This is a genomic window from Rhodococcus sp. Z6_132 (assembly GCF_058133635.1).
Map to the genome: position 1 here is coordinate 1,242,162 of NZ_JBYUNP010000002.1, position 57,164 is coordinate 1,299,325.

Consider the following 57,164-nt stretch of genomic DNA (forward strand, 5'->3'; position numbering starts at 1 on the left):
CCTGGGCCCAGCTGCGCGGGCACCTGGAGGAGCCGCAGTGCATCGAGCTGTGCCTGCTGGTGGGTCACTACGAGATGCTGGCCACCACCATCACCGCCCTGCGCATCCAGCCGGACGAGGCGCGACGCCGGCTGCTGCCGGCCGCGCTCCGTCCCCGCCGGCTGCCACGCACCGGCTAGCCTCGCCGCACGGTGACGTGCACCACAGTCAGGGGGTCGGCGATGGGCGCTCGGGTGGTGCAGTGGAGCACCGGCAACGTGGGCCGGCACGCGGTGGCCGGTGTGGCCGCGCACCCGGAGCTGGAGCTGGTCGGCGTCTGGGTGTCCGACCCCGCCAAGGTGGGCCGCGACGCCGGGGAGCTGGCCGGGCTGGACACCGCGCTCGGGGTGCCCGCCAGCAACGACGCCGCCGAGCTGCTGGCGCTGCAGCCCGACTGCATCGTCTACACCGCGATGAGCGACAACCGGCTGTCCGAGGCACTGGCGGACCTGACCGGGTTCCTGCGTGCCGGGATCAACGTGGTGGCCAGCGGGCCGGTCTTCCTGCAGTACCCGGTGGGCGTGCTGCCGCCGGAGGTCTACGAGCCACTGAGCCGAGCCGCGGCCGAGGGCGGCGCCTCGTTGTTCGTCAACGGCATCGACCCCGGCTTCGCCAACGACTGGCTGCCGCTGGTGCTCACCGGCACCTGTCGGGAGATCGAGCAGGTGTGGTGCTCGGAGATCGTGGACTACGCCACCTACGACAACCCCACCGTGCTGTTCGACATCATGGGCTTCGGCCGGCCGATGGACGAGACGCCGATGCTGCTGCAGCCCGGGGTGCTGTCGCTGGCCTGGGGCAGCGTGGTGCGCCAGCTGGCCGCCGGGCTCGGGGTGGAGCTGGACGAGGTCACCGAGGTGCACGAGCGCCTCCCCGCCCCGGAGACCTTCACCATCCGCTCCGGCCCCATCGCCGAGGGCACCGCAGCCGCACTGCGCTTCGCCGTCCGCGGCATGGTGGACGGGGCCGCGGTGCTGGTGCTCGAGCACGTCACCCGGCTGCGCTCCGACCTGGCGCCGCACTGGCCCCAGCCGGCCGGACCGGAGGGCAGCTACCGGGTGGAGATCACCGGCGAGCCCAGCTACACCCTGGACCTGGTGGCGCACTCGCCCACCGGGGTGCACAACGACGCCACCCTCAACGCCACCGCGATGCGGCTGGTCAACGCGATCCCCGCAGTGGTGGCCGCGGCCCCCGGGCTGCGCACCGCTCTCGACCTACCGCTGGTCACCGGCCGGGGGATGGTCCGTCCGCGCCGCTAGCCGGAACTTCGCCGGGCGCTCGGTCGTTGACCTCGCACCGCCGCTGCCGAGGAGGAGTGCCCCATGTCTGTCGCCAGCCCAGCCCGCACCCCCAGCCCCTCCGCCACGGCCGAGCTCGACCGGCAGCTGGACCGGCTCGTCGACGCTGGCTTTCCCACCCTCGCCGGGATCACCGAGGACCGGCTGCGCACGCTGGCCGCCCCGCTGCGCGAGCACCTGCCCGCCGAGCCCTTCGTGCTGGTCACCAACCGGGAGCTGCTGGCGCCGGAGCGGCTGGTGGAGCTGGCCCGGCTGAGGGCCAAGACCGGCTTCACCACCATGGCAGCGGACGACCTGGCCCGGTTCGTGCCCACCGCCGACGTCGAGCTGCCCGAGGCACCGCTGTACCTGCTGGTCGACGTGGACGCCGGGGAGGAGACCCGCAACGTCCGCCCCGACGACGCGCTCAGCACGATCCTGGGAACTGGGCGCACGCCGCTGGCCCTGGAGGAGGGGCTGGCCGTGGCGGTGCAGCACCCGGAGTGGCTGCGCGAGCGCACCTGTTTCCAGATGCTCGGCTCCCGGGCCGGCGACAAGCGGGTCACCGGGGTCTGGGTGAGCAAGGGCGCGCCGCGACTGGGCTGGTGCTGGGGCGGCAACCCGCACACCTGGCTGGGCATGGCCTCAGCCGCCGCTCGCATCGGCTGACACGGCACCCGCAGGCTTACGCTCAGGCCTGTGACCACGCCTTTTGGCCCTGTCCCCCTCACGCCCACCGCGTTCCTGGACCGCGCCCGGGTGGTGCACACCGACCGGCTGGCGCTGGTGGACGGCGACGTCCGGCGCACCTACGGCGAGCTGGCTGAGCGATGCGACCGCCTGGCCGGGGCGCTCGCCAGCATCGGGGTGCGCCCCGGCGACCGGGTGTCGGTGCTGGCGCCGAACTCGGCGGTGGCGCTGGAGGCGCACTACGGGGTGCCGATGGCCGGTGCAGTGCTGAACGCGCTGAACACCCGCCTCAGCGCCGCCGAGCTGGCCTGGATCGTCACCCACGCCGGGTCGGTGGTGCTGGTGGTGGACGCCGACCTGCTCGAGCTCGGCCGCGCCGTGCACGCGCTGGTGGACCCCGCGGTGCGGCTGGTGGTCGCCGGCGGGCCGGAGGACGGCTACGAGGCGCTGCTGGCGGCCGCGGAGCCGCTGCGGGTGCCGGTGACCGACGAGTGGTCGCTGCTGTCGCTGAACTACACCAGCGGCACCACGGGCAAGCCCAAGGGCGTCATGTACTCCCACCGCGGGGCCTACCTGCAGGCGCTGGCCATGACCGCCCAGACTGGGCTGGACGCGCGGTCGGTGTACCTGTGGACGCTGCCGATGTTCCACTGCAACGGGTGGTGCTTCCCGTGGGCGGTCACCGCGGCCGGCGGGGTGCACCACACGCTGCGCACCGTCGCGGCCGACACGGTGTGGCAGGCGATCCGCGAGGAGGGCATCACCCACCTGTGCGCCGCGCCGACCGTGCTGGTCGGCGTGGCGGGCTCGCCCGACGCTGCCCCGGCGGAGCGCACCGTCACGGTGTGCACCGGGGGCGCTCCGCCCTCACCTGCGCTGCTGGAGCGGATGGCCGCCCTGCGCCTGGACGTCACCCACCTGTACGGGCTCACCGAGACCTACGGCCCGGCCGCGATCTGTGACTGGCGCCCGGAGTGGGACGACCTGGACGTGGGCGAGCAGGCGCGGCTGCGCGCCCGTCAGGGGGTGGCCAACCTGGTGAGCCTGCCGCTGCGGGTGGTGGACTCCGCCGGGGCCGACGTGCCCGCCGACGCCGCCACCACCGGTGAGGTGCTGCTGCGCGGCAACAACGTGATGCTCGGCTACTACCGCGACCCGGACGCCACCAGGGCCGCCGAGCACGAGGGGTGGTTTCGCACCGGCGACATCGGCGTGCTGCACCCCGACGGCTACGTCGAGCTCCGCGACCGCTCCAAGGACGTGATCATCTCCGGTGGGGAGAACATCGCCTCCATCGAGGTGGAGCAGGCGCTGGACTCCCACCCCGCCGTGCTGGAGAGCGCGGTGGTCGCCGCGCCCGACCCCCGGTGGGGCGAGTCGGTGGCCGCCTTCGTGGTGCTGCGCGAGGGGGCTGAGGCCACCGAGCGCGAGCTGATCGACCACGTCCGTGCCCGCCTGGCCCACTTCAAGGCGCCCAAGCAGGTGCACTTCGGGCCGCTGCCCAAGACCGGCACCGGCAAGATCCAGAAGTTCCGGCTCCGCGGGCAGCTGCACGACGACGGAGCGCTCAGCGGGTGACGGCCAGCACCGCCGCGGTGAGCTCCTCGCGCAGCACTGGGGTGTCGGCGTCGCCCAGGTGCAGGCCGAACGCGTCCGCCACCGACGAGCCCATCGTCTCCACGCGCGCCCACTCGATCTGCACCCCGCGCTGCTGCAGCACGGCGGCCACCCGGTAGAGCAGCCCCGTCCGGTCGGCCGCGCGGAGCTCCAGCACGGCCGGGCCGACGCCCTCGTCCACCCAGAGCACCCGCGACTCGGTGCCGTCGGTGGCGTGCTCACCGTAGGTGGCCTCCTTGGCCGCCAGCCGCTGGGCCAGCTCGGCGTCGTCGCGCAGCGCTCGGGCCAGGTCCTGGCGCAGCAGAGCCACGTCGGGCGGGCTGCCGAAGCGGGGCGAAACCATGAAGGTGTCCACCGCGGCGCCGGCGTGCTCGCGCACCGACGCCGAGTGCACCCGCAGTGAGTGCAGGGCCAGCACGCCGGCAGCGGCAGCGAGCACGTTGTGGGCGTCCGGGGCCACCACCCGCACCAGCATGGGGGTGTCCGCGGTGGCCGGCTCCAGCGTCACCGACAGCTTGCCGGCCTCCGCCAGCGCGCGGTGCTCCGCCGAGAGCGGCTCCATCTCCGGCAGCGGCTCGCCGCGGGTCATCAGCCGGCAGCGGCTCACCAGCTGCTCCACCAGGGACGCCTTCCAGCTGCCCCACATGCCAGGGCCGGTGGCGCGGGAGTCCGCCTCGGTGAGGGCGTGCAGCAGCTCCAGCAGCACGCGGTCGCCGCCCACGGCGTCCACCACGGCCTCGATGGTGGCGGGGTCGTTGAGGTCGCGGCGGGACGCCGTCACCGGCAGCAGCAGGTGGTGGCGCACCATCGCCGACAGCGTCTGCACGTCGGCCTCGGGCAGACCCATCCGGCGGGCGATCGGCTGGATCATCGCGGCGCCGACCTCGCTGTGGTCACCGGGCAGCCCCTTGGCGATGTCGTGCAGCAGCGCGCCCACCAGCAGCAGGTCCGGCCGCGACACCCGGGTGGTCAGCGAGCCGGCGTAGGCACACGTCTCCATCAGGTGGCGGTCCACCGACCAGACGTGGGCGGCGTCGCGGGGCGGCAGGTCGCGCACCGTCGACCACTCCGGCACCAGGGTGCACCACAGGTCGGCGCGGTCGAGGGCCTCGATGGAGCCGATCACCGCCCGCCCGGTGCCCAGCAGGGCGAGGAAGTTGGCCAGCATCGGCCGCGGCCACACCGGGGCCTCCTGGGGCGGGGCATCGGCCAGCGCGTTGAGGGTGGAGCCGGCGATGGGCAGCCCGGTGCGGGCCGACGCCAGGGCCACCCGCAGCGACAGCGCGGGATCGGTGCCGGCCCGCACCCCCTTGGCCAGCGCCACCTCGCCCCCATGCTCCACCACGCCCTCGGCCAGCGGCCGGCGCACGGGGGCGCGGCGCAGGGTGGCCAGGCCGCGGCGGGGCAGCGCGCTGCGGGCGGTGCGCAGGCCCACCTCCACCGAGTAGCTGACGGTGCGGGCGGCGTCGCTGAGCTCCCGCGCCAGGGTGAAGCGGTCACCGCGGCCCAGCGCGACGGCGATCTCGTCGGCGTCCTGCGCGCGCAGCACGTCGCGGGCGCGGCCGGACACGCGGTGCAGCTCGGTGCGCACGTCCAGCAGCAGGGCGTGCGCACGGGGCAGTCCGCCGCCGGGCGAGTGCTCGCTGAGCCCGGGCGTCCGGTTGATCACCTGGGCGGCAGCCAGCGCGGAGAGCAGCTGCAGGTCGCGCAGCCCACCGCGGCCGTGCTTGAGGTCAGGCTCCACCCGGTGAGCCACCTCCCCCACGCGCTCCCAGCGCTCGTGGGCCTGCTCGGCCAGCTCGTCCAGGCGGCTGCGGATGCCGCTGCGCCACTGGGCGTACACCGAGCCAACCAGCCCGCCGGCCAGCTCGGTGTCGCCGGCGATGGGCCGCAGCTCCAGCATGCCCAGCGCCGCGGTGACGTCCTCGGCGGCCACGGCCAGGGCCTGGGCCGGGGTGCGCACGCTGTGGTCGAGCTGCACGTGGGCGTCCCACAGCGGGTACCAGAGCCGGTCGGCGATCTCGGCGATGCCGCTCGGGGCGCCCTTGCCGTGCAGCAGCACCAGGTCGAGGTCGGAGTGCGGCAGCAGCTCGCGCCGGCCCAGCCCGCCGACGGCCATGATGGCCATGCCGCTGCCGGCGGTGATGCCGAGCTCGTCGGCGCGCTGCACCAGCCAGTGCTCGTGCAGGGTGAGCAGGGCCGCGCGCAGCTCGGCGGCCGACAGCGCGTCGCCGTTGGCCAGAAGCTTGGCCCGCCCCTCGACGAGGTCGTGCACCGGGTCGTAGTCGGGCTGCATGGGTGGAGCTCCGTCCTGGTCAGAGATGTAGGCCGGTCAGCGAGGTGGGTCCGTCAGCGAGGTGGGCCAGACACGCCCACACAGGCACGGACCCCCGCCCGCCGGGCCCTCACCGGTGCGTAACCGGGAGTTCCGGCGGACGAGGGTCCGCGACGTCGTGCAGGGAGGCTGGTCACCGTGGACGCGTCACAGCGCGTCCGGGCCCCGCTCACCGGTGCGCACCCGCACCATGGTCTCCACCGGGGAGGACCAGACCTTGCCGTCCCCGATCTTGCCGGTGCGCGCGGCCTCGACGACCACGTCGATGACCTTGTCGGCCACCGAGTCGTCCACGACGACCTCCACGCGCACCTTGGGCACGAAGTCCACCGAGTACTCGGCACCGCGGTAGACCTCGGTGTGGCCCTTCTGCCGGCCGTAGCCCTGGACCTCGCTGACGGTCATGCCGAGCACGCCCAGCTGCTCGAGCGCAGTCTTGACGTCTTCGAGCGTGAACGGCTTGATGATCGCCGTGATGAGCTTCATGATCAGGCCTCCTTGCTGGCAGATGCTGCCAGGATCGAGTTCGGCTTTGACTGTCCCCCGGTCATGCCCAGTGCACCACCACTGATCGGTGCAAGGTCGTAGCCGGACTCAGCGTGCTGCGATTCGTCGATCCCCATCATCTCAGCCTCGTCCTCCACGCGGAGACCCATGGTCACCTTGATGGCGAGGGCGATGATCGCCGTGACCACCAGCGAGAAGGCCAGCACTGCGCCGGCACCCACCGCCTGGCGCCACAGCTGGTCGACGCCGCCACCGTAGAACAGTCCGTCGACACCGGCCGGAGCCTCCGAGGTGGCCACCAGGCCGACCAGCAGGGTGCCGATGATTCCACCGACCAGGTGGACGCCGACCACGTCGAGCGAGTCGTCGTAGCCGAAGCGGTACTTCAGTCCGACGGCCAGGGCGCAGAACACGCCGGCGACCGCACCGATGACCAGCGCACCCAGCACGTTCACCGAGGAGCAGGCCGGGGTGATGGCGACCAGGCCGGCGACGATGCCCGACGCACCGCCGAGGCTGGTGGCGTGACCGTCCCGGACGCGCTCCACCAGCAGCCAGGCCAGCATCGAGATGCAGGTGGCGACGACGGTGGTGATGAAGGTGGTGCCCGCGGTGCCGTTGGCGCTGGTGGCGGAGCCGGCGTTGAAGCCGAACCAGCCGAACCACAGCAGGCCGGAGCCGAGCATCACGAAGGGCAGGTTGTGCGGGCGCATCGGGTCCTTGGGCCAGCCGCGGCGCTTGCCGAGGACGAGCACCAGGACCAGCGCGGCCGCACCGGCGTTGATGTGCACCGCGGTACCACCGGCGAAGTCGATGGCAGCGAGCTTGTTGGCGATCCACCCACCCGTCTCGGCGGTGACCCCGTCGAAGGCGAACACCCAGTGCGCCACCGGGAAGTACACGATCGTGGCCCACAGACCCGCGAAGACCAGCCAGGCGCTGAACTTCATCCGGTCGGCGACCGCACCAGAGATCAGGGCGACGGTGAGGATGGCGAACATCGCCTGGAAGGCGACGAAGACCGTGGCGGGCATGGTGCCGACCAGCGGGATGTTCACCACGTCGGCCGCCTCGATGCCGGCGGCAGCGTCCTCCGCGACGGCCGCGGAGCCGTTGCCGCTGATCAGTCCCTTGAGCCCGAAGTACTGGGTGGGGTCACCGATGAGGTTGCCCTTGTCCTCGCCAAAGGCGACCGAGTAGCCGTAGAGCACCCAGAGCACGCCAACGACCCCCATGGCGCTGATGCTCATCATCATCATGTTGAGCACGCCCTTGGCTCGGACCATGCCCCCGTAGAAGAACGCCAGTCCTGGCGTCATCAACAGCACAAGCGCCGCGCTGATCAGCATCCACGCGGTGTCGCCTGTGTCCGGAACGCCCATCGTCGGGAAGTTCACCTGGCTTGCCTCCTCCTGCCCCGGCCTAGGGCATGCCCCCTGGCTCTGGTTGTGAGGAGAGAGTCCCCGTTCGGTGTTTCCCCTGTGCAGCACCACTGTTGCCCAGAGATGAACGATGGGGCGCTCATGTTACGTCCGTGTTTACGGCAGTCACACAGGTTCGCCTGGTCCTCACGGCCGCGCCCGCGTCACCGGGCGCGGCGGGCTAGCCCAGCAGGGCGTCGATGAACGCCTCCGGGACGAAGGGAGCCAGGTCGTCGGCACCCTCGCCCAGGCCCACCAGCTTGACCGGCACGCCCAGCTCGCGCTGCACCTGGAAGACGATGCCACCCTTGGCCGTGCCGTCGAGCTTGGTGAGCACCACCCCGGTGACGGTGACCACCTCGGAGAACACGCGGGCCTGCAGCAGGCCGTTCTGGCCGGTGGTGGCGTCCAGCACCAGCAGCACCTCGTCCACCGCGGCCTTCTTCTCCACCACCCGCTTGACCTTGCCCAGCTCGTCCATCAGCCCGGTCTTGGTGTGCAGGCGTCCCGCGGTGTCGATGAGCACCACGTCCACGCCCAGCTCGGTGCCCTTGGCGACCGCGTCGAAGGCCACGGCGGCCGGGTCGGCCGACTCCTTGCCCCGCACCACCTCGGCGCCCACGCGCTCGCCCCAGGTCTGCAGCTGGTCGGCCGCGGCGGCGCGGAAGGTGTCTGCCGCACCGAGCAGCACGCGCCGGCCGTCGGCCACCAGCACCCGGGCGAGCTTGCCGGTGGTGGTGGTCTTGCCGGTGCCGTTGACCCCCACGACCAGCAGCACCGACGGGTGGTCGGCGTGCGGCAGGGCGGCGATGGAGCGGTCCATCTCCGGGTGCAGCTGGTTGACCAGGACCTCGCGCAGCAGGGCACGGGCCTGCTCGGTGGTGCGGACGTTGCGACTGGCGATCTTCTCGCGCAGCTCGGTGACCACCGCGACGGTGGTGGCGGTGCCGAGGTCGGCCATCAGCAGGGTGTCCTCGACCTCCTCCCAGGAGTCCTCGTCGAGGTCGCCGGCGCCGAGCAGGCCCAGCAGGCTCTGCCCGACGGCGGACTGGGAGCGCGAGAGCCGTCCGCGCAACCGGTCCAGCCGGCCCGCCGTGGGGGCGATCTCCTCACGGGGCTCCGCCGTCGGCTCCGGCGTGACCGTCTCGGTCTCGGCGGTCTCGGTCTCAGTCTCGGGTGCTGCGGTCTCGGGCGCTGCGGTCTCGGTCTCGGGTGCTGCGGTCTCGGGTGCAGCGGTCTCGGTCTCCACCGGTGCGCGCGGCGCGGCCGCGGCCGTCTCGGCGTCGGGCAGGTCGACGTTGACCAGCGTGCGGCGCTCGGAGTCGCGCGGGATCGACGCGTCGTCGCCGACCGCCGGCTCGCGCTCGGTCTCCGGAGACTCTGGAGTCTCCGGCAGGGTGGGTGCCACCGGCGACGGAGCAGGCGGAGCCGTGGACCCGCCGCTGAAGCTGATCGGTCTGTCCGCGCGGTAGCCGGTCGGGGTGGCGGTGCTCTCTCGCTGCCCCACCGAGAGGCGCACCTGACGACGACGGCGCAGCACCAGCCCCGCCACGAGCAGCAGGATGAGCAGCGCGGCTACGGCTATGACGATCCAGACCCAGGTTTCCACGAGCGCCATCGTGCCAGTCGCCGGCCGCCGAGACCCTAACGGCCCAGTGGGGAGGGAGCCCCCGGGCGACAGGGCGGGACTAGCCGGCGGGTGCCGGCTCGCCCGTGGGCTGCCTGCGCATCCGCTGGGAGATGACGGTGGTGATGCCGTCCCCCCGCATGCTCACCCCGTACAGGGCGTCGGCAACCTCCATGGTCGCCTTCTGGTGGGTGATGACGATCAGCTGGGAGCGCTCCCGCAGCTGCTCGAACAAGGTGATCAGCCGCCGCAGGTTGGTGTCGTCCAGCGCCGCCTCCACCTCGTCCATCACGTAGAACGGCGACGGCCGCGCCCGGAAGATCGCGACCAGCATGGCCACCGCGGTCAGCGACTTCTCACCGCCGGACAGCAGGGACAGCCGCTTGACCCGCTTGCCCGGTGGACGCGCCTCCACCTCGATGCCGGTGGTGAGCATGTCGTCGGGGTCGGTCAGCACCAGCCGGCCCTCCCCGCCGGGGAACAGCGTGGCGAACACGGCGCCGAACTCCGCCGCCACGTCGTGGTAGGCCGCGGTGAACACCTCCAGGATCCGTCGGTCCACGTCGGCGACCACGCCCAGCAGGTCCTTGCGGGTGGCCTTGACGTCCTCCAGCTGGGTGGCCAGGAACTGGTAGCGCTCCTCCAGGGCGGCGAACTCCTCCAGCGCCAGCGGGTTCACCTTGCCCAGGGTGCGCAGGTCCCGCTCGGCGCGGGCCACCCGCTGCTCCTGGGTGGCGCGGTCGTAGGGCATGGGCGGCGGGGCGCTCACCTGCTCGCCGCGCTCCCGGGCGGCGGCGTGCTCGGCCAGCTCCTGCGCGGTGGGCGGCAGCGGCACGTCCGGGCCGTACTCGGCGACCAGCTCGTCCAGGCCGATGGCGTGGGTGGCCACGATCGTCTCCGCCAGCTGCTCCACCCGCAGCGCCGCCTGGGCCCTGGCGACCTCGTCGCGGTGCACCGCGTCGGTGAGCTCGGCGAGCCGCTGGGCCAGGCCGCGGGTGCTCTCCCGCGTGACGCGCAGCTCCGCCTCGGCCGCGGTGCGGCGCGCGGTGACGGCGTCGCGCTCGGCCACCGCCGCGGCCAGCACCTGCTGCACGTGCTGCTGCGCCCGCTGCCCGCCCTCGGCCACCGCCTCGGCCACCGCGGCAGCGTGCCGGCGGGTGCGCAGCGCGTTCTCCGCCCGCACCCGGGCGTCGCGCTCGGCACGGGCACTGCGCCGCAGGGCGTCGGCCCTGCCGCGCACCGACCCGGCTCGCTCCTCCGCGGTGCGCAGGGCCAGCCGGGCCTCCACCTCGGCGGCGCGGGCGGTGCTCAGCGCGACGGCGGCTGCGTCGCGCTCGGCCGTGGTGGGCTCGTCCTCCCCCGGCTCGGCCTGGGCGTGGGCCAGGCGCTGCTCCAGCTCGGCCAGCGCCGTGAGCCGCTCCGCCCGAGCGGTCTCCAGCTTCTCCCGCTGGGCGGCCAGCCGGGCCACCTCGCTCTCCGCGGTGCGCACGGTCTGGCCCAGCCGACCGAGGCGCTCGGCCACCGCGGCGAGCTCGGCGTCGGACTCGTTCAGCGCGGCCAGGGTCAGGTCGACGTTCTGTGCCCGCTCCTTCTCCTCCTCCCGCGCGCCGGTGAGGGCACCGGCGAGCTGCTCGGCGCGCTGCTCGGCGGCCTGCACGGCGGCGGTCGCCTCGTCCACCGCGGCCTGCACCTCCAGGGTGCTGGCCGGACGGTCCGAGCCACCCAGCGCCCACCCGGCGCCCAGCAGGTCACCCTCCTGGGTCACCACCCGCACCCCGGCGGCGGTCAGGGCGTCCGCCTGGTCGAGCTGCTCGACGACCACGACGTCGCACAGCAGGGCCTGCACCGCGGGGCGCAGCGCGTCGTCGCAGTCCACCAGCTCACCGGCCCAGCGTGCGCCGTCGGGCAGCGCCACGGCGGGGCGCTGCCCGAGTGGCGCCGCGGCGTCGGTCACCAGCAGCCCGGTCCGTCCACCGTCCGCGGCCTTGAGCGCCTCCAGCGCGGGCAGCACCGCCTGCTGGCCGGCCACCACCACCGCGTCGGCCAGCGGACCGAGCGCGGCCGCCACGGCCGCCTCGTAGCCGGTGCGCACCCGCAGCCGCTGGGCGGCGGTGCCGAGCACCTGGTGGTGCTCGACCAACCACCCAGCGCCGTCCTTGCGGGCCAGCCCCACCGACAGCGCCGCCACCGTCGCGCGGCCCGAGGCCACCGCCTGGCCCGCCTCGCGCTCGGCCTCGAGCAGCTCGCTCACCCGCTGCTGGGCCGCGGCGTGCGCGGCCACCGCCCGCTCGTGACGGTCGTCCAGCCCCAGCTCGCCGGCGTCGAGGTCGCTGATCTCGGCCTGCACCGCCGCGAACTCGCGCGCAGCCTCCTCGCCGCGGGCGCGCGCCTCGGCCATGGAGGTGCTCAGCCGCTCGATCTCGGCGGCGCCGGACTCGCTGCGCGAGCGCAGGGTGTCCACCTGCCCGGACAGCCGGGCCAGGCCCTCGCGCCGGTCGGCGATGGCCCGCACCGCGGCCAGGTGTGCCTTCTCGGCGGTGGTCAGCGCCCGCTCCAGCTCGGTGCGCCGCTGCTGCGCGGTCGCCAGCTCGGCCTGGGCGGCCACCATCGCCGCCTCCAGCTCGGCCTCCAGCTCGGCGGCGCGATCGGCCTCGGCCTCCAGCTGTTCAGGGTCGCGGCCGGGGCGGGTGTCGGCCACCGGAGCGCTGAGGTGGCGGGCCCGGTCGGCCGCCACCCGCACGGTGGCGCTCATCCGCTCCTGCAGGGCCGACAGCCGCAGCCAGGTGTCCTGCGCAGCCGTGGCGGCCGGGGCCAGCTCGGCCACCAGGGCCTCGCTGACGGCCACCTGCTGCTCGGCGCGGGCCAGCTCGGCCTGCACCTGCTCCTGCTGGGCGCGGGCGGCGGCCTCGTCGGTGACGCCGCGGTCCAGCTCGGCGCGGCGGGTCACCAGGTCGTCGGCGGCGAGGCGCAGCCGGGCGTCGCGCAGGTCGGCCTGCACGGTCTGCGCACGGCGCGCCACCTCGGCCTGCTTGCCCAGCGGCTTCAGCTGGCGGCGCAGCTCGGTGGTCAGGTCGCCCAGCCGCGCCAGGTTGGCCTGCATGGAGTCGAGCTTGCGCAGCGCCTTCTCCTTGCGCTTGCGGTGCTTGAGGACGCCGGCCGCCTCCTCGATGAAGGCGCGGCGGTCCTCCGGCCGCGACTCCAGGATGCTGGCCAGGCGTCCCTGCCCGACGATGACGTGCATCTCCCGGCCGATGCCGGAGTCGCTGAGCAGCTCCTGCACGTCCATCAACCGGCACGAGCTGCCGTTGATCTCGTACTCGCTGGCGCCGTCGCGGAACATCCGCCGGGTGATGGACACCTCGGCGTAGTCGATCGGCAGGGCGCCGTCGGAGTTGTCGATGGTGAGGGTGACCTCGGCGCGGCCCAGCGGGGCGCGCCCGGAGGTGCCGGCGAAGATGACGTCCTCCATCTTGCCCCCGCGCAGCGCCTTGGCGCCCTGCTCACCCATCACCCAGGTGAGCGCGTCAACCACGTTGGACTTGCCAGACCCGTTGGGCCCCACCACACAGGTGATTCCAGGCTCGAAGCGCAGCGTGGTGGCCGAGGCGAAGGACTTGAATCCCTTCAGCGTGAGGCTCTTCAGGTGCACCAGGGAACGGTACCCGGCGCTACCGCTCCACGAAGCCGTGCAGGCCGCCGCGCGCCGGCTCCCAGGTGTGCACCACGGTGTCCACGGCGCCCGGGGTCGCGCCCCCGCGCAGCGCCTGCAGCAGCTGCTCGCACTGCGCGCGGGGGCCCTCGGCGACCACCAGCACCCGACCGTCGCGCTGGTTGCTGGCGCTGCCCACCAGGCCCAGCTCCAGCGCCCTCGAGCGGGTCCACCAGCGGAAGCCGACGCCCTGCACGTGACCGTGCACCCATGCGGCGAGGCGGACGGGAAGCGTGTCGGTCGTCGGATCAGGCATGCCGCCTATTCTGCAGGGGTGGGACAGCGCGGGTTGGTCGTCAACGCCTGCCGCTCGCTGTGTTCTTGGCGGGCCAGCCGCGCGGAGGAAGACCTGCACGTCTGTGCCGGGTGCGGCTCGCAGTGGGTGCCCAGCGAGCCGTGGACCCCGATCGACGCCGACGGCCGGGTGCCCGCGGCCATCCTGGAGGTCAAGAAGCGCCAGGATCCCGGGTGAGCGGGCTCGCCTCGTTCCTGGACACCACCCAGGACCAGACCGTCGGACGCCTCGGCGACCTGCAGTGGTCCTGGCCCTACGCGCTCGGCCTGGCCATCTTCTTCCTGCTGCGCGGGCTCTACCTGCGGCGGCCGCTCACCCGCAACCACGTGCTCGGCGCCATCGCGCTGGCGGTCATCGCCCGGCTGGCCTACGACAGCGGCCGAGGGGTGCTGGGCTTCATCGCCCTGGCCCTGGCCGGTGCCGTGCTGGTGTTCCCCAAGACGGCCAAGGCCGCGCCCGAGGAGCTGGGCCGGGTCTTCGCACTGGTCAACCGCTCCCGGGACGACCCGCTGGCGCCCTTCGTGATGCACTCGGCCAAGGGCTACTTCTTCAACAGCGACGGCACCGCGGCGCTCGGCTACCGGGCCCGCCTGGGCATCGCCGCCGTCGCCGGGGACCCGGTGGGCGAGCGCACCGACTTCGCCGACCTCATCGAGGAGTTCCAGGCGCACTGCCGCAGCAACGGCTGGCGGGTGGCGGTGCTCGCCGCCGGCGAGTACTGCGCACCGCTGTGGAGCAGGCACGGGCTGCGGACGGTGCCCATCGGGCGTGACGTGGTGATCGACGTCGCCTCCTTCACCCTGCAGGGCCGGCAGTGGCGCAACCTCCGCCAGGCGGTGCAGCGCACCCACAACGCGGGGATCACCACCGAGGTCCGCTCCGAGCGGGGCCTGGACAAGGAGACGCTGGCCGAGCTGCGCCGGCTCGTCGCCAGCAGCGACCACCGGCACGCCAACCGGGGCTTCTCGATGATCCTGGACCACCTGCTCGACGGCCGGACGCCCGGCATCCTGCTGGCCATCGCCCGCGACGCCGAGGGGCGGGCGGTGGCGTTCCACCGCTACGCCACGGCCGACGAGGGCCGCATGCTCACCCTGGACGTGCCCTACCGCTCCGCCGACGCCCCCAACGGGGTGGACGAGCGGCTCAGCGTGGACATGGTGCACCACGGCAAGGAGCACGGCGGGGAGAAGGTGTCGCTGGCGTTCGCGGCGTTCCCGGAGATCTTCGAGTCCACCCACCGGGGGGCGGGCCAGCAGGCGGTGTACGTCGCCACCCACCTGCTCGACCCGCTGATCCGCATCGAGTCGCTGTACCGCTTCGTGCGCAAGTTCCGGGCGCTGGACGGACAGCGGTTCGCGATGGTCAGGCTGCGCCAGGTGGCGTTCGTGCTGGCCGCGTTCCTGGTGCTGGAGTTCGTCCCGCACCGCCGGCGGAGCTGAGGCCGGTGGGTGTCCGGCTGCTGCTGCGGCGGGCCCGCGGCGGCGGCTGGCAGGACGGGCAGCTGAACGAGGAGCGGTTCATGAAGCTCTCCCGCGCGATGCTGCGCCCGCACCGCGGGCACGGCCGGCCCGCCTGGCCGTAGGCCGCCAGCGAGCGGTCGAAGTAGCCGGAGTCACCGTTGACGTTGACGTAGAGCGCGTCGAAGGACGTCCCACCCTGGGCCAGCGCCTCGCGCATCACCTCGGCGGCCCGGCTGAGCAGCTCGCGGGCCTGGGCGCGGCTGAGCCGGTCGGTGGGGCGCCGGCCGTGCAGCTGGGCGCGCCACAGGGCCTCGTCGGCGTAGATGTTGCCGATGCCGGAGACCAGGGTCTGGTCCAGCAGCGCCCGCTTGACCTCGGTGTGCCTGCGCCGCATCGCGGTCACCACGGCCTCGGCATCGAAGTCGGGGTCCAGGGGGTCGCGGGCGATGTGGGTGACCGGGCGGGGCAGCAGGACGCCGTCCACCGGCTCCAGCTCCTCCACCGCCCAGCCGCCGAAGGTGCGCTGGTCCACGAACCGCAGCTCGCTGGCCGGCTCGTCGGCGGTGGCCCGCAGCCGCACCCGGATGCGCAGGTGCTTCTCGTCCGGGGCGCCCACCGGCTGCACTCGCATCTGCCCGCTCATGCCCAGGTGCACCACCACGGCCTGCCGACCGCGCTCGACGGTGTCGGCCTGCAGCCACAGGTACTTGCCCCGACGGTCGGCGCTGACCAGGCGCGCGCCGAGCAGGCCGAGCACGAGGTCGTCGGCGCCGGCGAGGTGGCGCCGCACCGCGCGGGGGTGGCGAACCTCGACGGACTCCACGACGTGGCCGACCACGTGCTCGACGAGGCCGCGACGGACCACCTCGACCTCGGGCAGCTCGGGCACTCAGGCTCCGGAGGGGGAGGTGGTTCCCTCAGCCTCGACGGGGGTCTCGGCCGCCGACAGGGCGCGCCAGGCGGTGGAGGCGGCCTTCTGCTCCGCCTCCTTCTTGCTGCGGCCGGAGCCCACCCCCAGGGTGTCCCCCGAGACGAGCACGCGCGCCTGGAACTCCTTGAGGTGATCGGGGCCGCTGGACTGCACGTCGTAGACGGGCACGCCCAGGCCGCGCTCGGAGGTGAGCTCCTGCAGGCTGGTCTTCCAGTCCAGGCCGGCCCCCAGCAGCGGCGCCTCGGTGAGCAGCGTGTCGAACAGCCGCTCCACCACCTCGCGGGCGGTCTCGATGCCGTGCTGCAGGTGGATGGCCCCCAGCAGCGACTCCATGCCGTCGGCCAGGATGCTGGTCTTGTCCCGGCCGCCGGTGAGCTCTTCACCCTTGCCCAGCAAGAGGTACGCACCGAGCCCACCCTCGCCGAGGGTGCGGGCGACCCCGGCCAGCGCGTGCATGTTGACCACGCTGGCCCGGATCTTGGCGAGCACACCCTCGGACTTGTCCGGCAGGGTGCGGTAGAGCCGCTCGGTGACTGCCAGCCCGAGCACGGAGTCCCCGAGGAACTCCAGCCGCTCGTTGGTCGGCAGGCCACCGTTCTCGTACGCGTACGAGCGGTGCGTGAGTGCGAGCGTCAGCAGCTCGGGGTCGAGATCGACCCCGAGTGCCGTCAGCAGCGGACCGCGGTCGAGAACCGCTCCGTCTGTGTGCTTGCTACCCACCGTTGATCCCGCGGACTCAGACCGCGGTGACCTGACGGTTGTTGTAGGTGCCGCAGGACGGGCAGGCGATGTGCGGGAGCTTCTGCTCGCCACACGCCCGGTTGGGGCAGGTCACCAGGGTGGGAGCAGTGGTCTTCCACTGGCTACGGCGGTCCCTGGTGTTGGCACGGGACATCTTGCGCTTCGGGACGGCCACGACTACTTCTCCTCGAGATCGGTTGGCGCACCGTCATCGGTGCTGTGCTTGGCGCTGGGCTCCGGAACACCGGCCTGGTCGAGCTTGGCCGACAGCGCGGCCCAACGGGGATCTATGGTCTCATGCCCGTGCCCGGGTTCTGCAATCGCCAGCTGAACACCACACTGGGCGCACAGTCCGGGGCAGTCCTCCGAGCACAACGGCTGCAGCGGCAGGTCGAGCACGATGGCCTCGGTGACGGCCGGGGCGAGGTCGATCAGCTCGTCCTCGACCATCCTGGCCTCGTCGTCCTCCTCGGCCTGCTGCGGCGTCTTGGCCGGGTAGTAGTACAGCTCGGTGAGGGTGATCTGCACCGGCCGGGTGAAGGTCTCCAGGCAGCGCGAGCACTCGCCGACCGCCGACGCGGTGACGGTGCCGCTGACGAGCACGCCCTCCATCACCGACTCCAGGCGCAGGTCGAGCTCCAGCGGGTCGCCCTGGGGCACCGCGATGAGCTCCAGCCCGATGCGTTCCGGGGCGTCGACGGTGCGCTCGACGGTGCGCATGCTGCCCGGCCGGCGGCCGAGCTCGCGGGTGTCCAGCACCAGGGGTGCAGACGGGTCCACGTGCGTGCCGGAGTGACTGTGTGCTGGCATGACGGCTGCTCGTGTCTCCTTGCAGGTCTCAGTTCGTGGGTGTCTCACGTGGGTGCTCACGGGAGGAGCTCCGGGGCGCGACGGTGCGCCCAGCGGTACCGCGGTGTCGCCGGCTCTGCACCGGGCAACCACACCACGATACGCGCGAGGCAGGGTGGCCGCGCTCGGCCGGGCGCTCAGCTGCGGTAGTCGGGGGTGCCGAGCCCGGCCCGCAGCTGCTGGCGGCCGCGGGTGATGGTGCGCAGGGTGCCGGTGAGGGTCTCCTCGAAGGTCGCCAGCTTGGTGTCCACGTAGACGTCACACTCCGCGCGCAGGCGGTCGGACTCGTCGTGGGCGGCGTCGATGATCTTGGCCGACTCGTCCCTGGCCACCTGGACGATCTCGGTCTGCGACACCAGGCGGCGCTGCTCGGCCTCGCCCTCGCTGACCGAGCGCTCGTAGGAGCTCTCGCCGGCGGTGACCATGCGCTCGGCCTCGGCCCGGGCACGGGAGGTGAGCTTCTCGAACTCCCGCTCGCCCTCGTCGATGGTGCGCGAGGCCTGCCCCTGGGCGTCGGTGATGATCTGCTCGGCGCGGTCGCGGGCCTGCGTCACCATCCGCTCGGCCTCGGCGCGGGCACTGGCCAGCGTGGCCTTGGCCTCCGCGTTGGCCGCGGCCACGGTGCTCTCGGCCTCGGCGCGGGCGTCGCCCACCACCTTGTCCCGGTGGTCGATCACGTCCTGGGCGTCGTCGAGCTCGCCGGGGATGGCGTCACGCACGTCGTCGAGCAGCTCCAGCACGTCCCCGCGCGGCACCACGCAGCCTGCGGTCATCGGGACGCCGCGCGCCTCTTCGACGATGGCGACCAGCTCGTCGAGCGCCTCGAAAACCCGGTACAAACGTCAACCCCGATCATCAAAGGAAAGTGCGAGTCAACCCGCTCGGCACAGTGTGCCCGCCCGCGCCGGGCTCAGCGGGCACCGCCGGCGGCGTGTCGTCACCGAGCGATTCGCGTGGTCACTGAGAGGCGTTGGCGGCCAACCGTTCCAGCAGCCGGGTGTGCACCAGATCGGGAAGCAGGTGCGAGACGTCACCACCGTAGGTGGCCACCTCCTTGACCAGCGAGCTGGACACGAAGCTGTACAGCGGGTTGGTGGAGATGAACAAGGTGTCCACCCCGGAGAGCTGCTGGTTCATCTGCGCCATCTGCAGCTCGTAGTCGAAGTCGCTGACTGCGCGCAGGCCCTTGACGATGGAGCGCAGGCCGTGCGCCTTGGCGTAGTCGACCAGCAGGCCGTCCCAGGAGTCCACCCGCACGTTGGGCAGGTGCGCGGTGCACTCCCGCAGCATGTCGATGCGCTCGTCCACCGTGAACAGGCCCTGCTTCTTCTTGTTCACCAGCACCGCGACGACGAGCTCGTCGAACAGGTGGGAGGACCGCTCGATGACGTCGAGGTGCCCGTTGGTGACGGGGTCGAAGGAACCCGGGCAGACCGCACTGCTCATGGCACGGGACCGTAACAGGCGGCGATCTCAACCCTGGTCTCGCCGTAGGTCTTCACCACCTCCGGCTGCAGCCCCTCCGGCCACTCGGTGACCGCACCCCTGGCCGACCTCTCCAGCACCACCAGCGAGCCGTCGGCGACGAAGCCGTCGGTCACCAGCGTCTGCAGCACCCGGGCCACGGCCTGGTCGGTGACCGCGTACGGCGGGTCGGCGAGCACCAGGTCGTAGGGCTGCTCCGGCGGGGTGCCCAGGGCGGCGGCCACGCTGCAGCAGCGCACCGTCGCCCCGGGCAGGGCCACGGTGCTGACGTTGTTCCGGGCCACGGCGGCGGCGCGGGCGTCGGACTCCACCAGCAGCACCTCTCGGGCGCCGCGGGAGAGCGCCTCCAGCCCCAGCGCACCCGAGCCCGCGTACAGGTCCAGCACCCGGGCGTCGTCGAGGTCGGTGCGCGCGTGCAGCGCGCTGAAGATGGCCTCCCGCACCCGGTCGGAGGTGGGGCGGGTGCCCTTGGTCGGGACGGTCAGCCGCCGCCCCTTGGCGGACCCGGCGATGATCCGCGTCACTCCAGAACCACGAGCAGGTCGCCGCCCTCCACCGGGGAGACCCCGCTCAGCGCCACCCGCTTGACCGTGCCGGCCACCGGCGCGCTGATGGCGGCCTCCATCTTCATGGCCTCGATGGTGCCGATCGGGTCACCCTCGGCAACCTCGGCACCCTCCTGCACCGACAGGGTGACCACGCCGGCGAAGGGTGCAGCCACGTGCCCAGGGACAGCGCGGTCGGCCTTCTCGGTCACCGGGGCGTCCGAGGCGACGCTGTGGTCGCGCACCTGCACCGGGCGCAGCTGTCCGTTGAGGGTGCACATCACCGACCGCATGCCCCGCTCGTCGGGGTCGGAGATCGCTTCCAGGCCGATCAGCAGGCGCACCCCGGGCTCCAGCTCCACCTCGTGCTCGGCGCCGTAGCGCAGCCCGTAGAAGAACTCCCCGCTGGCGAGCACCGAGGTGTCGCCGAACTGCTCGCGGTGCTCGACGAACTCCCGGGTGGGCCCGGCGAAGAGCAACCGGTTGAGGGTCTCCCGCGGAGCGTCCCGCAGCTGCTGCTCGTCCTCGGCGGTCAGCTCGGGTGTGGGCGCGGCCTCCGCCCGACCCTCCAGCGCGCGGGTGCGGAACGGCTCGGGCCAGCCACCAGGGGGCACGCCCAGCTCGCCGCGCAGGAAACCGATGACCGAGTCGGGGATGTCGAAGCGCTTGGGGTCGGCCTCGAAGTCCTGCACCGACACCCCCGCGCCGACCAGCTGCAGGGCGAGGTCGCCCACCACCTTGGACGAGGGGGTCACCTTGACCAGGTGGCCGAGCATCCGGTCGGCCCCGGCGTACATCGCCTCGACCTCCTCGAAGCGCTCCCCCAGCCCCAGCGCGATGGCCTGCTGGCGCAGGTTGGACAGCTGCCCGCCGGGGATCTCGTGGTGGTAGACCCGTCCCGTCGGTGCGCTGAGCCCGGCCTCGAACGGCGCGTAGACCCGGCGCACCGCCTCCCAGTACGGCTCCTGGTCGCACACCGCCTGCAGGTCCAGGCCGGTGGCCCGCGGGGTGTGGTCGGTGGCCGCCACGATGGCCGAGAGCGCGGGCTGGCTGGTGGTGCCGGCCATGGAGGCCATGGCGCCGTCCACCGCGTCGGCACCGTGCTCGGCAGCGGCCAGGTAGGTGGCCAGCTGGCCGCCGGCGGTGTCGTGGGTGTGCACGTGCACCGGCAGGTCGAACCGCTCCCGCAGCGCGCCCACCAGGGTGGCGGCAGCCGGGGCACGCAGCAGCCCGGCCATGTCCTTGATGGCCAGCACGTGCGCACCGGCCGCCACGATCTGCTCGGCCAGGCCCAGGTAGTAGTCCAGCGTGTAGAGCTTCTCCGCCGGGTCGGACAGGTCGCCGGTGTAGCAGAGCGCCACCTCGGCGACCGCGGTGCCGGTGGCGCGCACGGCGTCGATGGCCGGGCGCATCTGGTCCACGTCGTTGAGGGCGTCGAAGATCCGGAAGATGTCGATGCCGGTGCTGGCCGCCTCGGCCACGAAGGCGTCGGTCACCCGCTCCGGGTAGGGGGTGTAGCCCACGGTGTTGCGTCCGCGCAGCAGCATCTGCAGGCAGATGTTGGGCACCGCCTCGCGCAGGTCGGCCAGCCGGTCCCACGGGTCCTCGGCCAGGAACCGCAGCGCCACGTCGTAGGTGGCGCCGCCCCACGCCTCCAGGCTCAGCAGCTGCGGCGTCATCCGGGCGACGTGGCCGGCCACCGCCAGCATGTCCTTGGTGCGCACCCGGGTGGCCAGCAGCGACTGGTGGGCGTCGCGAAACGTGGTGTCGGTGACGGCGAGGGCCTTCTGCGCCCGCAGGTCGGCGGCGAAGCCCTCCGGGCCCAGCCGCAGCAGCCGCTGGCGGGAGCCGTCCGGCGGCGGTGCGTCCAGGTCGATCGTGGGCAGCTTCTCCAGCGGGTCCACCGCCACCGGCACCTCGCCGTTGGGCTGGTTCACCGTGACGTCGGCCAGGTAGGTGAGCAGCTTGGTGCCGCGGTCGGCGGAGGCGTTGGCGTTGAGCAGCTGGGGGCGCTCCTCGATGAAGGAGGTGGTGACGCGCCCGGCCCGGAAGTCTGGGTCCTCCAGCACCGACTGCAGGAAGGGGATGTTGGTGGACACCCCGCGGATGCGGAACTCGGTGACCGCCCGTCGTGCCCGGGCCACGGCGGTGTCGAAGTCGCGGCCGCGGCAGGTCAGCTTGACCATCATCGAGTCGAAGTAGGCGCCGACCTCGGCGCCCAGGGTGGTGCCGCCGTCCAGCCGCACCCCCGCGCCGCCCGGCGAGCGGTAGGCGGTGATGCGACCGGTGTCCGGGCGGAAGGCGTTGTTGGGGTCCTCGGTGGTGATCCGCAGCTGCACCGCGGCACCGTGCAGGACGATGTCCTCCTGCGCCAGGCCCAGGTCGGCCAGCGACTCCCCCGCGGCCACCCGCATCTGCGCCTGCACCAGGTCCACGTCGGTGACTTCCTCGGTGACCGTGTGCTCCACCTGGATGCGGGGGTTCATCTCGATGAAGACGTAGTTGCCGTCGGCGTCCAGCAGGAACTCCACGGTGCCCGCGCAGGAGTAGCCGATGGCGGTGGCGAAGCTGACCGCGTCGCTGCACATCCGCTCGCGGAGGGCCGGGTCCAGGTTGGGCGCCGGTGCCATCTCCAGCACCTTCTGGTGGCGACGCTGCACCGAGCAGTCGCGCTCGTAGAGGTGGATGACGTTGCCCTGGCCGTCGGCGAGCACCTGCACCTCGATGTGGCGGGGGTTGAGCACCGCCTGCTCCAGGAACACGGTGGCGTCGCCGAAGGCTGACTCCGCCTCCCGCATGGCGGCCTCGATGTTCTCCCGCAGGTCCGCCGGCTCGATCACCCGGCGCATGCCGCGCCCGCCACCCCCCGCGACCGCCTTGACGAACACCGGGAAGGTCATGTCCTCGGCGACCGCCAGCAGCTGCTCCACGTCGTCGGTGGGCTCGCTGGACGCCAGCACCGGCAGGCCGGCCTCCCGGGCCGTGGCGATGGCCCGCGCCTTGTTCCCGGTGAGCTCGAGGACCTCGGCGGAGGGGCCGATGAAGGTGATCCCGGCCTCGGCGCAGGCCGCCGCCAGGTCGGGGTTCTCGGAGAGGAAGCCGTACCCGGGGTAGATGGCGTCGGCGCCGCAGCGCTGGGCCACCGCAATGAGGTCGGGCACCGAGAGGTACGCCCGGACGGGGTGGCCCTCCTCGCCGATCTGGTAGCTCTCGTCGGCCTTCATCCGGTGGCCGGAGTTGCGGTCCTCGTAGGCGAAGACGGCGACGGTGCCCGCCCCCAGCTCGTAGGCCGCACGAAAGGCACGGATGGCGATCTCGCCACGGTTGGCAACTAGCACCTTCTGGAACATGGTCGCTCGCCTCTCAGGTGACGTGCCTGGCAACGCTACCGGGTGGTGCCGGTCATGATGCCGAGCCGGACGCGCCGGGTGCTGACGAGCAGCACGTGGCCTTGCCCACCCGCAGCCGCGGGCGCCGTCCCCGGCCGCCACGTGCCGCCGTCGATGGCCGATACTGACCGGCATGAGGAAGCGCGGGCAGTGACGGGGCTGCTCTCCGGCACCATCTCGGTCGGCGCCCTGCTCGGGGCGCTGTGGTGCCTGGTCATGCTCATGCTCAGCGGCCCCAAGGGCCACCGGCTGCTGCTGGGTTGGCTCGCCCTGGTCGAGGTGGCGCTGGTGGTCCAGGCGGTGGTCGGCATCAGCAAGATCTTCGGGGAGCACCGGCACATCGCCAGCGCCACCTTCGTGGGCTACCTGCTGGGCGCGCTGCTGATCCTGCCGGCGGCCGGGTGGTGGTCGCTCGCCGAGCGGAGCCGGTGGGGCGTGGGAGTGCTGATGGTGGGGTGCCTGGTCATCCCGGTGCTGGTGGTCCGGATGAACCAGATCTGGTCGGGCTACGGTGCCTGAGCGCTGGGGTGACACCCCCGCCGCGCCGCGCACCCGGGCCGCCGCCACTCGCAGCGGCCCCGGCCGCCTGCTCATCGCCGTGTACGCGATCTTCGCCCTCTCCGCGACGGCCCGCTCGGTCGTGCAGCTGGGCACCCAGCTCGACCGCGCTCCGCTGGCGTACTCCCTCTCCGCGCTCGCCGCGCTGATCTACGTGCTGGCCACGGTCACCCTGGCCCGGGGCGGCGCGCTGTCCCGACGGCTGGCCACCACGGCGATCACGGCGGAGCTGGTGGGCGTGCTGGCGGTGGGCACGGCCAGCCTGGTGTTCCCGGACGCCTTCCCCGACGCCACCGTGTGGTCGGACTTCGGCGCCGGCTACGGGTTCGTCCCGCTGGTGCTGCCGGTGCTGGGCCTGTGGTGGCTGCGGCACACCGCCCGGCACCCCTGACCGCCTCGGGGCCGGTGGGCGCAGCTGCGTGTGGTGGCGTGTTCCGGAAGGCTCACCCACTGTCATCTCGACCACCCTCGGTGATGCCCACGGACAGAACGGGACCGCCCGAGGATGGTCGCGGCACCCGGTTCGTGCGAAACACCCACGGCCCCACCGTGGACGAACCTCCGCGCACTCACACCGCCGGCAGCGAGGCCGTCGAATTGTTCAGCACAGCGTAAACAATGGTGTGACGTTGTGCCCCTGAGAGGTTGCCTGAGCACATTTTCTCGACTCGTCTATATGCACGTCAGGTAGCCCGAGGTGCACTTTGCGTGAGCATTTGTTCATGCGGGTTTTTCTGTTGTTTAACGTGGTCCTCATGCGCTAGATTTGCGCCCGAAACAGGCTCTCCTGCGGCGGGCTCTCCCATTCTTGGCGGGACGCGCGCAGCGGAGGGCTGCGCATTGCCGGGGTGCGCTCCACCAGAACTCCGCTCGACAAGGAGCTCGATGAACACACCCGTCTCGCAAGGGGCTGCTCGTGCCGCAACCGCTGCAAGACCGGTCGCCAAGACTGCGCAGCGACTCCACCAGTTCTTTGAGATAACTTGCGACAGAACGCCTCTCAGCACCGCTGTGGACTGGGAGGGGGTCTTGGTCAGCTACGCCGAGCTCGAGGCGAGAGCAAACCGGTTGGCCCACCACCTCGTCTCACGCGGCGTCAGGCCGGGTGCACGGACAGCCATTCTTCTGCACCGATCACTCGACACCTACGTCGCACTGCTGGCGATTGGCAAGGCGGACAACACATTTGTTCCGATTGACCCCGCAGCGCCGGCCGATCGCGTGGCATTCATCATCGCCGACGCGGGAGTCGAGTTCGTGGTCACGTCGTCCTCGCTGTCGAATGCCCTTCCCGCATTGGCGTGCACCACAATTGAGGTCGACACCGACCGCGCGCCCATCGAGCTGTCCCCCTCGCACCGGCGCCGCCCGGTGCCCCGCGTCGGTGACGATCCAGACCCGGACGGGGCCGACCCGGTCGCGTACGTGATGTACACCTCCGGGTCCAGCGGACGCCCCAAGGGCGTGCAGATCGCCCAGTCCAGCATCTGCAACTTCCTGCGCGTGGTGCCCCAGGTCTACGACGTCCGTCCGGTCGACCGCGTGTACCAAGGCATGACCATCTCCTTCGACTTCTCCATCGAGGAGATCTGGCCCACCTGGGCGGTCGGCGCGGCCCTCGTGGTGGGACCGACCGACTCCCGCCGGCTGGGTGCCGAGCTCGCCGACTTCCTGGACGACGCCGGCGTCACCGTCCTGTACTGCGTGCCCACCCTGCTGGCCACCATCCCGCGCGACCTGCCCCGCCTGCGCAGCGTGCTGGTCGGCGGCGAGGCGTGCCCCGCGCAGCTGGTGGAGCGGTGGAGCAGGCCCGGGCGCCGGATGCTCAACACCTACGGCCCCACCGAGGCCACCGTCACCGCGACCGTCGCCGAGCTGCTGCCCCGTGCTCGCGTCACCATCGGCAGGCCGCTGCCCACCTACACCGTGGTGCTGCTCGACGACGACCGCGCCGAGGTGGCGCCCGGAGAGATCGGCGAGATCTGCATCGGGGGCCCTGGCGTGGCCCTCGGATACGTGGGCCGGCCCGACCTGACCGCCGACCGCTTCGTCCACCACCGGCTGGCGCCGGCGCCGGGCCGGCTCTACCGCACTGGCGACCTCGGGCGCCTGACGCCGGAGGGCGAGCTGGAGTACCACGGCCGCGCCGACGCCGAGGTGAAGATCCGTGGGCACCGCGTCGACCTCGGCGAGATCGAGAGCGTGCTGCTCGAGGACCCGGCGGTGACCGAAGCCGTGGTGGCGCTGAGCGCCGACCCTGCCGACGCCGGCTCCTCCGGCGAGCTGGCCGCCTACGTGGTGCAGGGCGCTGGGGTCGAGGTGCCCCGTGACGTGCTCACCGAGCGTCTGCACGAGCAGCTCGTCCAGCGGCTGCCCGCGTACATGGTGCCCGTGTTCCTCGACGTCGTGAGCGCCCTGCCCACGATGCCCAGCGGCAAGGTCGACCGCACCAGGCTGCCCCGACCCGCCCGTCGCCTGGCGCTGCGCGGCGGGCCCGTGGTGGAGCCGGAGGGCCCCGTGGAGGAGCAGGTGCGCACCGCCTGGGCTGCGGCACTCGGGCTCGAGCCCGAGGCGCTCTCGGTGGAGGCGAACTTCTTCAGCGACCTCGGAGGCCACTCGCTGCTCGCCGCGCAGGTGGTCTCCCGCCTGCGGGAGGTGCCGGAGAGCGCGGGGGTGGCGCTGCGCGACCTCTACGACCACCCCACCGTGCGGGGCATGGCCACCCAGCTCGCGGCCCGGTCGGGCCACCGCACGGCACCCACCCGCCCGCGGCCGCGGGCGCTGCGGCACAGCACCCGGCGCATCGCGGTCGCCGGCGGCTGGCAGGCGGCGTCCATCTACCTGCTGCTGCTGGTGGTGACCCTCCCGGTGGTCTACGTCTACACCGAGAACGACGGCTTCGTCTCCGTCGAGGTGCTGGCCCAGCTGCTGGTCGCGATCCTCGTCAGCTACCTCAACGTGCGGTGGGTCCTGCCCATCCTGTTCGGCCGGCTGATGGTGGCCGGCATCAGACCGGGCCGGTACAAGCTCTGGGGTGTCACCTACCTCCGGATCTGGTCGCTGAACCTGCTGCTGTCCATCAGCCCGCTGCCCGTGCTCAGCGGCTCACCGCTGGCCGCGCCGTACCTGCGGCTGCTCGGGGCCAAGATCGGCACGCACGCGCAGATCGCCACCAGCGCGATCAGCCTGCCCAGCATGCTGCGCATCGGCGACCGCGCGGCCGTGGGCTACGGCGTGTCCCTCAACCCGTGGCGGGTGGAGGACGGCTGGGTGGTCGTCGAGCCGATCACCATCGGCAGCGACGCCTTCGTCGGTGCCCAGGCAGTGCTGGACCCCGGCGCGACGGTGCAGGCCGAGGCCGCCCTGGGCGAGCTGTCGGTGCTCAGCGACGGCGAGACGGTCCCTGCCGGCCACCGGTACGCGGGGTCGCCGGCGGAGCCCGTCGACCGGCTGTCGGTGACCGTGGAGTCGATGCTGGTGGACGAGCCCTGCCGCGACGGCTGGCGGCCTGGGCAGCTCGCGGCGGTGGCCGTCGGCGCCTTCGCCCTCGAGATCGCCGCCATCGCCATGATCGTGCCCAGCGTGGCTCTGGTGTGGTGGGCGCTGCTGGCCTTCGGGGTCATCGCCGGGCTGCTGGCCACCCTGCTGGCCGGGCCCGTCTTCGTGCTCACCGTGTGCGCGGTGGTGCTGGTGGGCAAGCGGGTGATCCTGCCGAGCCTGCCCCTGGGGGCGCACCCGCTGCGCTCGGGGCTGGGCGTGCGCAAGTGGCTCGCGGACAAGCTCATCGAGTTCAGCCTGATGTTCACCAACTCGCTGTACGCCACGCTGTACACGGCGCCGTGGCTGCGGCTGCTCGGTGCCGACATCGGCCGCGGTGCCGAGGTGTCCACCGCCGCGCACCTCGACCCCGACCTGCTCACGCTCGGCGACGACAGCTTCGTGGCCGACATGGCCAGCCTCGGTGCCGCCACCTTCGTGGGGGGACGGGTGATGTTCCAGCGCACCGAGATCGGCGCGCGCTCGTTCGTGGGCAACGCGGCCGTCGTCGCGGCGGGTGCCAGCATGGGCGACGGCTCCCTGGTCGGGGTCTGCACGGCGCCCCCGGAGTCCGGGGTGCCGCCGGGGACGTCGTGGCTGGGCTCCCCCGCCATGCGGCTGCCGGTGCGCCAGGACAGCGGCTCCTTCCCCGAGGAGCTCACCTTCCGGCCCACCCGCCCGGTGGTGCGCCACCGCCTGCTCATCGAGCTCCTGCGGGCCACCCTGCCCGCATCCGTGCTGGGCGTGAGCTTCTACCTGTACCTGTGGGTGCTCTCCGACGTCACCCGCGGTCGGGACATCGCGGTGCCCGCGCTGGTCTCCCCCCTCATGACCATCCTGTCCGGGCTCGCGGTGGTGGCCTTCTGCGTGGCGGTCAAGCGCAACTTCATCGGCACCTACCGCCCCCGCGTGGAACCGCTGTGGAGCCGCACGGTCCGCCACAGCGAGCTGGTCACCGGCCTCTACGAGGCGGCCGCGGTCCCGGCCGCCGTGGGGATGCTGGTGGGAACTCCCTTCCTGCCTCCGCTGCTGCGCGCGTTCGGCGCCAAGGTCGGTCGCGGCACCTGGATCGGCACCACCTACCTCACCGAGTTCGACCTCGTGGAGATCGGTGACGACGCCGTCATCGGGACCGAGGTGTCGCTGCAGACGCACCTGTTCGAGGACCGCGTGATGAAGATGTCGGTGGTCACCGTCGAAGCGGGGGCCACCGTCGGCACCCGGGCGGTGGTGCTCTACGACGCCGTGGTGGAGCGTGACGTCTCGCTCGGGTCGCTGTCGCTGGTGATGAAGGGCGAGCACCTGCCCGCCACCACCGAGTGGCGGGGCATCCCCGCCCAGGCGGTGGACCGGCTGCCGAGCGGCGGGCAGGCAGGCACCGGCCTGCTGGCGGCTGCGGGGGCAGCGCGATGAGGCGGTGGCTCGGGCGCACCAGCACGGAGCCGGAGGCCACGCGGGCCGGGCCCGACGGCGCACCGCTGGCGCTGGTGTACCGCGGACCTGCCTCGGTGCCCGGCTGCTCCGAGGCGGTCGCCGAGCTGCTCAGCGCCAGCCGCTGGGGCTTCGCGGTGCGCTACGTCGGACCCCACGAGCCGCATCCCCTCAGCGCCGCGACCTTGGCGGGGGCGGCGGTGTACGCGCAGCCGGGGGGCGCCGACCTGGGGCCCGCCTACCGCCGGCTGCGCAAGCACCGGCACGACATCCGCGGGTACGTCCAGGGCGGTGGCCGGTACCTCGGTTTCTGCCTCGGCGGATACCTCGCGGGCGCCACGCCGGGGTTCAAGCTGCTGCCCGGCGACACCGACCAGTACGTGGTGAGCCGCGGGGCCACCGTGCGCACCACCGACGACACCCTGGTGGAGGTCTGCTGGGGCGACGACCGGCGAGTGCTGTTCTTCCAGGACGGCCCGCACTTCGAGATCTCTGCCGACGAGGGGACCACGGTGATGGCGACCTACCCGAACGGGACGGTGGCCGCCCTGGTCACCGGGTACGGCGCCGGCCGGGTCGGCGTGGTCGGCCCGCACCCGGAGGCCACCAGGGACTGGTTCACCGACGCGGGGCTGCCCGACCCCGGCCGCCGGCGGCGGGACGCCGCCGCCGCCCGCGGGCAGGACCTCGGGCTCGCCCTGGTCGACGCGGTGATGTCCCCGTGACCGCCGCCCTGCGCACGGGCGCCACCCCGACCACGGCGCTGCGGCCCTCCCCGGCGCCCCGGCCCTCCCCCGTGCCGCGCACGGCAGGCCCGGGGGCGGTGGGTCAGCTCCCTCGGGCTCGGCTGAACGGGATCGACGCCGCGCGCGGCATCGCGCTCGTCGGGATGATGGCCATCCACGCCCTGCCCGACTTCGACCCGGACACTGGTGCGCCCACCTGGAGCTTCCTGGTCTTCGGCGGGCGATCCGCCGCGCTGTTCGCGGTGCTCGCCGGGGTGTCCGTGGCCTTCATGACCGGCCGGGCCCGGGTACGACGGGGGGCCGCGGTTCCCACCGCCGTCGGGCTGCTCGCCCGGGCGGGGGTCATCGGCTGCATCGGTCTGTTGCTGGGCTACGCCGACCCGTCGCTGGCCATGGTGATCCTGCCGTACTACGCGATGATGTTCGTCCTGGTCGCTCCCCTGGTCCTGCTGCCCACCTGGGCGGTCGCTGGCGCAGGCGTCGTCGCGGCGGTGGGGGGACCCGCGCTGACCCACGTGCTGCTGCCGCACCTGCCCGCCCCGTCGCTGGACAACCCAGGCTTCGGCGACCTGGTGCAGGGTCCCGGCCAGCTGCTCGCGGAGGTGACGCTCGTGGGTGAGTACCCCGCGCTGCCGTGGATGGCCTACCTCTGCGCGGGACTGGTGCTGGGGCGCCTGTCCCTGGGCCGGGCGAAGGTGGCGCTCGTGACGCTGGTCAGCGGGCTCGTGCTCGCCGTGGCCGCAGCGGTCACGTCCTCGCTGCTGCTGCACACCTACGGCGGGGTGGACCGCATCCGTGCCGCGGTGGACGCCAGCAACCTCACCACCTCCGAGACCGAGGACGTGCTGGTCTTCGGCGGCGACGGCACCACCCCCACCTCCACCTGGTGGTGGCTCGCGCTAGACAAGCCACACACCAGCACCCCGCTCGACCTGGCCGCCACCACCGGGGTGGCGCTGGCGGTGATCGGAGTGCTGCTGCTGGTGGGCCACCTCGCCTGGCCGCCGGTGCGCCGGGTGCTCGGCGCGGTGCAGGCGCCGCTCGTGGCCGCCGGGACGATGACGCTGACGCTGTACACCGTCCACCTCATGTTCATCAACTCCGCCCACGACACCTATCCCGCGATGACCAGCTACCTGCTGCAGGTGGTGGCGGTGCTGGCGCTGGGACTCGCGTGGCGGTCCATCGCCGGCCGTGGCCCGCTGGAGACCCTGGCCACCGGCGCCGCCACCCGGGCGCGGCGCCGGGTCCTCGCCGTGGCCTCCGCACCGCCCTCCCGCAGGTCAGGCGGACGGCACCGGCAGCGGGCCCGGCACCGGTGGGGGCCGCGGTGAGCGAGGCGCGGGTCACCCGACGACAGCTGCTGCTGGGCCTGGGCGGAGCCGGCGTGCTGGCGGCGGCCGGTGGGGCGGGCGTGCTGAGCATCGACCGCGACAGCGGCCCGCTCGCCCTGGTGTACCGCGGGCCCGCGGCCACCCCGGGCTGCCCCGAGGCGGTCACCGCGCTGCTGCGCAGCGCCCACTTCCGCACCTCGTACGTGGGCCCCGACGAGGACCTGCCGCTGTCCGCGGACACCCTGGCCACGGCCACGGCGTACGCCCAGCCCGGCGGCGCCAACCTCGACCCGGCGTGGGACGAGATCAGTGCGGACACCGAGGTGATCCGGGCGTGGGTCCGCCAGGGCGGCAGCTACCTCGGCTTCTGCCTCGGCGGCTACCTCGCGGGCGCGACGCCGGGGTTCCGGCTGCTGCCTGGTGACACCGAGCAGTACGTCACCCTCGACGGGGCCACGGTCCGGACCACCCGCGACACCATCGTGTCGGTGCTGTGGCGCGGGGTGCCCCGGCGGATGTACTTCCAGGACGGGCCGGTCTTTCGGATCACCCCCGGCGCCGACGCCGAGGTGATCGCCACCTACCTCACCGGGGAGCCGGCCGCCGTCGTCTCCTCCTACGGCAGCGGCCGGGTGGGCGTGGTGGGCCCGCACCCGGAGGCCGACCAGTCCTGGTTCGACTCCGCCGGGCTCAACAGCGCCGGCGTCCTCAGCCACGACCTGGGGATCGACCTGGTCAAGGCCACCACCTGGCGCCCCAGCGCGCAGGGTCCGGGTCCCGTGGGCCCGACCTCCACCCGGTACGGCGGGTGAGCAGACCCCCGCTCAGGCCTTGACCAGGTAGCTGACCCGCTCGCCGTCCAGGGCCGAGGTCACCATCGCGGCCAGCCCGGGGTGCGCCTGGAGGGTGGGGTCGCCAGCGACGATCAGCTCCGCCTGCTCGCGCGCGGCGGCGATCACCTCGGTGTCGCGCAGCAGCGAGAGCATCCGCAGCGACGACTTGTGCCCGGACTGCGCCACGCCCAGCACGTCGCCCTCCCGGCGCTGCTCCAGGTCCAGCTGGGCCAGCTCGAACCCGTCGGTGGTGGCGGCGACGGCCTCGATGCGCTCGCGGGAACGACTGCCCGGCGCGGCGCTGGTGAGCAGCAGGCACAGCCCGGCGTGCCCGCCCCGGCCCACCCGGCCGCGCAGCTGGTGCAGCTGGCTCACGCCGAAGCGCTCGGCGTCCATGATCACCATGGTGGTGGCGTTGGGCACGTCCACGCCCACCTCGATCACCGTGGTGGCCACCAGCACGTCGATCTCGCCCCCGGCGAAGGCCCGCATGATGGCGTCCTTCTCGTCGCTGGGCAGCCGCCCGTGCAGCGCCTCCACCCGCAACCCCGCCAGCGGTCCCGCCGCCAGCTCCGGCGCCACCTCCAGCACCGCCGACGTCTCCGGGCCCTCGCCCCCCTTGGCGGCCGCCACCTCGTCCTCCGCCGAGCCGTCGTCGCCGATGCGCGAGCACACCACGTAGGCCTGCCTGCCGGCCGCCACCTCCTCGCGCACCCGCTCCCAGGCACGATCCAGCCAGGCGGGCTTCTCCAGCACCGGCACCACCGAGCTGGCGATCGGTGAGCGCCCCCGGGGCAGCTCGCGCAGCGTGGAGACGGTGAGGTCACCGAACACCGTCATCGCCACGGTGCGCGGGATGGGGGTGGCGGTCATCACCAGCAGGTGCGGGGTGGCGCCGTCGCGGCCACGCTCGCGCAGGGCGTCGCGCTGCTCCACGCCGAAGCGGTGCTGCTCGTCCACCACCACCAGGCCCAGGTCGAAGAACTGCACGGTGTCCTGGATCAGTGCGTGCGTGCCCACCACGATCCCGGCGTCGCCGGTGACCACCTCCAGCAGCGCCCGGCGCTTGGCCGCGGTCGGCATGGAGCCGGTGACCAGGGTGACCCGGGTGGCCTGCTCGGCGCTGTCCAGCTCACCGGCACGACCCAGCGGGCCGAGCATATCCGCCAGCGAGCGGGCGTGCTGGGCGGCGAGCACCTCGGTGGGCGCCAGCAGCGCAGCCTGGCGGCCGGCGTCCACGGCGGCGAGCATGGCCCGCAGCGCGACGACCGTCTTGCCCGAGCCCACCTCCCCCTGCAGCAACCGGCTCATCGGGTGCGTCTGGGCGAGGTCGGCGGCCACCTCGGCGCCCACCTGCTGCTGGCCCTCGGTGAGCGCGAACGGCAGCTGCCGCTCGAAGGCGGCGGCGAGGCCGTCCGGGCGCGGGGGCAGCGCCGGGGCGCTGCGCTCGGTGTCGGCGTGGCGGCGCTGGGCCAGCACCAGCTGCAGGGCCAGCGCCTCGTCGAAGCGCAGCCGCTGGCGGGCCGCGGCCAGCTCGGCCTCGTCCTCCGGCAGGTGCACCGCCCGCAGCGCCTGGCCCAGCGGCGCCAGCTGGTGCTCGGTGCGCAGCTGCTCCGGCAGCGGGTCCACCGGCTCCTCCAGCACGTCCAGCACCACCCGCACGCACTGCGCCACCGTCCAGGACGGCAGCCCGGCCGCGGAGGGGTACACCGGCAGCAGCGGGCGGGTGAAGTCGCGCTCGTCGGGCACCGCGGCCAGCCCCAGCACCCCCGAGCCCTCCGAGGAGCTGGCGGTGAGGTGGTCGTCGTCGGGCAGCAGCAGGTACTGCGGGTTGGTCAGCTGCAGCGACCGGCGGTAGCGGCTGACCTTGCCGGCGAACAGCCCGCGCCGGCCGCGGGTGAGCTCCTTGGCCAGGTGGGGCTGGTTGAAGTAGGTGCAGGTGAGCTCGCTGCGGCCGTCGGTGATGGTGAGCGTGAGGATCGTGCCGCGGCGCTGTTGCATCTTGCGCAGGTCCACCTTGGCGATGCGCGCCATCACCGTGACGTGCTCGTCCTCCTCCAGCCCGGCGATCGACGTCAGCTCGCCGCGCTCGGCGTAGCGGCGCGGGTAGTGCCGCAGCAGGTCGTCCACGGTGTGCAGGTCCAGCGTCTTGGCCAGGGCCTTGCCCGCCTTCTCCCCCAGCACGTGCCCCAGCGGGTCGGTCAGCTGCGCCACGGGCTCACTCCACCCCGAGCACGGCGACGTCTCCCAGCACGCCACCTGGGTAGACCACCAGCTCGACCCCGGGGTGCACCGCCTGCACGTGGTCGGCCATCTCCTGCTCCAGCGTCGCGTCCATACCCTCCCCCGTCAGCACCGTCACCAGCTCACCACCGGCGTCGAGCATGCGGTCCAGCAGACCGCGCACCGCCTCGGACTGCTGCTCGGCCGGGTCGTCCCCGCGGGCGATGAGCACCACCTCGTCGTCCAGCAGGCCCAGCACGTCGCCGGGCTCGCAGCGGCCCACCCAGGTCAGCGCCTGCTCGCGGGCCACCCGCACCGCGCCGCGACGGGTGGCGGTGGCGGCCTCGGCCATGGCCAGGGTGTCGTCCTCGTGGTCGCGGCCGGGGTCGTGCACGGCGAGCGCGGCCAGCCCCTGCACGGGTGAGCTGCTGGGCAGCACCGTCACGCCCTGCCCGGCCTTGCGGATGGCGGCCACCACGTCGATCAGCTCGCGCTGGGGCACCAGGCCGTTGGGCAGCACCGTGACGTGGCCGGCGCGGGTGTCCTCGATGGCGCTGCGCACCGCGTCCGGCTCCACCGGGCCAGGTCCGCAGCGCAGCACCACCGCGCCCTCCCCGGCGAACAGCGAGGCCGTCTCCGCCCCGGACACCAGGGCCAGCAGCGCCCGCTCCCTGGTGAGCCGGCCGCTGTCCTGGCGGGGCTCGGCGACGTCGGCGAAGCGGGCCACGGTGATGCGGTGCGGACGCCCGGCCACCACGCCGGCCTCCACCGCAGCGCCGATGTCGTTGCAGTGCACGTGCACCGAGTACAGGTCGCTGCCGTCACCCACCACCACCACCGAGTCGCCGATGGCGTTGAGGTGCTCGCGCAGCCCGGCGACCTGCTCCGGGCCCGTGCCGTCGAGCAGGTACATCACCTCGTAGTCGTGCGCCGACGACCCGCTCTCCCGCTCGGCGGTGAGCATCTCCGCGGGCCGGGCGCTGACGGTGCGCACCGGGTTGGGGGCGGCGGTGCCGGTGACCACGGCCACCAGCGCGTCGAGCATGAGCACCAGCCCCCGGCCGCCCGCGTCCACCACCCCCGCCTTGGCCAGCACGGACAGCTGCGACGGGGTGTGGGCGAGCGCCTCGGTGGCGGCCCGGGCAGCGGCGGTGGCCACCGCGGCCAGGCTGGGCTGCTCCACCCGCTGCGCGGCCTCGGCAGCGGCGTGCAGCACGGTGAGCACGGTGCCCTCCACCGGCTCGCCCACCGACGCGTAGGCCAGCTCGTCGGCCCGGCGCAGCGCCGCGGAGAGGTCGGCGCCGGTGAGGCCGGCGTCGGTGGTGACCGTCTCGGCCAGCCCGCGCAGCACCTGGGAGATGAGCACCCCGGAGTTGCCCCGGGCACCGACCAGGGTGCCGCGGGCCAGAGCGGCCGCCGTGGCCGAGCAGCTCTGGCTGACCTCCTCGGGCGCGCGGACCAGGGCGTCGAGCCCCGCCCGCAGGGTGTGCAGCAAGTTGCTGCCCGTGTCGGAGTCGGCAACCGGAAAGACGTTGAGCCCGTTGATCTCCGCGCAGTGGGTGGTGAGCACCTCCACGCAGGCGTCCGCCCAGCGCCGTAGTGCGGCGGCGTCGAGCAGCTGCAGCACCTGACGTCTCCTTGGTGTGCTCCGGGGTGATCAGCCCCGTGGGCGGGTCACCTGAGACTATCCGCGTGCCCCGACAGCGCGACTGGTGCCCGGGCGGCGGGGCGGCGGGACTGCTGGTGGGGTCGTTTGTCTGAGCCGGCGTGCGCCCGCTACGCTAGCCGGGTTGTCCGTGAAGTAATGACTATCGAGGAGTCCGACTATGGCTGCCGTCTGTGACGTCTGCGCCAAGGGACCCGGCTTCGGCATGTCGGTCTCGCACTCGCACCGACGTACCAAGCGCCGTTGGGACCCCAACATCCAGACGGTTCGCGCCGAGGTGTCCCCCGGCAACCGCAAGAAGCTCAACGTCTGCACCTCCTGCCTCAAGGCGGGCAAGGTCGTTCGCGCCTGAGCTGGTTGTGTGAAACAGACCCGGTGGTTCTCCACCGGGTCTTTTTCGTGCCCGCTCACCGGCCCCAGGGCGGCTAGTGCCGTCGCTGGGCCAGCACCACCATGGCCTCGGCCTTGGCGCTGGACCACGCGCCCACGTAGTTGCGCAGCGTCTGCCCGCTGGGCGCGCCCGGCGTGCGGCGGGCCCAGGCGGTGTAGTCGGCGTAGGAGCCCGTCGGCCGCTCCGACGCGAGGTAGTCGGCCACCGCCTCCAGCACCGACTGGCGCGTCCAGCCCCGCGAGTAGCTCACCCGCCCCTTGTTGACGGCCAGGCCCGCCGCCTCGCAGCCGGCGTTCCAGGAGCCGAAGCGCTGGATGATGCGGGCGCTGGAGGGGCCACTGGTGTTCACCGCGTCGTACTTGCTCACTGCCAGCGGGCTGCCCAGGGTGGCCGCCGCGTGCTGCAGGCAGGCGATGATCTCCGCGTCGCTGAACTCGGGCACCCGCGCCCGGGTCTCGGTGAGCAGCAGCCCCGCCTCGGACCCGAGGATCTCGCTCACCCGCTCCACCGGCACCCCCACGCCCGCGGCCACGGCATCGCGGCCGCACCCGGGGTGCTTGCTGATCCAGGCGCGCACCGCACGCTCGGTCTGCCGGTCGTCGGTGTCCTGCTCGGTCACCACCTGTGCCCCGCCGGGTCTGCTCGTGCCGTCGGGGAGGTGGTTGCCGGGCGTCATCACTCCACTGTGCCTCACGCCGAGAGCCCGAGCCACGTCACCCGGCGTGTCAGGGCAGGCGCCAGTCCACCGGCTCCTCGCCCAGGTCCTCCAGCTCGGCGTTGACCCGGCTGAACGGGCGCGAGCCGAAGAACCCGCGGGAGGCCGACATCGGCGAGGGGTGCGCCGAGGCGATGATCGGCACGTCGCCCAGCAGCTCGGTGAGGGTGCCGGCGTCCTTGCCCCAGAGCACGGCCACCAGCGGGTCGGGCCGGTCCACCAGCGCCCGGATGGCCTGCTCGGTGATCGCCTCCCACCCCTTGCCGCGGTGCGCGGCCGACTCCCCCGGGCGCACGGTCAGCACGCGGTTGAGCAGCAGCACTCCCTGCTCGGTCCACGGGGTGAGGTCGCCGGTGCTGGGCATGGGCAGGCCCAGGTCGTCGGTGTACTCGCGGAAGATGTTGGCCAGGCTGCGGGGCACCGGCCGCACGTCCGGGGCCACCGAGAAGCTCAGCCCCACTGCGTGCCCCGGCGTCGGGTAGGGGTCCTGGCCCACGATGAGCACCTTCACCGCGTGGAAGGGCTGCTGGAACGCCCGCAGCACCGCCGCACCCGACGGCAGGTAGCGCCGTCCGGCGGCCACCTCCGCACGCAGGAACTCACCCATCTCGGCGATGTTGTCGGCCACCGGCGCGAGGGCCTGCGCCCAGCCGGCCTCCACCACCTCGTTCAACGGTCGTCCAGCCACGAGCGCAGATGCTATCCGGCGCCCGGGCGGCCGCTCAGTCCAGCCGGCGCAGCTCGTCGCGGTAGCGGGTGATGTTCTCCAGGTACTTCTGCACCACCGGAAGGGTGGAGCCCTCGGCCACCTCGTGGCCCTCCCGGATGCGGGCCGGCACCCCCAGGGCCATCGCCCGGGCGGGGACCTTGCCGTTGAAGCCCACCACCGCGCCCGCACCGACCACGGCGCCGTCGCCGACCACCGCCCCGTTGAGCACCACCGAGCCCGACGCGATCAGGCAGCCGTCGCCGATGGTGGCTCCCTCGACGTGCGCGTTGTGGCCCACCACGCAGTCCGCACCGATGTCGGTGGGGTGCCAGTCGGTGCAGTGCACCACGGTGCCGTCCTGCACGCTCGTGCGCTCCCCCACGGTGATCGTCCCGTAGTCGCCGCGCAGCACCGCCTGCGGCCACACCGAGGCGCCCGCAGCCAGCGTGACGTTGCCGATCACCGTGGCGTCGGGGTGCACGAAGGCGTCGGGGTGGACGGTGGGCGCGATGTCGCCGAGGGCGTAGATGGCCATGGGGGCGAACCTAGCCGCCGAGCACCTTGGCGTAGTAGCGGGCCGACTCCTCGTGCGCGTACAGGCCGAACCGGCCCATCTCGGTGTAGCCGGCGGAGGTGTACAGCGCGATCGCCTCCGGCTGCGCCATCCCGGTCTCCAGGATCATCCGGGTGCGCCCGTGCTGGGCGGCGGTGCGCTCCAGCTCGGCCAGCAGCGTGCGGGCGTGCCCCTGGCGCTGTGCCTGGGGCACCACGTACATCCGCTTGACCTCGGCGTCGCCGTCCTGCACGAACCGCCCGTCGGCGTCCCTGGCCCGCCAGCCGCCCATGCCGGAGGGCACCCCGTCCACGGTCAGCAGCAGGAAGAGCCCGCGGGGCGGCCGGAACTGCTCGGGCTGCAGCACCGTGTCGTCACCGCCGCCGTAGCGTCGGGCGTACTCCGCCTGCACCTGCCGCTCCAGCTCGGCCACCTCGGCGACGCCGTAGTCGACCGGGCGCAGCACCACCTGGCTCACAGCACCACCTGGCTCACTTGCCGAACGCCTGCCAGCCGGTGGGGCCGTCGGCCTCGGTCCAGCGCTTGTCGTCCACCTGGGCCCCAGCACCGGCGTGCACCGTGCCGATGGCCTCCCAGCCCTCGGGCAGGGCGGTGCCGGCCGGGAAGGTGGCCAGGAACGCGTGGTCCTCGCCGCCGGTGAGCACCCAGGTCCACGGGTCCACGCCCAGCGCGTTGCCCACGTCCACCAGGCGCTGCGGCGGGGTGAGCGGTCGCCGGCGCAGCTCGATGCCCACCCCGGAGGCGGCGGCCAGGTGCCCGGCGTCAGCCAGCAACCCGTCGGAGACGTCGGTCATGGCCGTGGCCCCGGCCGCAGCGGCGGCCAGCGCGGCGGCGTAGGGGGGCTCGGGCTCGCGGTGGGCCAGCACCACCGCCGCCGGGGCGCGAAAGCCCCGGCTGAGCACGGCCAGCCCGGCGCCGGACCAGCCCACCCGACCGGCCAGCGCCACCACGTCGCCAACCTGGGCGCCGGAGCGGGTGACCGGCTCCCGTCCGCGCAGGTCACCCAGCGCAGTCACCGAGATCACCACGTTGTCCGACCGCACCACGTCGCCGCCGACGATGCCTGCGCCCAGCTCAGAAGCTGCCGCCCACATCCCCTTGACCAGGCCGTCGACCACCTCGACCGGCGTGCTGGACGGGCAGCACAGCCCCACCAGGAACGCCGTGGAGTGGGCTCCCATCGCGGCGATGTCCGCGGCGTTCTGGGCGATGGCCTTGCGCCCCACCTGCTCGGCCGTGGACCAGTCCAGCCGGAAGTGCACGCCCTCCACCAGCACGTCGGTGCTGGCGACCACGCGGGAGTCGGCGGCGCGCACGATCGCGGCGTCGTCACCGGGACCGAGCAGGGTGGTGTCCGGCTGCACGTGGCCGCGCACGGCCCGGTCGATCACCCCGAGCTCGCCGATGTCGGCGACGGTCTGCTTGCTCGATGCGGACGTAATCGGGGGCCTCCTGCTGGCTGTGGTCGTGGCGGTGCGGTGATCCGGCTGCGGGTACCTTGGCAGCGATCGGGACGACCCGGTCGATGAGTGGTTCGACGTTGCCGCCGCCGCTCCTGCCTGGCAGCCGTTTCCCTGGCAGTAGTTTCTACCCTGCTGGTGCCCGCCCCTCCGCGGCAGTACCTGCAGTGGCGGCGACCCCGAGTGAGGAGCTGACCGACGGTGTCGCGCACCCATCCCCCTGCTGTCCTCGCCGCTGCCGTGGCCCTGCCGGTGGCCCTGGCCGTGGGCGTGATCGCTGCGGCGGTGATCGCCAAGGACGACAGCGCCGGCGGCGGGCCGGTGGTGGTGGGCGCGATCCCTGCCCCGGAGGCGACGTCGCCGGAGTGCACCAGCCTGCTGGCCGCGCTGCCACAGCAGCTCGGCGAGGACGAGCGAGCCCAGCTGGTCCAGCCGGCACCGGCCGGGGCTGCGGCGTGGCAGGGCCCGGAGTCGGCCGACCCCGTGGTGCTGCGCTGTGGCATCGACCGGCCCGCCGAGTTCGACACCGCGGCGGCGCTGGTGGAGGTGGACGGTGTGCAGTGGCTGCAGATCTCCGGCGCCGAGGTCGGGCTCAGCTCCACCACGTGGGTGGCCGTCGACCGGGCCGTCTACGTCGGCCTGACCCTGCCCAACGGCACCGGCCCCACCCCGGTGCAGGAGATCTCGTCCACCGTGCGGGCCACCCTGCCCGCCACGGCGCTGGACCCCGCCCCGGTCCGCTAGGGCGTCAGGGCCTCAGCGCAGGCCGGTTCCGCGGGCGACGGCGGTGTCCACGAGGGTGCTCAGCAGGGACGGGTAGTCCATCCCGCTGGCCGCCCACATCTGCGGGTACATGGAGATCGGGGTGAACCCTGGCATGGTGTTGACCTCGTTGATCACCAGCGAGCCGTCCTCGCAGACGAAGAAGTCCACCCGGGCCAGGCCCTGACCGCTGAGGGCGTGGAAGGCCGTCACCGCCATCTCCTGCATGGCGGTGAGGGTCTGCTCGTCCAGCACCGCGGGGATGTCGTAGGCCACCACGTCGTCGAGGTACTTGGTGTCGAAGTCGTAGAAGGCGTTGTCGTCGTCGGCCTTGAGCAGCCGGATCTCCGCGGGCAGGCTGGCGCGCACGGTGCCGTCGGGCAGCTCGAGCACCCCGCACTCCACCTCGCGGCCCACCACGGCCGACTCGATGACCACCTTGGGGTCGAAGCGCCGGGCCTCGGCGATGGCGGCGTCCAGGTGGTCCCAGCTGGTCACCTTGCTGACGCCGAACGACGACCCTGCCCGGGCCGGCTTGACGAACACGGGAAGCCCGAGCCGCTCGCGCTGCCCCTGGTCCAGGGTGGCCACACCACCGCGCAGCGCCACCTGGGTGCCCCCGGGCAGTCCCTCGGCGGCCAGCAGCTTCTTGGTGAGCTCCTTGTCCATCCCCGCCGCGCTGGCGAGCACACCCGCGCCGACGTAGGGCAGCCCCGCCAGCTCGAGCATGCCCTGCACCGTGCCGTCCTCGCCGTAGGCGCCGTGCAGCACGGGGAACACCACGTCCACCGTGGCGAGCACCTCGCCGGCACGGTCCGGGTCGAGCGCCACCACGTCGCCGCCGCGGTGCGGGTCGACGCACAGCGCCACAGAGACGCCGTCGGGGTCCACGCTGGGCAGGGTGCGGCCGTGGATGGCCAGCGCCTCGGGGTCGGTGGTGCCCAGCACCCACGCGCCGTCCCGGGTGATCCCCAGGGGCACGGCCTCGAAGCGCTCCGGGTCGAGGTGGCTGAGCACGCTGCCCGCCGACACGCAGCTCACGGCGTGCTCGCTGCTGCGTCCGCCGTAGACCACAGCAACCTTGGTGCGTCGTTCAACCATGGGCGCAACGCTACCGGGGTGCCGGGCCGATCCTCCGCCATCCCACTGAGGTGTCACCCACTGGTGTGGCGCTACCCCCGGCCCAGCACCTGCCGGGCCACCCGCACCGCGTTGCCCCCGATCACGGCGGCCGCGTCCGAGGCCGACCACCCCCGCGCGCGCAGCGTGCCGTCCAGTCCCCGCAGCACCTCGGGGGCCACGGCACCCAGCCCCACGTGCTCGGCGCCCACCAGGGCCACCGCCCGCTCGAGCAGGGCGAGGAAGTCCTCCGCCCCGACCGTGGCGGCGGTTGCCGGGGTACCGATGCCGATCACCCCGCCGGTCGCCGCGCAGGCCCGCGCCTGCCCGACGGTGATGGCACCGGGAACCGCGCAGTCGGCGTCCAGCACGCAGTGGCTGATGAGCAGCGGGGCGCGGGTGAGCTCGCACATCTGCACGGTGGCGCGCTCGCTGGCCCCGGCGACGTCCACCACCATGCCCACCGCGTTGAGCTCGGCGAGCAGCACCTGGCCGTGCTCGGTGAGCCCCGCGTCCACGCGGTCGAGGGCGCCCGAGCCGGCGGCGTTGCCGTGGCCGTGGATGGGGGCGAGCACCCGCACGCCGAGGCGGTGCAGGTCGGCGAGCAGGGTGACGTCCCCGTCCAGCACGCCGGCGTCAGCCAGCCCGAGCACCACCACGGTGCGCACGTGGGCGGGGACCTCGACGACCTCGAGCAGGTGCAGGTGCTCGGCGGCACGGACGCGGAGCAGGAGGAGCTCCAGCTCGGCGCGGGAGGTGACCGTCACGGTGAGTCGAGCCAGCTCCGGGTACGCCGGCTGGCCGGCCTCTCCGGGAAGACCGTCCGCCCACAGCAGCACCGCTGCCCGGGGCACCATCCTGCCTTCCCACCACATCCGCAGCCTCCGAACCTGTCCCGGGTGAGCCGGCCTACTTCAGCTCGGCCGAGCTCTTCCCCAGCAGTCTGCGCGCCACGATCAGCTGCTGGATCTGCTGGGTGCCCTCGAAGATGTCCAGGATCTTGGAGTCGCGGGCCCACTTCTCCAGCAGGGAGTGCTCGGAGTAGGCGATCGAGCCGACCAGCTCCACGCAGCGCAGGGTGATCTCGGTGCCCACCCGGCCGGCCTTGGCCTTGGCCATCGACGCCTGCAGCGAGTTCGGCTTGCCGTTGTCGGCCATCCACGCCGCCTGCAGCACCAGCAGGTACGCGGCCTCCCAGTCGGCCTCCATGCCCAGCAGCGTTGCCGCGGCGTGCGACTGCTGCGCGGCGGGCCGGTCGTAGTCCACCACCACGCCGGCCTCGGCCAGCAGGTCGCGGGTCTCCTCGATGGCTGCCCGGGCGCAGCCGACGGCCATCGCGGCCACCAGCGGGCGGGTGTTGTCGAAGGTCTGCATGGCACCGGCGAAGCCGCCGGAGGTGTCGATCTCCGGGTTGCCCAGCAGGTTCTCCTTGGGCACCCGGCAGTTCTCCAGGAACAGCGTGGCGGTGTCCGACGCCCGGATCCCCAGCTTGTGCTCCAGGCGGGCCACGGTCAGGCCCGGGGTGTCCTTGGGCACCAGGAACGACTTGATGGCGGCGCGGCCGAGGTTCTTGTCCAGCGTCGCCCACACCACCACGGAGTCCGACCGCTCGCCGGAGGTGACGAAGATCTTCTCGCCGTTGAGCACGTAGTGGTCGCCGTCGAGCACCGCCGTGGTGCGGATGGCCGCGGAGTCCGACCCGCACTGCGGCTCGGTGATGGCCATCGACGCCCAGGTGCCGGCGAAGCGCTCGAGCTGCTCGTCGTTGGCCACCGAGGCGATCGCCGAGTTGCCCAGGCCCTGGCGCGGCATGGACAGCAGCAGGCCCACGTCGCCCCAGCACATCTCCATGATGGACAGCGCGGTGGACATGTTGGAGCCGTTGGCGTTCTTCTGCTCCCCGCTCTGGGCGGTGCGTCGCACACCGGCAGCCCCGGCACCGCCGGTGGCCGAGGAGTCGTTGAGCCCGTCGACGACGGACGCCAGCAGGTCCAGCTCCTTGGGGTAGGAGTGCTCGGCGGAGTCGTACTTGCGCGAGTTCGCCCGCAGCACCTCCGCGGCGGTCTGGTGCGCCTGGTTGACGAAGGCGGTGAACTTCCTGGGAACCTCGAGGTTGATCATGCGAGCACGATTCCTTCCATCACGCCGATGCTGCGGAGGTCGCGGTACCACCGCTCGACCGGGTGCTCCTTGACAAATCCGTGGCCGCCGAGCAGCTGCACGCCGTCGCTGCCGATGCTCATGCCGCGCTCGGCGCACAGCTTGCGGGCCAGGGCGGTGTCCCTGGCGAAGTCCTTGCCCTGCGCGGCCCGGCTTGCGGCCCGGTAGGTGACCAGGCGCATGCCCTCCAGCTCGATGGCCATGTCCGCCACCTTGAAGGCCACGCCCTGCCGGTTGCTGATGGGCTCGCCGAAGGCAATGCGCTCGTTGACGTAGGGGGTGACGTAGTCCAGCACGGCCTTGCTCGTGCCCAGCGCGAGAGCGCTCCAGCCGAGGCGGCCCAGCCGGATGCACTCGGCGTACACCTCGGGACGTCCCGCCCCGAGCAGCGCGTCGGCGGGCAGGTGCACCTCGTCGAGCATCACCCGTCCCATGCTCGCGGCCCGCAGCCCCATGGCCGGCTCTGCCTCGATGCTCAGCCCGACGCTGCTGGACTCCACCACGAACAGCGCGGGACCGGTGCCCTCCAGCTCTGCGGCGATGATGAACAGCTCGTCCTCGGCAGCCCGGGGCACCAGCGACTTGGCGCCGGTGAGCACGAACCCTGTGCCGGAGCGCCGCGCGGTGGTGCGCAGCGCGAAGGGGTCGAACAGCGGGTGCGGCTCGAGCACGGCCAGCGCGGCGGCCGGGACGTCCTCGCCCACGAAGGCCGGCAGGTACTTGGCCTGCTGGGCTGCGTCGCCCCAAAGCACCAGGGCGGTGCTGACGGCCGACGGCGCCAGGCAGGAGACCGCCAGGCCCATGTCACCGTGCGCCAGGGCCTCGGCCACCAGGACGTTGGTGACGGCGGAGCGCTCGCTGCCCACCCCGCCCAGCTCCTCGGGCACGCCGACCAGCGTCACGCCCAGCTCGTTGACCCGCTCCAGCAGCCCGGGCGGCGGAGCGCAGGCCTCGTTGGCCTCTGAGGCGGCCGGGCGCAGCTGCTCGGCGGCGAAGTCGGCCACCGTCTCCACGATCATCTGCTGCTCGTCGTCGGGGGTGAGGTCGAACAGGTCGCTGGGGCGGGCGGCAGGCAGGCGGGCGGGCTTGCCCAGCTGGTTCACCGCGCTGAAGCCCCGGCTGGCCGCCCCCGCCACGCGGAAGCCGCTGCGCGAAGCCTGGTAGGCCACCTGCTCGGCGCGCTTGCGCATCTTCAGGCGATCCAGCACGGACGACCCGGCCAACCAGTTCAGCGCTGCGAGGCCGTAGCCCATGGCGTCGCGCTGGGCCGGACGCGGCGCGCCTGAGCTCGTCTCATGGCTCTTGGTGCTCGTCATGGCCGTTACCTTACTGGAGAGTAGATAACGGATCACACCATGACGCTGGTCACGCCGATTCGGCGCCTCGGTCGACGCGGCAGCGCACCAGCAAGGTCAGGCGGTCAGGGGGGTCATCGCCCCACGCACCTGCAGCACCATCTCGGGCGACACGCTGGTCATGCCGTGGTCCCTGGCGGCGTGCCTGGCGGCCTGGGCCAGGATCTCGTCCTCGGTACCGGTGAACGCAGCGGTGCACCCGGGCACCACGTCGCCGCAGCGAAAGCTCTTCATGTCTGGCCTCTCTCGATGGAGTGTCGTCTCTCCCCCATCGGCCGGCCCCACGATCTCCTGAGCGGCTAGGGCCGCCGACAGAGGGCCACGACGAGGTCGTCCACGGTGACGGTGCCCAGGACCGAACCCGCTCCGTCGGTGCACACCAGCGGGGCGAACCGGTGGGGCTCCGCGCGCACCACAGCGCGGCGAGCCACCTCCACCACGTCAGCACTCGGCGCCACGGTCATCGCCGGAGCCCACCCGCTCGTCGACCCGCGCACCGCCCCCGGCACCCGCACCTGGGTGACGCGGCCGGTGTCGGCGACCAGCACGTCGCAGGTGAGCGGGTCGGAGCCCACCACCGCGGTGCGCACCAAGGAGGCGACGTGGTCGCCGAGAACGGTACGGCTGGCGGTGCTGCGGATGCGGGTGACCGTGTCGGGCTCCAGCTCGGTGAGCATGGTGGGCGCGGGGCGGGCCAGCGCCCAGCCCTGCCCGAGGGGCACACCCAGCGCGATCAGCGCGTCCAGCTCGTCGGTGGTCTCGATGCCCTCGGCCAGGATCCAGGCGTCCATCCGACCGGCGAGGTCGCCGAAGACCTCCACCAGGGAGCGCTTCACCGGGTCGCGGTCGATGCCGGTGACCAGCTCGCGGTCCAGCTTGACGATGTCCGGCCGCAGCGTCAGCAGCGTGCTCAGCCCGGCGTAGCCGGTGCCGGCGTCGTCCATGGCGATGAGCCCGCCGACGCTGCGGACGTGCTCGATCACCGCCGCCGCCGTGGGGTGCTCGCTGCCCTGGGTGTGCTCGGTGAGCTCGAGCACGACGCGGGTGAGGTCGTCGGTGCCGGTGAGGACGTCGGCGACCTGACCGACCGTGAGCAGGTGGGGGTCGACGTTGACGGTGAGGAAGGTGTTGGCCGGCAGGTGGGCGCGTGCGGCGATGCCGGCGCTGAGCACGCGGGACTGCAGCTCGGCGTTGAAGCCCCAGTGGTCGGCGGCGGCGAACCAGCGGTCCGGCGAGGCCTGCCAGGGGCCGGTGAAGCGCGACAGCAGCTCGTAGCCGGCGACCCGTCCGGTGGTGAGCTCCACGATGGGCTGGGCGTGCAGCGCGAGCGGGGAGCGACGCTCGACGACGTCCTGCAGCGCGGCGCGCCACCGTTCGTCGGACGTCTCCGGAACCTCACTCATGGTTACGCACTATGACAGGCAGTAACCCAGGAGGTGGCCAGGCGCGCGCCAGGAACGGGGTTTCGACAGTCCCCGCCCCGGCCTCCACCTACACCAGCTCTCCGTCACGCAAGGTGGCCCGAATCGCCCTAGCCACGGCGCGAGCCTGCCGGTAGAGTCGAACACATGTTCGAATCAGCGACGTTGTCGGAGCACCCGAGACCGGGGGCGTGCACCACCGAGGAGCTCGTGGCGCTGATGGCTGCGCATGCCCGGGCGGAGGCTGCACACGCGGCCGGCAAGCTCGCGGCGGTGGCGGAGCTGTACCGACGCCGGTGCGAGGACGATCTCCGCGCCCAGGTGTGTGCCGCGCAGGTCGGGGAGTTCGTCGCCGCCGAGGTGGGCGTCGCCCTGACGGTGAGCCGTGCGATGGCGGGGGTGTTCGTGCACGTGGGGGCGGCGCTGGCGGAGCGGTTGCCGTTGACCCGGCTGGCCTTCGCCCGCGGGGAGCTGGACTTCACCCGGGTGCGGGCGATCGCCGACCGCACCACCGGCCTGGAGGAGTCGGTGGCGGCGGCGATGGAGGCCCGAATCCTGGAGGTCGCGCTGCGTCCAGGTCGGGAGCTGACCCGGGCCCGGCTGGTGGCAGCACTCGACCGGATCGTGGCCGAGGTCGACCCCGACGGGGTGCGCGAGCGCCGCCGGCGCGCCCACCACGACCGGGATCTGCAGGTGCGGGCCGACACCGACGGACTGGCGTCGGTGTGGGGCCTGCTGCCGGCGGTGGACGGGGCGGTGCTGGACTCCCGTCTGGGGCAGCTGGCGCAATCGGTCTGCAGCGCCGATCCCCGCAGCCTCGCCCAGCGCCGCGCCGACGCCCTCACCGCCCTCGCCCTGGGTGCGGACCACCTCGCCTGCACCTGCACCGATCCTGGCTGCCCCTGCGCCCCGCAGGCCCCGGCCACGCCGAAGGTGTTGCTGCAGGTCAGCATCGACGCCGCCACCCTCGCCGGTGCCACCGACCTGCCCGGGGCGCTGGCCGGGCTGGGTGTGCTTGATGCCGACGTGGTGCGCACCCTGGCCGCCGACGCCACCTGGCAGCGCTTGCTCACCCACCGCGGCACCATCATCGCCGCCGACCCACCGACCCCCGCCGGTGCCGTCGCCCACGCCGCAGCCGTGCACACCCCCGGGGCAGCCCTGGCCCGGCTGGTCCGCGCCCGCGACGGCCACTGCCGCTTCCCCGGCTGCGCGGTGCCCGCTGCCCGCTGCGACCTCGACCACGTCGAGCCCTTCCACCACTCCAACCCCGCCGCTGGTGGGCTCACCGTGGCCACCAACCTGCAGTGCCTGTGCCGCTGGCACCACCGCCTCAAGACCCACGGCGACTGGACCGTGCAGCCCCAACGCGGCGCTGTCATGCGCTGGACCAGCCCCACCGGCACCACCCACGACACCGTCCCCGGCGACCCACACCACCTGCCACCACCGTCCGAGGACCACCTCACCGGCGCCGAGCGTCACGACTTCCTGCACCACGTCCCCACCCACCACGACATCGACGGGGACAACACCGACGGGGACGACCACAACCGTGGCCAGGCCACCCACCCGGCTGCGCACCACCTCGTCACCGCCAGCGCCGACCCACCACCCTTCTAGCTAAGGTCCTGGTCATGCCGCTGGACGTCGATCGCGCCCGTCGCGAGACCTCAGGCTGCCGCGAGGTGGCGCACCTCAACAACGCCGGTGCCGCGCTGCCCCCGGACGCCGTCACCGAGGCGGTCATCGACCACCTGCGGCTGGAGGCACGCATCGGCGGGTACGAGGCCGCGGCACAGGCGGCGGAGGCCACCGCGCACACCTACTCCGCGGTGGCCGAGCTGCTCGGCTGCGCCGACACCGAGGTCGCGCTGGTGGAGAACGCCACCCGGGCGTGGGACATGGCGTTCTACTCGCTGTCCTTCTCCCCCGGCGACCGCATCCTCACCAGCACCGCGGAGTACGCCAGCAACGCGCTGGCGCTGCTCCAGGTGGCCCAGCGGACGGGGGCGCGCATCGAGGTCCTGGCCGACGACGAGCACGGCCAGGTCGACCTGACCGACCTGGCCGAGCGGCTGGACAGCACCGTCAAGCTGGTCGCCGTCACCCACGTGCCCACCCACGGCGGCCTGGTCAACCCCGCCGAGGGCATCGGCACGCTCACCCGCGCCGCCGGGGTCCCCTTCCTGCTCGACGCCTGCCAGTCCGCCGGTCAGCTGCCCCTGGACGTCCGCACGCTCGGCTGCGACATGCTCTCGGCCACCGGCCGCAAGTTCCTCCGCGGCCCGCGGGGAACCGGGTTCCTCTACGTCGCCGAGTCCCTCGCCGACCGGCTCCAGCCGCCGTTCCTCGACCTGCACTCCGCGTCCTGGACCGGTCCCGACACCTTCACGGTCGCTCCCGGTGCCCGCCGCTTCGAGACCTGGGAGGGCAACGTCGCCGGAAAGATCGGCCTCGGCGTCGCCGTGGACCACGCCCTGCAGTGGGGCCTGCCCGCCATCGCCGAACGCATCACCACCGTGGCCGCCACGCTGCGCGAGCGGCTGCGCGAGCTCCCCCACGTCCAGGTGCACGACCGCGGCGAGCGGCTCTGCGGCATCGTCACGTTCAGCGTGCACGGCGCCGCCTCGGCCGACGTCTCGGCGCAGCTGCGCCGGGCGGGGATCAACACCAGCGTCACCACCGCGGCCAACTCCCGGTTCGACCCGCACGCCCAGCAGGACCTGGTGCGCGCCTCCGTGCACTACTACAACACCACCGACGAGATCGACCAGCTCTGCGCCGCACTGCCGCGCTGAAACCCGTCGCAGCCCATCGCCCTCGGGTGCGAGGATCGTGCGCATGTCCCCCGAGCTCTCGCCGACCCCGCGCAGCACCGTCCGCAAGTCCGCGCGGGCCCGCACCGACCGGGCCGACCTGCACGCCGTGCTCGACGCCGGCCTGGTCGCCCACCTGGGCGTGGTGGTCGACGGTGCTCCCCTGGTGCTGCCCACCACCTACGGCCGCGTGGGCGACACGGTCTACGTGCACGCCTCCACCGGCGCCCCGAGCCTGCGCGCCGCCGCCGGCCACCGGGTCTGCCTCACCGTCACCCTGCTCGACGGCCTGGTCTACGCCCGCTCGGTGTTCCACCACTCCGCCAACTACCGCAGCGCCGTCCTGCACGCCGAGGCCCGCCCGGTGACCGACCCGCAGGAGAAGCTGGCCGCCCTGCGCGCCCTGGTGGAGCACGTGACGCCCGGCTCGTGGGAGCACGCCCGCGGTCCCTCCGCCAAGGAGCTCGCCGCCACGGCCGTGCTGGCCATCGACACCAGCGAGGCCAGCGTCAAGGTGCGCCAGGGGCCCCCGGTGGACGACGACGCCGACGTCGAGGCGGGCACAGCCTGGGCCGGGGTGCTGCCCGTGACCCAGAGCTGGGGCGAGCCGCAGCCGTGTGCCCTGCTGCCGGTGGACGCCGCCGTGCCCGCGCACGTCAGGGACCGGGGCTAGCCCTGCATCGGGCTAGCGCAGCGAGTCCAGCGCCTGGGTGAGATCGCGGACCAGGTCGTCGGTGTCCTCGATGCCGCAGGAGAGCCGGAAGAACCCCGGCGCCACGTCATCACCCCAGCGAGCCCGCCGGTCGATGGTGGTGTGCAGCCCGCCGAAGCTGGTGGCCAGGGTGGTCAGCTCGCTGGCCGCCACCACGGCGTGCACCGCCTCCGCCGAGGGCAGCACGCCGCGCACCAACCCGCCGAACCGGCTCATCTGGGTGGCGGCCACCGCGTGCGCAGGATCGTCAGCCAGGCCCGGCCAGCGGACGTCGGTCACGGCCGGGTGGCGCACCAGCAGCTCGGCCAGCGCCGCCGCGTTGGCGCCCTGGCGGTCCAGCCGCAGCGCGGCACTGCCGATGCTGCGGTGGGCCAGCCACGCCTCGAACGGTCCCAGCACCACCCCGGACATCGTCCGCTCGCGGTAGACCTGCCCGAGCAGCTCGGCGTCAGCGGTGGCCAGGTAGCCCATCAGCAGGTCGCTGTGCCCGGAGAGTGCCTTGGTCCCGCTGGCCACCACCACGTCGGCGCCCAGCTGCAGCGGCAGCTGGCCCAGCGGGGTGGCCGTGGTGTTGTCCACCGCGAGCAGGGCTCCCGCCCGCCGGCAGGCAGCGCTCAGCGCGCGCAGGTCCACCACGTCCAGGCTCGGGTTGGACGGCGTCTCGGCCAGCACCAGCCGTGCCCCAGCCACTGCGTCCACCATCGCCGGGGTGTCCACCTCGCGGACCTCGATGCCCTGGGGCACCAGCTTCTCCGCGGCGTACGCCCGAGCCAGGTAGTACCCGTCCGAGGGCATCACCAGCACGTCCCCGGGCCGCAGCACGGTGCGCATCAGCACGGTGATGGCCGACATCCCCGTGCCGAACACCGCCGCACCGACCTCCGGCGAGCCCTCCCCCTCCAGCTGGCTCAGCGCCAGCTCCAGTGCCCGCCAGGTGGGGTTGGAGTTGCGCGCGTAGAAGTCGCTCTCGCTGCCCTCGTCGGCGCTGAGGTGGTACGGGGCGGCCAGCACCGGTCCCGGCATGATCGGCTCGCCCGGCGCCCCGGGGGCCACCCCGGCGCGCACGCAGCGGGTGGAGTCGCCCAGGCCCTGCTCGGGGGTGCTCATTCCGGCTTGGTCCTGCGGCCGAGCAGCTGGGAGGCCAGCACCTGCACGCTGAGCCCGTCGTGGCACACCCGGTGCACCCCGGCGGCGATGGGCACGTCCACCGAGTGGCGGGCGGCCAGCTCGGTGATGGCCGAGCAGCTCTTGACGCCCTCGGCGACCTGGCCCTTGGTGGCCAGCTGCGCCTGCTCCAGCGACTCCCCCGCCCCCAGCCGCGCCCCGAAGGTGCGGTTGCGCGACAGCGTGGACGAGCAGGTGGCCACCAGGTCACCCATCCCGGCCAGCCCGGCGAAGGTGGCGGGCTCCGCACCGAGCGCGACGCCCAGGCGGGTGGTCTCGGCCAGGCCGCGGGTGATGATGCTGGCCAGGGAGTTCTCCCCCATCCCCATGCCCACGGCCATCCCGCAGGCCAGCGCGATGACGTTCTTGTAGGCCCCGGCCAGCTCGCAGCCCAGCAGGTCGGTGTTGGTGTACGGCCGGAAGTACCAGCTGGTGCACGCCTGCTGCACGGCCACCGCCCGCTCGTGGTCCAGGCAGGCGATCACGGTGGCGGTGGGCTGCTCCAGCGCGATCTCGCGGGCCAGGTTCGGCCCGGACAGCACCGCCACCCGGTCGGCGGCCGCCCCGGTCACCTCGCGCACCACCTCGGTCATCCGCTGCAGGGTGCCCAGCTCCACGCCCTTGGCCAGCGACAGCAGCGTCGCGTGCGCCGGAAGGTCGTCGGTCCACCCCACCAGGTTCTCCCGCAGCGACTGCGCGGGCACGGCCAGCGCCACGATGTCGGCTCCGTCGAGGGCGGCTCGGGCGTCGGAGGTGGCGCACAGGGTGTCCGGCAGCGTCACGCCGGGCAGGTAGTCGGCGTTGCGCCGCTGCTCCTGCACCTGGCGGGCGACCTCGGGCCGGCGCGCCCACAGCGTCACGTCGCTGCCCGCGTCGGCCAGCACCTTGGCAAAGGTGGTGCCCCACGAACCCGCACCCAGCACGGCCACTCGCGCCACTCGAACCCCTGTCCTGAAACGTCTGCTTCCTCGGTCCTGCCCGGCAGACCATCATGGCCTAACCGCTCCGGCGACCTGCGGCTGGCAGGATCAAGCCGTGTCCTCCCCCACTGCCACCCCCTCCGCCGCAGGCGTCCACGTGGTGCTGGCCGTGAAGGACCTCCTCAACGCCAAGAGCCGCCTGGCCGAGGCGGTGCCCGACGCCCGGCGCCGCGACCTGGTGCTGGCCATGCTCGCCGACACGCTCTCCGCCGTCGCCCGCACCCCGCAGGTGGCCGGCGTGCACGTGGTCACCCGGGACGACGCCGTGGCCGCCACCGCCGTGCGGTGGGGTGCAGCGGTGCTGGCCGACCCCGACGTGGACGGCCTCAACCCCGCCCTCGCCCACGCTGCCGCCACGATCCCGCACCGCCCGCTGGTGGCGCTGCAGGCCGACCTGCCGGCCCTTCGACCCGCCGAGCTGGCCGCCGCCGTGGACGCCGCCTCCGGTCACCTGCGCTGCTTCGTCGCCGACCGCAGCGGCACCGGCACCACGCTGCTGCACACCACCGGGGTGGAGCTGAACGCCCGCTTCGGCCCCGGTTCGGCCGCCGCGCACTCCTCCTCCGGCGCCACCTCGCTCGCCCCCGGGTGGCCGGGCCTGCGCTGCGACGTGGACACCGTGACGGACCTCGCCGCGGCGCTGCGGCTGGGCGTCGGGCCCGCCACCGCCGCCGTGCTCGACGCCATGGGAACCGCGGGCACGGTGCAGGACGCGCCGGACAGCGCGCTGGTGGTCCGCGGGGACCAGGGCAGCACCATCACCTGCCCGCCCACCGCCGCAGCCCTGGGCGGCTGGCGCCAGCTGCGCACCGGCCAGCGGGTGCGGGTGCACCGCAACACCGCCGGCGAGGTGGTGCTGGTGACCACGGCCCCGGCGGCCCTGCCCGGCTGAGCGACCCGGGGCGCCAGCCCCCCGAGGGATCCGAGCGCCCCGGTGACCGCCGCCGTCCCCGGTAGCAATGGGGGATGATGTCCTGTGTGAGCACCGCAGAGACCAGCACCGGTTCGAACGTCCCCCCCAGCAGCGGCCCGGACGGTGACCCCGCGACCGACCCGGAGACCGCCACCGTGGTCGACGGCACCGCAGTGGTCGACGGCACCGCCGACGCCGACGGTGGCATCGCCGCCGTGCACCGGGGCCTGCCCACCGCGCCGCCCGCGGTCACGCCCCGCCGGGCCCAGGCCACCGACCTGCCCGCCCACCGCTACGCCAACCGAGAGCTCAGCTGGCTGGACTTCAACTCCCGGGTCCTCGCCCTGGCCGAGGACCCCTCCATCCCGCTGCTGGAGCGCGCCAAGTTCCTGTCGATCTTCGCCTCCAACCTCGACGAGTTCTACATGGTGCGGGTGGCCGGGCTGAAGCGCCGGGACGAGACCGGCCTGTCCGTGCGCTCGGCCGACGGCCTGTCCCCCCGCGAGCAGCTGGCCATGGTCGCCGAGCGCACCCAGGAGCTGGCGGAGAAGCACGCCCGGGTCTTCCTGGACGAGGTGCAGCCGGGGCTGGCCAAGGAGGGCGTGGCCATCGTCGGCTGGGACGACCTCGAGGAGGAGCCCCGCGCCCGCCTGTCGCACTACTTCCGCGAGCAGCTCTTCCCCGTGATCACCCCGCTGGCCGTCGACCCCGCCCACCCCTTCCCCTACATCAGCGGGCTCTCCCTCAACCTCGCGGTGACGGTGCGCGACGTGCAGTCCGGCGGCGAGCGCTTCGCCCGGGTGAAGGTGCCCGACAACGTGGACCGCTTCGTGCGGGTGCGCCTGGCCGAGGACGTCTTCCTGCCGCTGGAGGCGCTGATCTCGGCGCACCTGGACGCGCTGTTCCCGGGCATGGAGGTGGTGGAGCACCACGCCTTCCGGATCACCCGCAACGCCGACTTCGAGGTGGAGGAGGACCGGGACGAGGACCTGCTGCAGGCCCTGGAGCGTGAGCTCGCTCGCCGCCGGTTCGGCTCGCCGGTGCGCCTGGAGGTCGCCGACGACATGACCGAGCACATGCTCGAGCTGCTGCTGCGCGAGCTGGACGTAAACCCGCGCGACGTGGTCGAGGTGCCCGGGCTGCTGGACCTCACCAGCCTCATGCAGATCTACGGGGTGGACCGACCGCACCTCAAGGACGCACCGTTCGTGCCGGCCACCCACCCGGCCTTCGGCGAGCGGGAGACCCCCAAGAGCGTCTTCCCCACCCTGCGCGAGGGCGACGTGCTGGTGCACCACCCCTACGACTCGTTCTCCACCAGCGTGCAGCGCTTCGTGGAGCAGGCCGCCGCCGACCCGCAGGTGCTGGCCATCAAGCAGACCCTCTACCGCACCTCTGGCGACTCCCCCATCGTGGACGCCCTGGTGGACGCCGCGGAGGCCGGCAAGCAGGTGGTGGCGCTGGTGGAGATCAAGGCCCGCTTCGACGAGCAGGCCAACATCAAGTGGGCGCGCAAGCTGGAGCAGGCCGGGGTGCACGTGGTCTACGGGCTGGTGGGCCTGAAGACGCACTGCAAGATCTGCCTGGTGGTGCGGCGCGAGGGCACCACCATCCGGCGCTACTCCCACCTGGGCACCGGCAACTACAACCCCAAGACCGCCCGGCTCTACGAGGACATCGGCCTGCTCACCGCGTCCCCGGAAATCGGCCGCGACCTCACCGAGCTGTTCAACTCCCTCACCGGCTACTCCCGCCAGCGCACCTACCGCAACCTGCTGGTGGCGCCGTACGGGGTGCGCCGCGGCATCATCGAGCGCATCGACGCCGAGATCGAGCACGCCCGCCGGGGGGAGCCCGCCGGCATCCGGCTCAAGGCCAACGCCCTGGTGGACGAGCAGGTGGTGGACGCCCTCTACCGCGCCTCGCAGGCCGGCGTCTCGGTGGACGTGGTGGTGCGGGGCATCTGCACCCTCAAGCCCGGGGTGCCCGGCCTCAGCGAGAACATCACCGTGCGCAGCATCCTGGGCCGCTTCCTGGAGCACTCCCGGGTGATGCACTTCCTCGGCGGCAACGAGTTCTGGATCGGCAGCGCCGACATGATGCACCGCAACCTCGACCGGCGGGTGGAGGTGATGGTGCAGGTGACCGACCCGCGGCTGACCAAGGAGCTCGAGGCGGTCTTCGACGACGCGCTGGACCCCGCCACCCGGTGCTGGGTGATGCGTCCCGACGGCGAGTGGGTGGCCGCCCCGGCCTCCGGCGAGCAGGTCCGCGACTACCAGGTGGAGCTCATGCGACGCCACGGGGCCGCCGGATGAGCGTGGAGGAGCCGATCAGGGCCGCTGGCGCGGTGGTGTGGCGCCGAGACCCCGGTGGCGCGCTGGAGGTCGCCGTGGTGCACCGCCCGCGCTACGACGACTGGTCGCTGCCCAAGGGCAAGCTGGACCCCGGGGAGCACGCCACCACCGCCGCGGTCCGGGAGGTGGCCGAGGAGACCGGGCTGCGGGTGGCCCTGGGTCGGTACGTCGGCACCATCTCCTACCGGACCGACGGCCGCCCGAAGGTGGTCACCTACTGGGCCGCCCGGGTGCTGGGCGGGCAGTTCCAGGTCAACGACGAGGTGGACGAGCTGCGCTGGCTGAGCCTGCCGCACGCCCGGCGGCTGGCCAGCTACTCCTTCGACGCACGGGTGCTCGACCAGTTCGCCGAGCGCCCGGTCGACACCACCACCCTGTTGCTGGTGCGCCACGCCAAGGCCGGCTCGCGCAAGCAGTTCCAGGGAGACGACCGGCTGCGGCCGCTGGAACCGGTGGGCAGGCAGCAGGCAGCGGCGCTGGTGCCGATCCTGCGGGCCTTCGGCGCCACCGAGGTGCACGCCGCGGACCTGGTGCGGTGCGTGCAGACCGTGCAGCCGCTGGCCGACGCCCTCGGCGTGCCCGTCCTCACCGAGCCGGCCCTGTCCGACAAGGCGTTCGAGTCCGACCCCGCGCTGGCCGAGAAGCGGTTGCTGGAGATCGCCGAGCTGCCGACGACCCCCGTCGTCTGCAGCCAGGGTGATGCCATCCCCGGCCTGCTGCACTGGCTGTCCGCGCGGGACCAGGTGGGCCTCCCCCCTTCCCGAAATCGAAAGGGCAGCACCTGGGTTCTCTCCCAGCAAGGGGGTCGAGTGATCGAGGTTGATCATCTCGACACCCCGTTGCGTTAAACGGACAGTGAGGTAGAACAACAGATAGTCAAGCGAAATAGCTACTCCCCGTGAAGCTATTTCTTTGACTTACTATTCTTCTTGCTGTCCGCCTTCTTCCCTTTGGACGAAGTGGGGTCTTTTGTCGAACCAGACTTCTTTGGGCCACTCTTCTTGTCCGCGTCCGACTTCTTGCCCGCGGCGGAGCGCTTGCGCCCGGCCCCTCCCTGGCCGGCCGAGGCGCGCTTGACCGCCGGGGCGTCCTCAGGCAGCTCCTGCTCGCCCGAGACCACCGCCTTGAACTGGGCACCAGGCCGGAACGCGGGTACCGACGTGGGGGCCACCCGCACCGTTTCCCCAGTTCGCGGGTTGCGGGCGACCCGTGCGGCCCTGGCTCGCTTCTCGAACACACCGAAACCGGTGATCGTCACGTGGTCGCCCGCCTCCACCGTGCGCACCACGATGTCCACGATGTGTTGGACGGCCTCCGCAGCCACCCGCTTGTCGCCGTTCAGGCGTTGGGAAAGTGAATCGATGAGCTGCGCCTTGTTCATCCCGAGTCCTCCGCCAGGGGCGGCCCCGAACGGGCCAACCTGGCGCCACGGTAAACCCAGAATCGACAGGAGTCCAAGTGGCGGGCCATTTCTGGCGCGCGCCGAAGGCGATTACCCCGAGAATTGCTGAGTCGTCACCGGCAACCACCGGGGGCGGGACTCCTCAAAGGCGGTGATGTCGTCAACCTGTCTCAATGTGAGACCAATGTCGTCGAGGCCCTCCAGCAGCCGCCAGCGGGTGTAGTCGTCAATGTCGAACGGCACCACCAGGCTTCCCGCCGTGACGGTCCGCTCGGTGAGGTCGACGCTCACCTGGGTGCCGGGACGCTCCTCGAGCACCTTCCAGAGCAGCTCGACGTCGGACTGGCTGCACTGCGCGGCCAGCAGCCCCTGCTTGCCGGCGTTGCCCCGGAAGATGTCGGCGAAGCGGGAGGCGATGACCACCCGGAAGCCGAAGTCGCCCAAGGCCCAGACAGCGTGCTCGCGGGAGGAGCCGGTGCCGAAGTCCGGTCCGGCCACCAGCACCGAGCCGGCGTCGTAGGGCGGCTTGTTCAGGATGAACTCCGGGTCGCTGCGCCAGCCGGCGAACAGCCCGTCCTCGAACCCGGTGCGGGTGACCCGCTTGAGGTAGACCGCCGGGATGATCTGGTCGGTGTCGACGTTGGACCTGCGCAGCGGCACGCCGATCCCGGTGTGGGTGGTGAAGGCTTCCATGGTCGTACCTCTCAGCTCAGGTCGGCGGGCGCGGACAGCGTGCCGCGCACGGCGGTGGCGGCGGCGACCTGCGGCGACACCAGGTGGGTGCGACCACCCTTGCCCTGGCGGCCCTCGAAGTTGCGGTTGGACGTGGAGGCGGCCCGCTCACCGGGCGCCAGCTGGTCGGGGTTCATGCCCAGGCACATCGAGCAGCCGGCCTGGCGC

Annotated in this window: 48 protein-coding genes and 4 pseudogenes (2 of these 52 cut by a window edge); 20 read left to right on the forward strand and 32 right to left on the reverse strand. The window is 73.1% G+C overall.

The annotated features are described in order from the left end of the window. The 4 genes from AC3YO9_RS12575 to AC3YO9_RS12590 all read left to right on the forward strand — a co-directional run. A protein-coding gene (locus AC3YO9_RS12575) for a carboxymuconolactone decarboxylase family protein (RefSeq protein WP_489983368.1) crosses the window boundary here: on the forward strand, positions 1-179 show its end. It extends 412 nt beyond the left edge of the window; only the last 179 of its 591 coding nucleotides appear in the window; the start codon falls outside the window, past its left edge; the stop codon is at positions 177-179. Positions 180-221: 42 nt separating this feature from the next. Continuing rightward, a complete protein-coding gene (locus AC3YO9_RS12580; protein ID WP_489983369.1) occupies positions 222-1,301 on the forward strand; it encodes an NAD(P)H-dependent amine dehydrogenase family protein in 1,080 nt (359 codons plus the stop codon). A 63-nt stretch (positions 1,302-1,364) separates the two neighbouring features. Further along, positions 1,365-1,988 carry a DUF5701 family protein gene (locus tag AC3YO9_RS12585; protein ID WP_489983370.1) on the forward strand — a complete coding sequence of 208 codons (624 nt, stop codon included), beginning with the start codon at positions 1,365-1,367 and terminating at the stop codon, positions 1,986-1,988. A 30-nt stretch (positions 1,989-2,018) separates the two neighbouring features. Beyond that, a complete protein-coding gene (locus AC3YO9_RS12590; RefSeq protein ID WP_489983371.1) occupies positions 2,019-3,587 on the forward strand; it encodes an acyl--CoA ligase family protein in 1,569 nt (522 codons plus the stop codon). On the opposite strand, the gene AC3YO9_RS12595 is transcribed toward AC3YO9_RS12590, so the two are convergent. The 6 genes from AC3YO9_RS12595 to AC3YO9_RS12620 form a co-directional block, all read right to left on the reverse strand. Then, positions 3,577-5,922, reverse strand: coding sequence for a [protein-PII] uridylyltransferase (locus AC3YO9_RS12595; RefSeq protein WP_489983372.1), 2,346 nt, complete (start codon positions 5,920-5,922; stop codon positions 3,577-3,579). The genes AC3YO9_RS12590 and AC3YO9_RS12595 overlap by 11 nt on opposite strands. A 186-nt stretch (positions 5,923-6,108) precedes the next feature. Further along, positions 6,109-6,447, reverse strand: a complete 339-nt coding sequence (locus AC3YO9_RS12600) for a P-II family nitrogen regulator (protein ID WP_127782714.1) — start codon at positions 6,445-6,447, stop codon at positions 6,109-6,111. Positions 6,448-6,449: 2 nt separating this feature from the next. Further along, positions 6,450-7,850 carry an ammonium transporter gene (locus tag AC3YO9_RS12605; RefSeq protein WP_127784739.1) on the reverse strand — a complete coding sequence of 467 codons (1,401 nt, stop codon included), beginning with the start codon at positions 7,848-7,850 and terminating at the stop codon, positions 6,450-6,452. 220 nt (positions 7,851-8,070) lie between these two features. Then, complete coding sequence (gene ftsY, locus AC3YO9_RS12610) at positions 8,071-9,498, reverse strand: signal recognition particle-docking protein FtsY (RefSeq protein ID WP_489983373.1); 1,428 nt, start codon at positions 9,496-9,498, stop codon at positions 8,071-8,073. A gap of 79 nt (positions 9,499-9,577) precedes the next feature. Continuing rightward, positions 9,578-13,165, reverse strand: a complete 3,588-nt coding sequence (gene smc / locus AC3YO9_RS12615; protein WP_489983374.1) for a chromosome segregation protein SMC — start codon at positions 13,163-13,165, stop codon at positions 9,578-9,580. Between the two features lie 19 nt (positions 13,166-13,184). Next, positions 13,185-13,481: an acylphosphatase gene (locus tag AC3YO9_RS12620; RefSeq protein ID WP_127782711.1), complete on the reverse strand. Its 297-nt coding sequence runs from the start codon at positions 13,479-13,481 to the stop codon at positions 13,185-13,187. A gap of 18 nt (positions 13,482-13,499) precedes the next feature. Here AC3YO9_RS12620 and AC3YO9_RS12625 point away from each other — a divergent pair, with 18 nt between their 5' ends. Then, complete coding sequence (locus AC3YO9_RS12625; RefSeq protein WP_127782710.1) at positions 13,500-13,697, forward strand: hypothetical protein; 198 nt, start codon at positions 13,500-13,502, stop codon at positions 13,695-13,697. Next, complete coding sequence (locus tag AC3YO9_RS12630; protein ID WP_489983375.1) at positions 13,694-14,962, forward strand: bifunctional lysylphosphatidylglycerol flippase/synthetase MprF; 1,269 nt, start codon at positions 13,694-13,696, stop codon at positions 14,960-14,962. The genes AC3YO9_RS12625 and AC3YO9_RS12630 overlap by 4 nt, the downstream gene beginning before the upstream one ends. Positions 14,963-14,987: 25 nt before the next feature. On the opposite strand, the pseudogene mutM reads toward AC3YO9_RS12630, so the two are convergent. The 8 genes and pseudogenes from mutM to AC3YO9_RS12670 form a co-directional block, all read right to left on the reverse strand. Then, positions 14,988-15,872: pseudogene (gene mutM, locus AC3YO9_RS12635) on the reverse strand (bifunctional DNA-formamidopyrimidine glycosylase/DNA-(apurinic or apyrimidinic site) lyase); the annotation flags it as partial. Continuing rightward, on the reverse strand, positions 15,873-16,634 hold the full coding sequence (rnc, locus tag AC3YO9_RS12640) for a ribonuclease III (protein WP_489983376.1): 762 nt from the start codon (positions 16,632-16,634) through the stop codon (positions 15,873-15,875). Positions 16,635-16,650: 16 nt separating this feature from the next. After that, the gene (rpmF, locus tag AC3YO9_RS12645) at positions 16,651-16,830 is read right to left on the reverse strand and encodes a 50S ribosomal protein L32 (protein WP_127782706.1); all 180 of its coding nucleotides are present in this window, start codon (positions 16,828-16,830) and stop codon (positions 16,651-16,653) included. 2 nt (positions 16,831-16,832) lie between these two features. Beyond that, positions 16,833-17,465 (reverse strand): YceD family protein, encoded by a 633-nt coding sequence (locus AC3YO9_RS12650; protein ID WP_127782705.1) that lies wholly within the window; start codon positions 17,463-17,465, stop codon positions 16,833-16,835. A gap of 176 nt (positions 17,466-17,641) precedes the next feature. Beyond that, a complete protein-coding gene (locus AC3YO9_RS12655; RefSeq protein WP_489983377.1) occupies positions 17,642-18,343 on the reverse strand; it encodes a DivIVA domain-containing protein in 702 nt (233 codons plus the stop codon). A gap of 118 nt (positions 18,344-18,461) precedes the next feature. Continuing rightward, complete coding sequence (gene coaD, locus AC3YO9_RS12660) at positions 18,462-18,950, reverse strand: pantetheine-phosphate adenylyltransferase (RefSeq protein ID WP_489983378.1); 489 nt, start codon at positions 18,948-18,950, stop codon at positions 18,462-18,464. Beyond that, the gene (gene rsmD, locus AC3YO9_RS12665) at positions 18,947-19,513 is read right to left on the reverse strand and encodes a 16S rRNA (guanine(966)-N(2))-methyltransferase RsmD (RefSeq protein WP_127782702.1); all 567 of its coding nucleotides are present in this window, start codon (positions 19,511-19,513) and stop codon (positions 18,947-18,949) included. Before rsmD ends, coaD begins: the two co-directional genes overlap by 4 nt. Next, the gene (locus tag AC3YO9_RS12670) at positions 19,510-22,884 is read right to left on the reverse strand and encodes a pyruvate carboxylase (protein WP_489983379.1); all 3,375 of its coding nucleotides are present in this window, start codon (positions 22,882-22,884) and stop codon (positions 19,510-19,512) included. Before AC3YO9_RS12670 ends, rsmD begins: the two co-directional genes overlap by 4 nt. Before the next feature lie 189 nt (positions 22,885-23,073). Here AC3YO9_RS12670 and AC3YO9_RS12675 point away from each other — a divergent pair, with 189 nt between their 5' ends. From AC3YO9_RS12675 to AC3YO9_RS12700, 6 genes are all read left to right on the forward strand, one after another. Next, a complete protein-coding gene (locus tag AC3YO9_RS12675; RefSeq protein WP_206518130.1) occupies positions 23,074-23,442 on the forward strand; it encodes a hypothetical protein in 369 nt (122 codons plus the stop codon). After that, positions 23,435-23,872, forward strand: a complete 438-nt coding sequence (locus AC3YO9_RS12680) for a hypothetical protein (RefSeq protein WP_489983380.1) — start codon at positions 23,435-23,437, stop codon at positions 23,870-23,872. Before AC3YO9_RS12675 ends, AC3YO9_RS12680 begins: the two co-directional genes overlap by 8 nt. 587 nt (positions 23,873-24,459) lie before the next feature. Next, entirely contained in the window at positions 24,460-28,431 is a 3,972-nt protein-coding gene (locus tag AC3YO9_RS12685; protein WP_489983486.1) for a Pls/PosA family non-ribosomal peptide synthetase, read from the forward strand. Beyond that, the gene (locus tag AC3YO9_RS12690; protein WP_489983381.1) at positions 28,428-29,174 is read left to right on the forward strand and encodes a BPL-N domain-containing protein; all 747 of its coding nucleotides are present in this window, start codon (positions 28,428-28,430) and stop codon (positions 29,172-29,174) included. The genes AC3YO9_RS12685 and AC3YO9_RS12690 overlap by 4 nt, the downstream gene beginning before the upstream one ends. Further along, positions 29,171-30,529: a heparan-alpha-glucosaminide N-acetyltransferase domain-containing protein gene (locus tag AC3YO9_RS12695; protein ID WP_489983382.1), complete on the forward strand. Its 1,359-nt coding sequence runs from the start codon at positions 29,171-29,173 to the stop codon at positions 30,527-30,529. Before AC3YO9_RS12690 ends, AC3YO9_RS12695 begins: the two co-directional genes overlap by 4 nt. Further along, positions 30,526-31,341 (forward strand): BPL-N domain-containing protein, encoded by an 816-nt coding sequence (locus AC3YO9_RS12700; RefSeq protein ID WP_489983383.1) that lies wholly within the window; start codon positions 30,526-30,528, stop codon positions 31,339-31,341. Before AC3YO9_RS12695 ends, AC3YO9_RS12700 begins: the two co-directional genes overlap by 4 nt. Positions 31,342-31,353: 12 nt before the next feature. Here the strand turns inward: AC3YO9_RS12700 and recG are convergent, their stop codons facing one another. Further along, the gene (recG, locus tag AC3YO9_RS12705; protein ID WP_127782695.1) at positions 31,354-33,576 is read right to left on the reverse strand and encodes an ATP-dependent DNA helicase RecG; all 2,223 of its coding nucleotides are present in this window, start codon (positions 33,574-33,576) and stop codon (positions 31,354-31,356) included. 4 nt (positions 33,577-33,580) lie between these two features. Continuing rightward, positions 33,581-35,212: a DAK2 domain-containing protein gene (locus tag AC3YO9_RS12710; RefSeq protein WP_489983384.1), complete on the reverse strand. Its 1,632-nt coding sequence runs from the start codon at positions 35,210-35,212 to the stop codon at positions 33,581-33,583. Between the two features lie 199 nt (positions 35,213-35,411). On the opposite strand from AC3YO9_RS12710, the gene rpmB reads away from it, so the two are divergent. Then, a complete protein-coding gene (gene rpmB, locus AC3YO9_RS12715; protein ID WP_127782694.1) occupies positions 35,412-35,603 on the forward strand; it encodes a 50S ribosomal protein L28 in 192 nt (63 codons plus the stop codon). 73 nt (positions 35,604-35,676) lie between these two features. Here the strand turns inward: rpmB and AC3YO9_RS12720 are convergent, their stop codons facing one another. From AC3YO9_RS12720 to AC3YO9_RS12740, 5 genes and pseudogenes are all read right to left on the reverse strand, one after another. After that, on the reverse strand, positions 35,677-36,318 hold the full coding sequence (locus AC3YO9_RS12720; protein ID WP_127782693.1) for a homing endonuclease associated repeat-containing protein: 642 nt from the start codon (positions 36,316-36,318) through the stop codon (positions 35,677-35,679). A gap of 49 nt (positions 36,319-36,367) precedes the next feature. Next, positions 36,368-37,045, reverse strand: coding sequence for a uracil-DNA glycosylase (locus tag AC3YO9_RS12725; protein ID WP_489983385.1), 678 nt, complete (start codon positions 37,043-37,045; stop codon positions 36,368-36,370). A gap of 133 nt (positions 37,046-37,178) precedes the next feature. After that, positions 37,179-37,601, reverse strand: a pseudogene (locus AC3YO9_RS12730) (gamma carbonic anhydrase family protein); the annotation flags it as partial. Positions 37,602-37,611: 10 nt separating this feature from the next. Further along, positions 37,612-38,097 (reverse strand): GNAT family N-acetyltransferase, encoded by a 486-nt coding sequence (locus AC3YO9_RS12735; protein ID WP_489983386.1) that lies wholly within the window; start codon positions 38,095-38,097, stop codon positions 37,612-37,614. A gap of 13 nt (positions 38,098-38,110) precedes the next feature. Further along, complete coding sequence (locus AC3YO9_RS12740; RefSeq protein ID WP_489983487.1) at positions 38,111-39,082, reverse strand: thiamine-phosphate kinase; 972 nt, start codon at positions 39,080-39,082, stop codon at positions 38,111-38,113. A gap of 219 nt (positions 39,083-39,301) precedes the next feature. Here AC3YO9_RS12740 and AC3YO9_RS12745 point away from each other — a divergent pair, with 219 nt between their 5' ends. Further along, entirely contained in the window at positions 39,302-39,844 is a 543-nt protein-coding gene (locus AC3YO9_RS12745) for a DUF3515 domain-containing protein (protein WP_489983387.1), read from the forward strand. A gap of 12 nt (positions 39,845-39,856) precedes the next feature. Here the strand turns inward: AC3YO9_RS12745 and AC3YO9_RS12750 are convergent, their stop codons facing one another. The 6 genes from AC3YO9_RS12750 to AC3YO9_RS12775 all read right to left on the reverse strand — a co-directional run bounded on the left by AC3YO9_RS12750 (position 39,857) and on the right by AC3YO9_RS12775 (position 45,899). Then, positions 39,857-40,963, reverse strand: coding sequence for a D-alanine--D-alanine ligase family protein (locus AC3YO9_RS12750; protein ID WP_489983388.1), 1,107 nt, complete (start codon positions 40,961-40,963; stop codon positions 39,857-39,859). Positions 40,964-41,034: 71 nt separating this feature from the next. After that, positions 41,035-41,838 (reverse strand): dipeptidase, encoded by an 804-nt coding sequence (locus AC3YO9_RS12755; protein WP_489983389.1) that lies wholly within the window; start codon positions 41,836-41,838, stop codon positions 41,035-41,037. A 52-nt stretch (positions 41,839-41,890) separates the two neighbouring features. Then, a complete protein-coding gene (locus tag AC3YO9_RS12760; RefSeq protein WP_127782687.1) occupies positions 41,891-43,102 on the reverse strand; it encodes an acyl-CoA dehydrogenase family protein in 1,212 nt (403 codons plus the stop codon). After that, positions 43,099-44,457 (reverse strand): acyl-CoA dehydrogenase family protein, encoded by a 1,359-nt coding sequence (locus AC3YO9_RS12765; protein WP_206518127.1) that lies wholly within the window; start codon positions 44,455-44,457, stop codon positions 43,099-43,101. Before AC3YO9_RS12765 ends, AC3YO9_RS12760 begins: the two co-directional genes overlap by 4 nt. Before the next feature lie 96 nt (positions 44,458-44,553). Then, complete coding sequence (locus AC3YO9_RS12770) at positions 44,554-44,730, reverse strand: DUF1059 domain-containing protein (RefSeq protein ID WP_127782686.1); 177 nt, start codon at positions 44,728-44,730, stop codon at positions 44,554-44,556. A gap of 65 nt (positions 44,731-44,795) precedes the next feature. Continuing rightward, positions 44,796-45,899, reverse strand: coding sequence for an EAL domain-containing protein (locus AC3YO9_RS12775; protein WP_489983390.1), 1,104 nt, complete (start codon positions 45,897-45,899; stop codon positions 44,796-44,798). A 165-nt stretch (positions 45,900-46,064) separates the two neighbouring features. Between AC3YO9_RS12775 and AC3YO9_RS12780 the strand changes: the two genes are divergently transcribed. The 3 genes from AC3YO9_RS12780 to AC3YO9_RS12790 are packed head-to-tail and all read left to right on the forward strand — an operon-like array spanning position 46,065 to position 49,409. Beyond that, positions 46,065-47,540 carry an HNH endonuclease signature motif containing protein gene (locus tag AC3YO9_RS12780; protein WP_489983391.1) on the forward strand — a complete coding sequence of 492 codons (1,476 nt, stop codon included), beginning with the start codon at positions 46,065-46,067 and terminating at the stop codon, positions 47,538-47,540. A gap of 14 nt (positions 47,541-47,554) precedes the next feature. Then, complete coding sequence (locus AC3YO9_RS12785) at positions 47,555-48,718, forward strand: aminotransferase class V-fold PLP-dependent enzyme (RefSeq protein WP_489983392.1); 1,164 nt, start codon at positions 47,555-47,557, stop codon at positions 48,716-48,718. A gap of 43 nt (positions 48,719-48,761) precedes the next feature. Then, positions 48,762-49,409, forward strand: coding sequence for a pyridoxamine 5'-phosphate oxidase family protein (locus AC3YO9_RS12790; RefSeq protein WP_489983393.1), 648 nt, complete (start codon positions 48,762-48,764; stop codon positions 49,407-49,409). A gap of 12 nt (positions 49,410-49,421) precedes the next feature. Here AC3YO9_RS12790 and AC3YO9_RS12795 read toward each other — a convergent pair whose 3' ends face one another. Continuing rightward, a complete protein-coding gene (locus AC3YO9_RS12795; RefSeq protein ID WP_489983394.1) occupies positions 49,422-50,555 on the reverse strand; it encodes a cystathionine gamma-lyase in 1,134 nt (377 codons plus the stop codon). Then, positions 50,552-51,550: an NAD(P)H-dependent glycerol-3-phosphate dehydrogenase gene (locus AC3YO9_RS12800; protein WP_489983395.1), complete on the reverse strand. Its 999-nt coding sequence runs from the start codon at positions 51,548-51,550 to the stop codon at positions 50,552-50,554. The genes AC3YO9_RS12795 and AC3YO9_RS12800 overlap by 4 nt, the downstream gene beginning before the upstream one ends. A 97-nt stretch (positions 51,551-51,647) precedes the next feature. On the opposite strand from AC3YO9_RS12800, the pseudogene cofC reads away from it, so the two are divergent. The 3 genes and pseudogenes from cofC to AC3YO9_RS12815 form a co-directional block, all read left to right on the forward strand. After that, a pseudogene (gene cofC, locus AC3YO9_RS12805) lies at positions 51,648-52,271 on the forward strand (2-phospho-L-lactate guanylyltransferase); the annotation flags it as partial. 407 nt (positions 52,272-52,678) lie between these two features. After that, a complete protein-coding gene (locus AC3YO9_RS12810; protein ID WP_241249876.1) occupies positions 52,679-54,823 on the forward strand; it encodes an RNA degradosome polyphosphate kinase in 2,145 nt (714 codons plus the stop codon). Then, on the forward strand, positions 54,820-55,710 hold the full coding sequence (locus tag AC3YO9_RS12815; protein ID WP_127782678.1) for an NUDIX hydrolase: 891 nt from the start codon (positions 54,820-54,822) through the stop codon (positions 55,708-55,710). Before AC3YO9_RS12810 ends, AC3YO9_RS12815 begins: the two co-directional genes overlap by 4 nt. Positions 55,711-55,769: 59 nt before the next feature. Here the strand turns inward: AC3YO9_RS12815 and AC3YO9_RS12820 are convergent. The 3 genes and pseudogenes from AC3YO9_RS12820 to leuC all read right to left on the reverse strand — a co-directional run. Continuing rightward, positions 55,770-56,243: pseudogene (locus AC3YO9_RS12820) on the reverse strand (HU family DNA-binding protein); the annotation flags it as partial. Between the two features lie 111 nt (positions 56,244-56,354). Then, positions 56,355-56,957: a 3-isopropylmalate dehydratase small subunit gene (leuD, locus tag AC3YO9_RS12825; protein ID WP_489983396.1), complete on the reverse strand. Its 603-nt coding sequence runs from the start codon at positions 56,955-56,957 to the stop codon at positions 56,355-56,357. A gap of 11 nt (positions 56,958-56,968) precedes the next feature. After that, positions 56,969-57,164, reverse strand: partial view of a 3-isopropylmalate dehydratase large subunit gene (gene leuC / locus AC3YO9_RS12830; RefSeq protein WP_127782675.1) — the 3' portion only. It continues 1,220 nt past the right edge of the window; only the last 196 of its 1,416 coding nucleotides appear in the window; its start codon lies off the right edge, out of view; its stop codon occupies positions 56,969-56,971.

Bases quoted from the DNA above. Each gene is read 5' to 3' on its own strand.
- AC3YO9_RS12580 (WP_489983369.1), top strand. From the start codon at position 222: ATGGGCGCTCGGGTGGTGCAGTGGAGCACCGGCAACGTGGGCCGGCAC.
- AC3YO9_RS12585 (WP_489983370.1), top strand. From the start codon at position 1,365: ATGTCTGTCGCCAGCCCAGCCCGCACCCCCAGCCCCTCCGCCACGGCC.
- AC3YO9_RS12595 (WP_489983372.1), bottom strand. From the start codon at position 5,922: ATGCAGCCCGACTACGACCCGGTGCACGACCTCGTCGAGGGGCGGGCC.
- AC3YO9_RS12600 (WP_127782714.1), bottom strand. From the start codon at position 6,447: ATGAAGCTCATCACGGCGATCATCAAGCCGTTCACGCTCGAAGACGTC.
- AC3YO9_RS12605 (WP_127784739.1), bottom strand. From the start codon at position 7,850: ATGGGCGTTCCGGACACAGGCGACACCGCGTGGATGCTGATCAGCGCG.
- AC3YO9_RS12620 (WP_127782711.1), bottom strand. From the start codon at position 13,481: ATGCCTGATCCGACGACCGACACGCTTCCCGTCCGCCTCGCCGCATGG.
- AC3YO9_RS12650 (WP_127782705.1), bottom strand. From the start codon at position 17,465: ATGCCAGCACACAGTCACTCCGGCACGCACGTGGACCCGTCTGCACCC.
- coaD (WP_489983378.1), bottom strand. From the start codon at position 18,950: ATGAGCAGTGCGGTCTGCCCGGGTTCCTTCGACCCCGTCACCAACGGG.
- AC3YO9_RS12670 (WP_489983379.1), bottom strand. From the start codon at position 22,884: ATGTTCCAGAAGGTGCTAGTTGCCAACCGTGGCGAGATCGCCATCCGT.
- AC3YO9_RS12690 (WP_489983381.1), top strand. From the start codon at position 28,428: ATGAGGCGGTGGCTCGGGCGCACCAGCACGGAGCCGGAGGCCACGCGG.
- rpmB (WP_127782694.1), top strand. From the start codon at position 35,412: ATGGCTGCCGTCTGTGACGTCTGCGCCAAGGGACCCGGCTTCGGCATG.
- AC3YO9_RS12720 (WP_127782693.1), bottom strand. From the start codon at position 36,318: ATGACGCCCGGCAACCACCTCCCCGACGGCACGAGCAGACCCGGCGGG.
- AC3YO9_RS12750 (WP_489983388.1), bottom strand. From the start codon at position 40,963: ATGGTTGAACGACGCACCAAGGTTGCTGTGGTCTACGGCGGACGCAGC.
- AC3YO9_RS12755 (WP_489983389.1), bottom strand. From the start codon at position 41,838: ATGGTGCCCCGGGCAGCGGTGCTGCTGTGGGCGGACGGTCTTCCCGGA.
- AC3YO9_RS12760 (WP_127782687.1), bottom strand. From the start codon at position 43,102: ATGATCAACCTCGAGGTTCCCAGGAAGTTCACCGCCTTCGTCAACCAG.
- AC3YO9_RS12765 (WP_206518127.1), bottom strand. From the start codon at position 44,457: ATGACGAGCACCAAGAGCCATGAGACGAGCTCAGGCGCGCCGCGTCCG.
- AC3YO9_RS12770 (WP_127782686.1), bottom strand. From the start codon at position 44,730: ATGAAGAGCTTTCGCTGCGGCGACGTGGTGCCCGGGTGCACCGCTGCG.
- AC3YO9_RS12775 (WP_489983390.1), bottom strand. From the start codon at position 45,899: ATGAGTGAGGTTCCGGAGACGTCCGACGAACGGTGGCGCGCCGCGCTG.
- AC3YO9_RS12780 (WP_489983391.1), top strand. From the start codon at position 46,065: ATGTTCGAATCAGCGACGTTGTCGGAGCACCCGAGACCGGGGGCGTGC.
- AC3YO9_RS12785 (WP_489983392.1), top strand. From the start codon at position 47,555: ATGCCGCTGGACGTCGATCGCGCCCGTCGCGAGACCTCAGGCTGCCGC.
- AC3YO9_RS12790 (WP_489983393.1), top strand. From the start codon at position 48,762: ATGTCCCCCGAGCTCTCGCCGACCCCGCGCAGCACCGTCCGCAAGTCC.
- AC3YO9_RS12795 (WP_489983394.1), bottom strand. From the start codon at position 50,555: ATGAGCACCCCCGAGCAGGGCCTGGGCGACTCCACCCGCTGCGTGCGC.
- AC3YO9_RS12815 (WP_127782678.1), top strand. From the start codon at position 54,820: ATGAGCGTGGAGGAGCCGATCAGGGCCGCTGGCGCGGTGGTGTGGCGC.
- leuD (WP_489983396.1), bottom strand. From the start codon at position 56,957: ATGGAAGCCTTCACCACCCACACCGGGATCGGCGTGCCGCTGCGCAGG.